The following is a 50,594-nucleotide window of genomic DNA, read 5'->3' on the forward strand; positions in this document are numbered from 1 at the left end:
TTCTGGCGCGACCGTAGAAGGCAGCAACAAGTAAGATCTCGCGCCGGCTATCTGGGCGAGCTTGGCGTAGGATTCCGCCCCCTCCCGCAAACGCCCCCATCTGCGGCGCCTGGCCCGGATAGGAGGTGCGGATAACAACCTGTACGTCGGACAGGTCGGGCAGCGCGTCGATCGGGGTCGAACGCACCGCCCACAGCCCCGCGCCGACCAGCGCGAGCATGCCGATCAGGACGAAGAAGCGGTTCCGGACCGACCAGCGGATGAGATGGGCGATCACTGACCGACCACCTTCGCCATGCGCCGCACGGTCGGTCCCGCAGGCGGCTGGTCGAAGCCGAAGCGCACGCGGTCGCCCGCCTTCAGGCCACGCGCGATCTTCGGGGCAGGAAGCTGGAAGGTCATCGTCATCGCCGGCCAGCCGATCGCCGGCACCGGCTCATGGCTGAGCGTCACCGAATTGGCGGTGAGCTGCTCGATCTTTCCAACAGTCTCGTAGAGCGCAGACGTAGCAGCTGGCTTGGCGGCCGTGGGCGCGCCACCGCCGATTGGGCGCGCTTCCACACCAGAGAGAGACGCTTCGGAATCGATCAGGAACTGGCCCGAGGCGATGACCTTCTCGCCTTCGGAGAGCCCAGCGAGGATCTCGGTGTCGCCGCCGGACTCCCTTCCGGTTCGCACCTCGGCAGGCCGATAGCGGCCCTTATCGAGCGCCAGCATGACAAGGGTGCGCTTGCCGGTGCGGATCAGCGCTTCGGACGGCACCAGCAGCGCTGGCTGCGTGCTGCCACCGAATGAAACGGTTGCGAACATGCCCGGGCGCAGGCGCCCGCCGCGGTTGGGCAGCTCGATCCGGACGGTAAGCGTCCGGCTGTCGGCCTGGGTCTGTGGCAGGATCGCCGAAACGCGGCCTGACAAGGTCTCGGCCGGGAACGCCGCAAGTGTCGCCTGCACGCTTTGCCCGGGTTTGAGCGGACCGGCGATCGCTTCGGGCACGGCGGCGTTGAGCCAGACCGTGCCAAGGCCGTTGACCTCGGCGAGCGTCTGTCCCGCCGTCATGGTCATGCCGGCCCGCACGTCCAATGTCTTGATTACGCCCCCGGTCGGCGTGGAGATCGTGACGACATTGTGCGGCCGTCCCGTTTGCTCGACCGATGCGATCGTGCCGGCCGGCATGCCGAGCAGCATGAGCCGTTGCCGTGCCGCCTGGGTCAGCGCCGCGTTCCCAGTGCGGCGAACCGCAAGAAACTCGGCCTGCGCGCCGCCCCATTCCGGCACCAGGATATCGGCAAGGGGTGCGCCCGCGCCGACCACGTCTCCCGGCGCCCGACCATAGACCCGCTGCACGAAGCCGCCCGCGCGCGCCTGCACGATCGCGACATCGCGCTGGTTGAAGTCGATCGTGCCGGTGGCGGTGAGGCTGCTCGCCAGTTCGCCGCGCCGCACGGCGACGGTGCGTAGCCCGAGCGTCTGGGATGTCGCCGGATCGATCTGCACACCAGGTGCGCCGCTCCCGCCTTCGTCGGCATATTTGGGGACGAGCTGCATATCCATGAACGGCGATTTGCCCGGCTTGTCGAAATGCTGGGAGGGCACCATCGGGTCGTACCAGTAGAGTATCTTGCGGCCGGCATCGGCGCCTTGGGCGGCTGATGGCCCATCGGCCGGATGGCCCGTCCACCGCGCGATTCCATAGCCGGCGACTCCGGCGACCAGGGCGATGACCAGACCCGTGGCCGCGAGGCGCGGGCGGATTGGGGAAGCGGCTTCATTCATTGGTCGGCGCTCCGATAGGTGAGTGTCAGTCTTGCGCCATCGGCGGCGACCAGGGCTTCGCGATCAAGAACCATAAGGGTTGCGTCGGCGAGTGCGGCATAGGCGTCCGCGATATCGACGAGACTGGCGCGTCCGGCGCCGTAGCTTGCGGTCTCCAGCTTGACGCGCTGTTCGGCGAGCGGCTGCAGCATGTCCCGCGCGCGCATCCATTGCTCGTGATGCATGACATGGTCGGCGAGATCGGCATCGAGGTCTGCGGCGAGCGCGCGCCGGGTGGCCTCGCGCTGTGCCAGTACCCGCCCGGCATTGGCCTGGGCTGCGGCGATCCCGGCATTCTGGCGACTGCGGGTGAAGAACGGCAGGCTGATCGTCACGCCGGCCGAGACATAGTCGCCGAAACGGGGGTCGCGGCGCTGATAGGCCAGGTTGACGCCGAAGTCGGAACGGCGCCCGGCATCGGCCAGGCGCACGTCGGCATCCGCCTGGCCGGCCTGGGCCTCGATCATTCGGATCGTTGGTTGACGATCCAGGCCCTCCCGCAGGGCGGCTGCATGGACCGCGAAATCGGGGATCGGCCCGGCAATCTCGGGGGCCGGATCGCCGGTCCAGCGAGTCAGCGTTGCGCGCGCCCGTGCCACGTTCGACACCAGCTCGCTCCGGCGATCCTGCATCGCCGCGACTGCCTGCTGACCGGCAAGCGTCTGCGCCGGCCGTGCGTTGCCCGAGGCGACCGCGCCCGGCGTCGTTTCCACCACGCGCTCGAGGCGGGACAGAACATCGTCGAGCGCGGCAAGCCGGCGTTCGGAATAGGCCAGGTTGATCCAGGCGAGCGCGGTGCCGACCTCGACCGTGCGCGCCTCGACCGCGGTATCGGCTTCGGCCGCCTTGATGTCGCTGTCGGCGCGCGCCTGCTGCGCGTGTCGCTTGGCGAGATTGGGAATGTCCTGGGACACGCCGACCCGCGCCATCGTGAAATCGTCACGCTGCGGCTCGAACGCGAGCGGTCCCGAGATCGGGAAGCTCTCGACGCTCACCCCAAGCGTCGGATCGGGTAGCGCGCCGGCCGCGCCGCGCGCGGAACGCGCGGCATCGGCGCCGAGCGACTTGGCCTTGATCGACGGCGCTTCCTGCCGGGCGCGCTGGAGCGCGGCTTCGAAGGTAAGCGGACCGGCGAACACCATGCCGGGAATCGCCGCAAGAAGCGGCAGGCAAAGAAACAATCGCATGGAAATCTCCTGATCGGACGACCAGGCCGGCATCGCGCATTATGACGGGCACATCAGTGGCGACGGAATGGGGGCATCCCGCCGCCACTGCTGGCCTAGCCGTCTAAGCGACCTGAAGCGGCCAGAACCTGTGCCTAGCCGACCGAAGGGGCCGACGAAGGCGATGCCATGCTGTGCATCTGCTTCATGCAATCAGCAGCGCTGGTGCTGCTCATCTTCATCATGTCGCAGTCGCAGCTTGCCACCTGCTTGGTATCGGGCACCCAGACGCGCCGCTGAACCGGTCCCGTGGCACGCGGGCCATATTGCGGAACCGATTTCCACTCATAATGGCCGGACTGTTGGCTGTGGTCGGGCTGGCCGGCGAATGCGGCAACAGGTGCGGCAAGCGCTACGCCGAGCAGGGCATAGAAGACACGGTTTTTCATGACTGTAATCCTTTGGCAAATCATCGTGATGGCCGCAGGCCGGACAGGATGTTTCGATGCGCGACAGGCGCAACGATCCTGCCAGCCTTACGGCCGGGTTCGATTAGCCAAGGAGAGTCGGCGGTTCCGGTTCGGGAGTAAGTTCACTGCCGTGCAGGACGGTGGTGGTGGTCCAGAAGGCCAGCGACGGATCGGCCGGGCGACTGCCAAGCGCCGGTGCGTCATTGCGAACGGCCATGGGAACGACGCAGCCCATTGCCGCGATGCAGGCCAGGGTCATGCCCTTGCAGGGTTTCTGCTCGGGCTGCTGTTGCTGCGCCATCATCTTCATGCAGTCTTCCGACATGCCGTCCATTGCCATCCCGGACATCGCCATCGGTACGGGCATTGCGGGCGGAGCGGACGCATAAGCGACCGCCTGGCCGAACAGGCCAATCAGGGCTCCCAGGAGGAGAAAGAGGCGAAGCGCACGTTTCACGACCGTTTCAGTCTAGTCGATCCTCATGTCCACGGCAATCATCACGTCACCCGCCATGATGCGCAAAGACGCGCTGGCCGGCGGGTCCGAAGGCGACGACGTCGAAAGCCTGCGCCCGTTGCCCCGGAACTTCCATGCCGGGCGAGCCGATCGGCATGTCCGCGACCGCAAGCCCCTTCACACCGCGTGGGCGCTGCGCGAGGAGCCGCTTCATATCGTCGATCGGAACATGCCCCTCGAAGACCATGCCATCGATCACCGCGGTGTGGCATGAGGCTAGCCGGGCCGGCACGCCCTGGGCGCGCTGGAAGGCTGCGCGCCGCTGGTCGTCGATCATTGTCACACGGCGTCCGAATTGCCGGTGGACCTGCGCCGCCCATTGCTCGCAGCATCCGCAGCCGGGATCGCGGTGAACGACGATGTCCGTTGCCGCCATGGCCAGCGACGGCACAGCGAGCGCGAGCAGTATGGCGAGCCGGCGGGTCAGCTTCATTGTCCGTTCCTTCCTGCGGGCGCGACCGCGGCGGCCTCGCCGTTCCTTCCACTTGTCTTCTTCGTCCAATACGCGCGGCAGTTGCGCATCCCTCGAGAAAATTGCGAGGCGCGATCCGCTGGACCGAGCAGCGTCGGTCATTGACGCGCAAGCAAGGCCTTCATCTGGCCGATTTCGCGCCGCTGCGATTCCTTGATCTCCCCGCACAGCCTGATGATCTGCGGGTCGGTGAGCGACGCCTCCTTGCACATCAGGATAGCGCCCGAATGATGCGGGATCATCGACCGCAGGAAGGCGCGATCCCCGATCGTGGTTTGCGTGCGGATGAGTGTGAAACAACCGAAGAAAACCACGACGGAGCCCAGCAGCAGCGCAGCATTGGCGCCACGCGACGGAAACATGTGCCGCATGGCAAGGATCATCAGCGCCACCATCGGCGCGATCATCATCAGCGTCATGTAGAGCATGTTGAGATTGTTGTAGAAGCTGTCGAGCCCGTCGATCATCACGAACATGACCAGATACATGATGACGCCACCGACGACCGTTTGGACGGCCAGACTGAGATAGGGGTTTTTCATCATCATACTTCTCCTGTCTTCCGCTTCTCCCCCCTTTCGTGAACGCTCAAGCCATCAGACGGCAGTCCGTCGATGTCGAAATCGCCTCGGCCAGCGCATGTAGAGAAGGACGGTCCCGGCCACGCCCAGCCCCAGGCTCCCCACAGCGAACGCCATGAGCCAGGGCGTGTTGAAGTCCTCGTGATTCTTCCAGTCCATGATGTGGAGGCCCCAGAAGAAATCATAGAGGCGCCAGGTGTTGGTTCGTACGGCGGCAATGCGGCCGGTCGCCGCGTCGACATAGACGCGGGTGGCGTCGGCATCGTTGAGCGCCACCTGCCAGGCCGGCAACGCGCCGCGATATTCGGTCGAGCTGCTGGTCACCGCCTGAGTCCGGGCCATGACCGCCGGTCCCTTGTAGGCCGCGCGGACGATCCGCTCGGCAAGAGTCCGGTCAATCCTGATCTCGCGACCACTGGCGAGGTCGAGAAGCCGCCGACGCCCATCGACATAGCCGATGGCGACCGTCGGCCGGTCGAGCACCATTCCGAGGGTGAGAGTGGCGATCGCGGCCTCCTCGCGCGGGAGCGACGACAGAAGATGCGCCGCCCCCGAGGGCAGAGGTTGGGACGACTCCTTCGCGACAAGATGCTAGCCGCGAACCCGCTCGATTGGCAGAACGCTCATCACGAGACCGCTGGTGAACCATATCAGCAGCTGGACGCCGACGATAACTGCCAACCAGCGATGCACGCGGCTGGCCGACACATGGACCCGGAGTCGGGCGCTCTTCAAAACCAGGTCCTGATGCCGAGCACGAAGCTCGTGGATCGCGTTCCTTCGCCGTCGGCGCGCGCATAACGCGCGGTATCGCCGACCTTCCGCTCATAAGAGATGCCGACATAGGGCGCGAACTCGCGCCGGATCTCGTAACGCAGGCGCAGGCCCAGCTCGGCGTTGGACAGGCCGGATCCGATCCGGTTTTCGGGGACATCCTGCGCTGCGAAGTTCAACTCGACCCGGGGCTGGAGGATCAGCCTCTGGGTGATGCGCTGATCATAATAGCCCTCGGCGCGGGCCAGGACATCTCCCTTGTCGGACAGGAACAGCGCGCCCTCGACCTCGAACCAATAGGGTGCCAGGCCCTCGATGCCGATCGTCGCATAGGTGCGCGACGGATTGGGCTGGAAGTCGTGGCGGACGCCGGCCTGCACATTCCAGTAGGGATTAATCGCGCGGGAATAGAGGGTCTGGATCTCGGCGCTGTCCACGCCGCCGCGGAACCCGCCCTCGCCCTCGCTTTTGAGCACCAGCCGGTTGATGTCCCCGCCGAGCCACGCCTCGCCATCCCAGCGGAAGCCGTCGCCGCCCTTGCGCGCCTGATACTCGGCCAGGTTGAACATGACCTGATGGAATGTACCGCCGCCATGCTCCTTGTAGAGATCGGCCCGGACACGCGCCATCTCCCCGGGCGGGAAGCTGCGATCGGCATAATGGTCGGTCGGCGGCGCAGGCGCAGGCGCATTGCCGGGCGGCAGCGCCGTTCCGCCCGCTTTCTGGTCGGACGTGGCCGCGCCCATGTCCATGCCGGGCATCGCGCCCATGTCCTGGCCCGCAGGTGCCTTAGCCGGCGCATCGGGCATGGTCATCCCGGGCATCGTCGCCATATTATGCCCGGCGTGCGGATCAGTCGCAGGCGCTGGCGCTTCCGCGGGACGCGCCGGGCCGGCATGTCCGGCGCGCGCAGGGGGTGGGGCCGGCTTGCGCGGCGCGGCGCGTCGCTGCGAAGGTTGCGCCGCGGGCTGGCGGCGTGGAGCCGGCTTTGCCGCAGGTTTCTTGGGCGTTGGCATCTGCATCCCCGGCATGGTCGAATGATCCATCGTCTGCGCTGCGAGCGGCACGGGGATCGCGAGCGGCGCGAGTGCAAGGAGCAGGATGCGCTTCATGCCGCGTCTCCGCGCGGACGGACCGAGACGACCTGCATCATCCCGGCGTGCATGTGGTAGAGCATATGGCAATGGAACGCCCAGTCGCCGACCGCGTCGGTGGTGACGTCGAAGGTGACCTTGCCGCCCGGCAGGACGTTGACCGTATGCTTGCGCGGCGCATATTCGCCATGGCCGGTCACCAGCTCGAAGAAATGGCCGTGCAGGTGGATCGGATGCGACATCATCGTGTCGTTGACCAGCGTCACGCGCACCCGCTCGTCCTTGAGGAACGGGATCGGCGCCTTGACCTCGCTCATCTTCCGCCCGTCGAACGACCACATGTACCGCTCCATGTTGGCGGTCAGGTGGATCTCCATCGCCCGGTCGGGTGCGCGAACGTCGGGATTGCGTGCCAGCGCCATCAGGTCGCGGTAGACCAGCACCTTGTGGCCGACATTCTCGAGACCCTGTCCCGGCTCGCCGGTGCGGTCCATCGCCATCGGTGCGATCGTCTGCACCCCAGGCCCCATGCGAACCTGCGGCGCATTCTTCGGGTCGCGCATGTTCATGCTCATCCCGCCCATCGCGGAATGATCCATTCCAGCCATTTCGGCGCGGGCTTGCGGCGCCGGTGCCATGCCTGCCATCGCGCCAGCGGCTCCAGCCGCCATGTCGTGGCCCATGGCAGCATGGTCCATGCCGGCCATGCCGCCATCGGGCTTGCTCAGGTCGATCGTGCCGCCGCTTGCTCCCATGTCCATGCCGGACATATCCATCCCCATGTCCTTCATCGTTGCAACCGGCCGGGAGCGGAGCGGCGGCACCTCGGCGGCCATGCCTTCGCGCGGTGCCAGCGTCGCCCGCGCCAGGCCCGAGCGATCGACCGCCTCGCCGACGATGGTGTAGGCTCGTTCGTCGGTGGGCGTGACGATCACGTCGAAGGTCTCGGCGATCGTGATCTGGAACTCGTCGACCGTGACCGGACGAACGTCCTGCCCATCGGCCTGGACGATGGTCAGCGGCAGGCCGGGGATGCGGACGTTGAAGATCGTCATCGCCGAGGCATTGACGAAGCGCAGCCGCACCCGCTCGCCCGGCCGGAACAGCGCGGTCCAGTTGTCGCTCGGGCCGTGCCCGTTGACGAGAAAGGCATAGGTCGAGCCGGTCACGTCGGAGATGTCGGTCGGGTCCATCCGCATCTTGCCCCAGTCCATTCGCTCCTTGAGCGACTGGTCGCGCCCCGCGAGCAGCCCGGCCAGCGTCTGCTTCTGGTAGTTGAAGTAGCCCGCCTGCTGCTTGAGCTTCAGGAAGATCGCATGCGGGTGCATCGAACTGTGATCCGACAGAACGATCACATGCTCGCGGTCGTAGCGAACAGGATCCTCGCCCTCGGGGTCGATCACGATCGGGCCGTAATGCCCCATCTGCTCCTGGAGCCCCGAATGGCTGTGATACCAGTAGGTGCCGGACTGGATGATCGGGAACTCATACACGAAGGTGGACCGCGGCCGGATGCCGGGGAAGCTGATCCCGGGAACACCGTCGAACTGCGCCGGGACAAGTAGCCCGTGCCAGTGGATCGAGCTGTCTTCGTCGAGATCGTTGGTCACCGACAACCGGACGGTCGTTCCCTGCTTCAGCCGGATGAGCGGCGCGGGGACGGTGCCGTTGATGCCGATGGCGTGGCTCTCGCGCCCGTCGATCGTCATCATCTGGTGGGCGATCCGCAGCGCGATGTCGCTGCCGCCGACCATCGGCAACGGGCGGGCGATCCCGGCCGATACCGGCTGCGCCCAGGCAGGAAACCAGCTGGCAAGGCCCAGGCCCGCGCCGCCAATCGCAGCGCCACGCAGCAAAGCGCGGCGATCCAGGTTCGATGAACGCATGACTTGGCAACCCCTGATTGACGCTGTTATCCGGAAATACGCGGGCCGACCGTCAATCCCTCAAACTTTCCGCCAGCCTGGCGCGAGCGCGATAGACGCGCGTCTCGACCGCCTTCTCGCTGATTCCCAGCACCAATGCCGTCTCGGCCTGCGACAGGCCCTCGATCGTCCGCAGGATTAGGGGCTCCTTGAGCGAACCGGGCAAGGCGGCGATCGCCGTCATCGTCCGCTGGAGCTGCTGACGGTCCGAGAGAAGCTCCTCCGGCGTCGCGGCCTCGTCGGCGACATCGCTTGCCGCATCGATCGGCAGCGCGAATGAGAAGAGCCTGCGGACGGCGCGCCGCCTCGTCCAGTCATGGCATTTGTTGATGGCGATGCGCGCCATCCAGACCCGGAACGGGCGCGCTCCGTCGTAGCGCCCCAGCGCGGAGAAGGCGGCGATGAAACTCTGCTGGGTGACGTCGAGCGCGGCATCGGCATCGCCGACATGTCCCCGGACCAGCCGGTACACCGGCTCGCGGTGGCGCCGCATGAGTTCACCATAGGCACTCTGCCTGCCGGCGAGCGCCAGTGCGGCCAGTTCGCCATCCGAGCAGCCGGCGAGATCGAGCGTCACCGCTCCTTGGCCGTCAGTGCCTTGACCACCGCCTGGTCGAACCGGGCGGCCTGATCGGGACGCAACACGCCGCGCATCGCGAAGATATGTTCCAGCGTCTCCTTCTGGAGCTGGCCCATCGCCTGGTGCGACCGATCGACCGCCGCGCTGACCTGCGGCCCGTAGCCATGCTCCGCCTCGATCGCGTCCGCGAGGCGCGCGTTGTCGGCACGCAGCTCGAGTTCGAGTGCCTGCCGGCGGACGGCGAAGCGGCGCTCGATGGCCTCGATTTTCGCGTGCTGGGTGTCGTCGAGTTCAAGCTGCCGGTGGAGCAGCGTGTGAAGCTCGGTTTCGACCGGCGTCTGCCGCGCGACATAGGCGCGTCCGACGAAGACCCCTACGATCGCCGCGGCAAAGGCGATCAGCGCGATCAGCAGCAGGCGGCGGCGGTCGTTCACTCGCCACCGCCCAGCAAGGATGACGGCGCCAATGCGGGCGGAGCGCCGAAAGGCGCGATAGACGCAGCCCTGACCGGCGCGCCCGGCAGCGCCGAGCCGGCGATCCCGATCGTGAGCGCGGCGAGCGCGGCTATTCCAAAAACCGTGCCGGAAAGCGGACGCGAGCCCGCGGCGTGAACGGCCACACCCGCCAGGACGGCCTCGTCGATCGACGCCAGTCGCGGGTGGACGGGCATTTCGCGCAGGCGGGCCAGTTCTGCGTCAATATTGGTCATGCGTCATCCTCCACGCTCTCAGCCGATATTACGCATCGGCGCCCCCGATCCCTCATAGCAGCATCGCAATCACCTGATGAGGGATTGGCCACGGGCGTGCGTATTCACCGTACCACCCCAACGGAGAAACCCATGGCGCCCTTCCGAAACCTCATGCTCGCAGCCACTGTTGCGGCCTTCACCATCGCCTCTCCCGCCCTGGCGCATCCCAAACTGGTGTCGGCAACGCCCGCGGCAGGATCGACCGTCAGCAGACCGACCCAGATCGCGCTCGCCTTCAGCGAGACGCTGATGCCGCAGATGTCCGGCCTGGACCTAGTCATGACCGGAATGCCAGGCATGGCCCGTCATGCGCCGATGAAGGTTGCCGGGTTCAAGACCAGCGTGTCGCAGGACGGCAAGACTCTCGTCGCCGCACTGCCCAAGCCGCTTCCGGCCGGCACCTATGACGCCCATTGGCATGTCGTTTCCACCGACACGCACCGCATCGAGGGCCATCTGACCTTCACGGTGCGCTGAGACGTGAGTGACTGGCTCGTCATTGCGGCGCGCTTCGCGCTGTATGGCGATCTGGCCCTGCTCTTCGGTGTTCCGCTCTTCGCTCTTTATGGGCTTCGCGGCGAGGAGCGGCATCACGCCAGATTGCTGCCGCTCCGCCCGCTTGCCGGGACCTTGGCGATCACCGGCATCGCCCTCTCTGCGATCGGCTTCGTTGCCATGGCGGCGGCCATGGCCGGAACCGGCCTGCTTCAGGTCGAATCCGACACATTGACCATGCTGCTTGCCCAGACATCGGTGGGCACCGCCTTTCTGGTTCGCATGGCTGCGCTGGCCTTCTGCCTGTTCGCCGGCGTCCTTCTTTCCCGTCATCCCGTTGCTGCTCTTAGCGCGATTTCCGTCGCTGCGGGCGTCGGGCTTTCGAGTCTTGCCTGGTCGGGCCATGGCGCGGCCACCGAGGGCGGCGCGGGGATGGTCCATCTTGGGGCGGACATCCTGCATCTACTTGCTGCGGGCGCCTGGGTCGGTGCCCTGTTTGCGTTGCTGCTCCTGGCGTTGCGGGGCTCGCCGAAGGACGACGCGGGGCAGGTCCGAACGCTGCACCGGGCGCTGGACGGCTTCGCCGGTGTCGGCACTGTCATCGTCGGGCTGATTGTGGTCACCGGGCTCGCCAACGGGCTGGTCATCGTAGGCATCGCCAATGTGATGAGTGCCGCGGCCGGACTATGGGGCCAATTGATGCTGGCGAAGATCGTCCTTTTTCTCGGCATGCTGGCGATGGCCGCGGCCAATCGCTTCCGGCTGACGCCGAGTCTTGAACGGGCGATTGAGCGCCGCGATCATGCGCAAGCGCTTGCGTTCCTTCGGCGCAGCCTCGCGGTGGAAACCGTGATGGCGATCATGATCTTGGGCCTGGTTGCCTGGCTCAGCACGCTCGAGCCGTTGAACGGTGGGTAGCCTTTTTATTGCAACCCTTGACCCTGACACGATGTCAGACCCTAGATGGGATTGCGTCGAGAAGGAGAACGGGAATGTCCGAGTCTAAATCCACGGCGCATACAGGTCATGATCATAGCTGTTGCGCGGCCCCCGCGAACGAGACGTCAAAGGGCGGCGGCTCGGAACCTGTGACCGATCCCGTCTGCGGGATGTCGGTCGACCCGAATATAACATCCCATCATGCCGATCATGACGGGCAAACTTATCATTTCTGCAGCCAAGGCTGTCGCTCCAAATTTGTCGCCAATCCGAGCGCCTATCTGGATGGCAAACCACCTGAACCTGCGGCATCGTCCGGCGCAATGTGGACATGCCCGATGCATCCACAAATTCGCCGTCATGGTCCCGGCACCTGCCCGATTTGCGGGATGGCGCTCGAACCCGAAGAGCCGTCGCTTGATGATGCCCCCAATCCCGAGCTTGTCGATTTCACCCGGCGAACCTGGGTAGCAGCGGTCCTCGCCGTGCCGCTGCTGGCCATCTCGATGATCGCGGAGATGCTGGGCATGCATTTTGTGCCTTCTGCTATCTCGCCATGGGTCCAGTTCGCGCTGACGGCGCCGATCGTTCTGTGGGCAGGCTGGCCGTTCTTCCAGCGCGGTTGGGCCTCGATCGTGACATGGCATCTTAACATGTTCACGCTCGTGTCGATCGGAGTCGGCGCGGCGTTTGCGTACAGCATGATCGCCACGGTCGCGCCGGGTCTATTTCCACCATCCTTCCGGATGCACGGGATCGTGCCTGTCTATTACGAGGCGGCAGGCGTCGTGGTGACGCTGGTGCTGCTCGGTCAAGTACTCGAGCTGCGCGCTCGGGCGGCGACCGGCCGTGCGATCCGTGCGCTGATGGATCTTGCCCCCAAGACTGCTCGGCGCATCAATGCCAACGGCGAAGAGGTGGAGGTCGATCTCGCCGACGTAATGGCCGGCGACCATGTCCGCGTGCGTCCCGGTGCGGCGATGCCGGTCGATGGCGTTGTTATCGACGGGCGCTCGTCGGTCGATGAATCCATGATAACGGGCGAACCTGCTCCCGTCCTCAAGGAGAAGGGCGCGACTGTCACAGGCGGCACCGTCAATGGCACGGGAACGCTGGTGATCGAGGCGCGCGCGGTCGGGACGGATACGGTTTTGGCGCGGATCGTGAAGATGGTGGCGGAAGCCCAGCGCAGCCGTGCGCCCATCCAGGCGGTTGCTGACCGCGTATCGGGCTGGTTCGTGCCGCTCGTCGTCGCGATCGCGATCGCGACATTCATTGTCTGGAATTTCGTCGGTCCTGAGCCGCGCTTTGGTCATGCCCTGCTCAATGCGATCGCCGTGCTCATAATCGCCTGTCCCTGTGCGCTCGGCCTGGCGACGCCAATGTCGATCATGGTAGGAACCGGCCGCGGCGCGCGCGGCGGTGTGCTCATCAAGGATGCCGAAGCCCTGCAAATGATGGAGAAGGTCGACACTCTGGTGATCGACAAGACCGGCACGCTGACCGAAGGCCGCCCGGCCCTTACGACCATCGAGATGGCTGAGGGGTATGAGCACGACATGGTGTTGTCGGCCGCAGCCGCCGTAGAAGCTCTTTCGGAACATCCGCTTGCCCAGGCCATCGTCGAAGCCGCGCGCGAAGCCGAGCTTCCGATTGCGAAAGTCGAGCAGTTTGAGTCCCAGACCGGGCTTGGAGTCAGTGGCAAGGTCGACGGGCGCGACGTGGTGGTCGGCAATGCCGAACAAATGCGTCGCGTTGGCGTGGATCCGTCATCCTTTGATAACGTAGCCGACAAGCACCGCAGTGAGGGCGCAGGTGTGATGCTCGTAGCGATCGATGGCCACCTGGTCGGCCTCCTCGTGGTCGCAGATCCGATTAAGCCATCGGCGGCCTCCGCGATCGCCGCCCTGCGCGAGGAAGGGCTGCGGATCGTGATGCTGACCGGCGACGCGAGAGCGACGGCCGATGCGGTGGCGCGGGCTATCGGCGGCATTGACGAAGTCCATGCCGGGCTGAAGCCCGAGGACAAGGCCCGCATCATCGGTGAACTCAAAGCAAAAGGTGCAGTGGTCGCGATGGCCGGCGACGGGATCAACGACGCCCCGGCGCTGGCGGCGGCGGATGTCGGCGTCGCCATGGGCACCGGGACTGACGTCGCCATCGAGAGCGCTGGCATGACACTGACCAAGGGCGATCTCGCCGCGATGGTTCGTGCACGCCGGCTCGCGGTCGCCACCATGCGCAACATCCGGCAGAACCTGTTCTTCTCGTTCGTCTTCAACGGGGTCGGTGTACCGGTCGCTGCCGGTATCCTCTATCCCATTGCAGGCATCTTACTATCGCCGATGATCGCTGGCGCCGCCATGGCACTGTCGAGCTTCACGGTGGTGACCAATGCGCTCAGACTTAACGGGGCCAAGCTATGAAGATCGGCGAGGCATCGAGCGCCAGCGGCGTCTCGCAGCGCATGATTCGCCATTATGAGAAGATTGGCCTGATCGGTGCCGCGCCGCGCCGCCAGTCTGGCTATCGCGATTATTCCGATGCCGATCTCCATCGACTGCGGTTCATTGCCAATGCCCGCGACCTTGGTTTTCCGATTGAGGATATTCGGTCGCTGCTAAGCTTGTGGTCGGACGGTGCGCGTGAAAGCGCCGACGTAAAGCACATCGCATTGACCCGTGCCGCCGAATTGCATCGCAAGGCGCTTGGACTGGAGGCACTGAGAAGGTCGCTGCTGGACCTCGCCGAGCGTTGCAACGGGAACGAGAGGCCAGATTGTCCGATCATCGACGCACTACAAACCAAATGATTTGGATGTTTCTTGCACACTGATAGGTCTTCGAAACGAATAAGAAGCTGCCTTGTCTAGTATGCCGGACGATGCCAGCGGTCGGTCGCGCGACATGACATGTGGGCGCTATGTCAGGTGAGCTTCGCCATGAGCCGCCCTGCCGCCCCCTGCTCAGCCGCAAGATTGCGATTGTAGGCAAGCGGCATGCGCGGCGACTTCCACCGGAGAGCGTCCATAATCCCAGCAAGATCCTCGCCGCTCGCGAACAGATCTTGGTTGAGCCCAATCCGCGTGGAGTGCGCACTGATCCCCTTTAGCAGCCGGGTCAGATCCTCGGCCGTCAGATCGGACAGCGCGCCGCGATCGAACGCCCGCTGGATAATTGATCGAAAGATCGGCCCGATCGAGCCCGGGTGCAGCGCGACGGTGCCGATGTCATATTCGACGCGTGCTTTGATGGCGGGCTTCGAGAGCGTCTTGCGCAGATCCCACGTCTCCCGGCCTGAGATGCTGTCGATCGGCCGACCTCGCACCGCGGCCCGGGCCTTGTAGCGCCGAACCTGCACACGGCGGAACAGCGGCCCTGCTGTGATCTCGGCCGCCTCACACCAGGCTGCGATCGCCGCGACCGTGCGCGGGCTGAGGTAGGCGGTCGCCCCTTCCCCGTCCTGATCGCCCTTGCTGCGGAGGATCTGCAGCAGCCGCGCCTCGGGATCGATCGCCTCTTCAATATGTTCGACCGCGACCGCAACCAGTTCCGAGGCCCGCAGACCGGTATCGTAAGCGGTTGATAGCAGCGCCCTATCGCGCAGGCCCGGCAGATCATCCGCGCAGCTCTCGAGCAACGCGCGGATGTTAAGCCCGCGCGCCTTGTCGCGCTCGATGTCGCGAACCGGCCCCTTGAACCGCAGCGGCCGCGCCTGTTTCTGCGCGGCGCCCTTCTCGCGGCGCACCGCCTGGAGCCGCAGCTTGACCAATGGCGCTGGCGTTGGATCCTTCAGATCGAGCAGCTGGTGGATCTTGGCGATTGACGCCTTGTAGCGCGCCAGCGACGCAGGACGGCTACCATTTTCTGCTCGTGCATCGAGATAATCGGCTACGGTCTCAGCCGTCGCCGGCAGCGCGAACCGATTGGTTCGCCGACACCAGGCGTCGAACGCCTCGATGTCGGATTTGAGGGCGCGGATGCTGTGGGGCGACGAGGCGGCCTGATATGCTGCGATCAGCATCTCATTGACGGTGATCCGCTCGCCGGCTTTCATCTGCACCACAGTCCAGGTCAGATCGACCGGCACGAGTGCCTGCCCGGGCATTTTGCCCGCCGCGAGCGGCGCGGAGATCTTGGCCGGCCGACCACTCATCGATCAGCGCCGCGCCATCTCGAGGATCTCCTCAAGCGTGTAGGGCTCCTGGCCGTACACGGCCGCCAAGCCATTGAAAGCGTCGACGGCGACCTGCTGCAGCGCGTCGGGTTCTACTGAGGTCAGGGTCGCGGTGAATTCATAGGAGGGTTCAACTGCGGCGAACCCATCTTCCCGGAAGGCGAAGGCCCCGAGCGGCCACCACGAGTCCGCGAGACCGTTGACGCCCATCCGGACATGGATCGGCAGGGCACCGCCATGACTGAGCGCGAGGCTCGCGTTGCGTTTCAGGAAGTCCAGCCAATGGCGGAAGAAATAGCCGGTCGACAACGTGCGCCGCCCGTCCCGCTCGAACAAGAACCCACCGGCGACACCCCAGAACTCGCCGGTCTTCTCAAACCACTGCGTCACAGCGACGGTGTTCGCCACACCATCCTTCTCCGCCTGGGGCCAGTAGATCGCCGTTCCGCCCCGGCTCGTGCCGTGGCTGATCGAGCGGGCATCGGCCATCAGGTCCGGATGCCCCTGCCCGCTCGCCAGCGCCTGCTTGGCGCCCAACATCGCCTGCCATTTGGACGGAATCAGGCGCGCATAGCCCGGGAAATGGTCCGTCCAGCGGTACTTGCTTGATCCATGGCTTGGGTGCGTGACGATCTGGGGCTCGTTGCGGTCGAACCAGAGGTCCGGATCGCCCTCGAAATGCGGCTGCCAGTGAACGGCTTCGGGCGGCGGTGGTGGAAGCTGGCCGAGGGCAAGGCGCAGATGCTCGGCAAGGCGCTTTGTCAGATCCGCGCGGACCTTACGCAGATCCTCGCGCTCGGCGCCGACCGGCAGGTTGAAGGCAATAGGACCGCGCCGCCCCCGCATATCGAAGGGCAGCTTCTCGATTGTCGCACCCTCGAACGCCGTGTTCCACACTTGGAGTACGCGGTGCTCGCTCAGCGCCCGGTTGGCATAGCCGAGCTCGATCAGCACATTGGGGTTGGCGCATGCTTTGCCGCTGGCTGAAACAGCGGTTGGCGTCACATCGCCCACGAACACCGCAGCCTCATCGATCTTGCGCAGAATCGTGGCCACAATATCAGGCGTACCGGCGACACCTTGTGTGTCCGAGGTCAGGCTCGGCCGATCGGCTTCGTCGAGATCGGCTGCCAACATGCCGATCGCCTGATCGAGCGCTGAGCGGATCACATCGCGAGTAACGCGGGCATCGAGATCGCTCTGCCATGACCAGAAAACCGTCTTTCCCACGCACGTTTGCCCCTGCCCGCCTCAGCGCCGCTTGGCCAACGCCAGCCAGGGCGTCACATATGCGCAGCTCGCCTGGACCCAGAACTGGTATATTTCACCCGAGAACTACGAGGCCGCCCTGGCCCAGATTGTGCGCGAACATCACCGCCTCCCGTTCGCGCGAAACTGGGGCGAAGGTGTCAGTGCATCATCCGACGGCCAGTTCTTCCGCACCGGCCGGATCCGATCGGGCGCAGCCGAGATCAACGCAAAATACGGTCACGAGCCAGGTATCAAAATTTACTCGCACCTTTCCGACCATTTTGCCTCGTTCAGCTCGCGCATCATGTCTGCCACCGCAAGCGAGGCCCCATACGTGCTCGACGGCCTGATGCTAGGGGCCCGCGAATTGCCACTGAAGGAGCTGTATACCGATACCGGCGGTGCGTCGGATCACGTCTTTGGCCTGTGCCACCTGCTCGGGTTCCGTTTCGTCCCTCGAATGCGTGATCTTGCAGACCGGCGGCTCGCAACCATCGTATCCGGTGCAAACTACAAAGGCATCGAATGTCTGTTCGGCCAGGCGATCAAGGTCGGCACCATTGAGGCAGAGTGGGATGATCTCGTCCGAATGGCCGCCTCAATTCGGGAAGGAACTGTTGCTCCATCTGTCATCCTGCGCAAGCTTTCCGCCTATCGCCGGCAGAACAAGCTTGACCTTGCCCTTCGCGAACTTGGCCGCATCGAGCGGACGTTGTTCACGCTCGACTGGCTGGAACAGCCGGATTTGCGCCGCGCCTGCCAAGCCGGATTGAACAAGGGAGAGGCTCGGCACGCTCTGGCAGACGCCATCTACACCAACCGCCAGGGCCGGTTCACCGATCGAACTCTTGAGAACCAACAATACCGCGCATCTGGGCTCAACTTGCTCATCGCCGCCATTGCATACTGGAATGCCCTCTATCTCGGCCGGGCCGCCGATCACCTGCGGTACTCGGGAATTGAGATGGACGAAGCACTGCTAGCGCACGTCTCACCCCTAGGATGGTCGCATATCGGCCTGACAGGTGACTACCTTTGGGAAGATGCGTCTTTCAGCGGCAACCGCGAGTACCGAGCACTTCACGACCCGAGCGGCAGAATTCGGCTCGTCGCTTAAGATGTTCTCACTATGTCCAGCTTAGCGTTGTCTGGCGAACAAATCTTGAGGTGAGGCCTCATAGGCGACAAAATACCATTTGAGGCGAAAACCGGATTCACATCGATCCTGCTTTGTGCTTGATTCAGTCGCGTTATGTTTCTGTCAGCTAAAGCGTACGAGCCCTCGAACAGCTGCGATATCGCGGCTGTTCTCGAGCAATTGGCACAGGTGTCGAGCCGCCCCCGCTATGCCTTCATGCTGCTTAACCTAATCGCGCAGGTCGCGCGGGCCGATGGAAGCGCGGGTCCCTGGATCAAGCGGGACGATGAGCTTGTGTCTTTGCGCGACTGGTTATGCGATGCGCTTACGCCCATGGCGCAGCGCGGACCACGCCACCTGGCGCTGGCCGAGCGGGTTCACAAGGACCTCGACAAAGATGGCGCGCTCCCTCGCGATGCCGAGGCGGCACAGCAAGTGGTGGCGGCGGAGATGCGCGTGCGCATTCGCACGGCCGGAAAATCCAACCTCAGCCGAGCAGTCTCCGAGCTCGTAAAAGCCGGCCTGCTTCGTCGTCACTATCAGGGTTACCGCATCGATCACTGCAACAGAGGCGGGCAGCGCCACGCGGTCTACACGCTGATCGGCCGCGCACGGGGTCTGACTGCCGCGTCACGGATACAAACACGCGAAGGCCAGCAGGAGCTCAACTTTGGGTGAACAAGCGGCGAACTCCTGCTGCCTCTCTATCGCCTGGCTTAAACAGCAGCTAGCGCCTGATCGATGTCGGCCAGAATATCCTCGATATGTTCGATGCCGACGGAAATCCGCACAAGATCCTCACTTACTCCGGCTCTCGCCAATTCGGCGCCGCTTAGCTGCCGGTGGGTGGTGGACGCCGGGTGGCAGGCAAGTGACTTGGCGTCGCCGATGTTCACCAGCCTGAGGATCATCTTCAGCCGGTCGATGAACGCCCCGCCAGCCTGCTGCCCGCCTTGAATTCCGAAACTTAGGATTCCAGACCCTTTCCCCCGCGTCAGTCGCTGCGCCAACGCATGATATTTGCTACTGGCCAGTCCGGCATAGTTGACCCACGCCACCTTGGGGTGCTCCTGAAGATAGCGAGCGACCTTCTCCGCATTCTCGCAGTGTCTCTCCATTCGCAAGCCAAGCGTTTCAAGGCCCTGTAGCAACAAAAAAGCGCTGTGCGGTGCCAGCGCTGCCCCCGTATTGCGCAGTGGTGCCACCCGGGCCCGTCCAATGAAGGCGGCGGCGCCGAGCGCCTCGGTGTATACGACCCCATGGTAGGATGGGTCCGGTTCATTGAGGATCGCGAAACGCTCACGATCCGCGGTCCAGTCGAAGCGGCCACTGTCAACGATCATTCCGCCGATAGTCGTGCCATGTCCGCCAATATATTTGGTCAGTGAATGGATGACGATATCCGCGCCGAACTCGATAGGTCTGCACAGGAACGGGGTTGCGACGGTATTGTCGACAATGACCGGCACACTGTGGCGATGTGCAATTTCGGCGACGCGCTCGATATCGACAATATTGCCTGCCGGATTGCCAATCGATTCCAGAAATATCGCCTTTGTCCCGCGATCGATGGCGGCTTCCATTGCGGCGTAATCCTCGCCGTCGACCAGCCGCGCTTCAATTCCTTGCCGCGGGAAGCTGTGCATGAAGAGATTGTATGTGCCGCCATATAGCTGGGATACCGAAACGATGTTGTCGCCAGCGCCCGCGATCGTCTGGATTGCATAGGTTATGGCTGCCATTCCCGATGCCAGTCCCAGCCCTGCAATACCGCCCTCCATCTCGGAGAGCCGCGCTTCCAGCACCGCGGTCGTCGGATTCATAATGCGGGTATAGATATTGCCCTGCACCTTGAGGTCAAAAAGGTCGGCGCCGTGCTGGGTATTATCGAACGTGTAGGATGTGGTCTGATAGATCGGGACTGCCGCTGACCGGGTCGTCGGATCTGTGTCATACCCATGGTGCAGCGCTACCGATTCCAGCTTCATGTCAGGCTCCTTCATGGTCAATCAACCGATCCCTCGCGACCGGGTCAACCTTTCCAACCGAAAATTTCAGGTCTTCCAGATCGGAAGCTTTCTGAAACTCAGCAATTACGACAGCGCGCTGGCGCGTGCGCCGTCGTGATGATCTGGAACTGTGCGTCAAATGACCCGTTTGCCAATCATCATTCATTGCTGGAGGTCAGATCGATGCACGTAAAACTCGCGCTGTTTGGAGCTACTGCCGTTCTGCTTTCTGGCTGCGGCAACGCCCAGGACAAAGCTGAGGATCGCGTCGAACACGCGGCACAGGCCAGCGCAGCTGCAGCGGGCCCGGCACCGGTTGCACTCGGACTGAGCGAAGCACAACTGCTCGATGCTGACCTCGTCGACGCCAATAACGTCGAACTGGGTGATGTTCAGGCGCTGGCTCGCGACGGAAGCGGCAAGGTCGATAGACTTCTCATTGAGATCGAGGACAGCCATCCCGATAAATTCGTCCATGTTCCGATCGCGGGCCTCACCACCGCCCAGCGCGGCACCGACATGGACGTCGTGACCAAAATGACTAAGCAGCAATTGGCGGCGCTGCCTGCGGTGGATTTGAACGCCGCGAAATAGCTGTAGTGAGCGAAGTCGTTCATCCAGGAGCGGTAGCTACGGATAAAAATTTTTGCGGCTCACCGCTTCCTAGGCCTGATCGACGGGGGCACTTGCTCCTGATGGCGTGTCATCCAAGCAAAGCAATCCAGCGAGGACTGGAAATGCCGCCACGTCGCCTAAAGACTTGGAGACTTTGTTTTTGGCCATCGAAGCGCCACATTGCCGATCATGACTACCGAACGCTCTTTCCTGCTGCATCCTGGTAGCAGCACCCCGCGCTAGCTGGCCCTGGCTGAAGGCTGAGCCCACTCTTGCCAGGGCGCGCGTTGCATCTGGAGCGCTAGCTCCTGTCCACCTTGCTGTTTGGGCATGAGCATTGCTGATGCCGTCCAGGAGATATCCTTGTTTTTGACACGCTTCACGGCGCTTGGCATTGCCGCCATATCGACCATTGTCGCGGGCTATTATCTACCCGCCGTCTGGGCCATCCCACTCTTCGTCGTCAGCGTCGCCCTCACCGCCCTGGGACTCTACGACTTGGCCCAACCGATACATTCAGTGCGCCGAAACTACCCTATCATCGGACACCTGCGCTGGTTCTTCGAGGACATTCGCCCGGAAATCCGGCAGTACATGATCGAAGGCGATCAGGAGAAAGTCCCCTTTTCCCGCATCCAGCGATCGCTTGTCTATGCCCGGGCGAAGGATGAAGGGAGTGAACGGGCCTTTGGCACCTTGCTCGACGTGTATCAGGATGGACATGAATTCATCGCTCATTCTACCCGTCCGGCAAAGTCGGCGGACCCGGCGACTTTCAAGATAAGCATAGGGGGGCAGGCCTGTCGCCAGATCTACCAGGCCAGCCTGTTTAACATCTCGGCGATGAGTTTCGGTTCGCTCAGCGCCAACGCGATCCGCGCGCTCAACAAAGGCGCGGCAATGGGCGGCTTTGCGCACGACACCGGCGAAGGCAGCATCAGCCCTTATCACCTCGAATTCGGCGGCGATCTCATATGGGAAATCGGCAGCGGATATTTTGGTTGTCGCACAGCCGATGGGCATTTCGACCCGACCCAATTCTCCCGACAGGCGCGTAATGCCCAGGTAAAAATGATCGAGATCAAGCTGAGCCAAGGCGCCAAGCCGGGGCATGGCGGCATTCTTCCCGCGGAGAAAGTGACGGCGGAAATCTCGAAGACCCGCGGCGTACCAACGGGTGAGGATTGTGTTTCTCCTGCACGGCACCGCGCCTTTTCCACGCCACTGGAGATGATGCAAATCATCGGCGATCTGCGACGCTTGTCCGCGGGTAAGCCGATCGGATTTAAGCTTTGCGTTGGCCAACCTTGGGAATTCATGGGCATGGTCAAAGCCATGCGGGAAACCGGTATTCTTCCGGATTTCATCGTGGTCGACGGCGCCGAAGGCGGGACGGGTGCCGCACCGCTCGAATTCATCGATCATCTGGGCATGCCCATGCGCGAAGGATTGCTGTTTGTTCACAACACGCTGGTGGGCGCCGGTCTTCGCAGCCAGATCAAGGTCGGAGCGGCCGGTAAAATCGTAAGCGCCTTCGACGTCGCTGCCACGCTGGCGCTCGGCGCCGACTGGACCAATGCAGGCCGGGGCTTCATGTTCGCACTGGGCTGCATTCAGTCGTTGACCTGCCATACCAATCGATGTCCGGTTGGCGTCGCGACGCAGGATGCCATGCGTCAGCGAGCGCTGGTCGTTCCGGAGAAGGCCGAGCGTGTGTTCAACTTCCATCGAAACACGCTGGCCGCGCTCGCAGACATGGTGGCGGCGGCAGGGCTCGAGCATCCCAGTCTCATCAGTCCCCACCATCTTATGCGGCGCGTCAGCCCCACTGAGGTTAGACTGTTCTCCCAGCTACATACCTATCTCGAGGAGGGTGATTTGCTCGGGGACCGACCGCGTGAGGACTTCTATGGCGCGGCCTGGCGCCTCGCACGGCCCGACAGTTTCGAGATTAGACAATGATGTTCTCAATCGACCACAGTTCATGTCATATGGATCGTACTGCAAGTATAGCTCATTAAACGCTCCACTCATTAGTATATAATTTATTAAGAAGGGCATCTCCTCTTTTCCAGGGGGATTGTAGAGTGGCGTCACCCTTGCGGGTCTTTTTCGATGTAGTGTTTTTTGGTGAGCCGAAGCAGATTTGACTTTCCAGCGCTACAAGGCCATGCTGAGCGCGTTATGTCATACTTGGTCATCCGCGCAGAGATTCATCCGGGCAGCAGCACCTCACGCCTCTGACCCTAAGCGGTTCGCGTCGCCGCGGCCGCTTAGGGAGTGATTCGACCAGACTGCATTTGCCACTCACCTGCGGTCTTCCAGCATCTTCGCCTCTGTCGATCATCGTCTTGATCGCTGATGCGGCGTTATGGAGGCTTCCATGTCTCAACATTTCGTCGTTGAAGCCGACCACGCAGCAGTCGGGGTAGCCATGCGCGTGCCCGGCGGCTTTCGCTTCGTATATTCCGACCCGCGTTATCGCACCCTCGACGGCAGGGTTTTCCCGCGCGCACGAGCGCTTTTCAGGGAAATTCGTGCCATCACCGCGAGATTGCTGCGGCGTACCGATCGAACGGGCTTCCCCCCAAGCTGAAGAGGGCTGGCCGCGAACAGCGCACCCTTTGGAAGCTAGCCCTACGCGACGTCGATCAAGGGCGTTGCGCGCATGCGGATTGCGATCCGCGCATCAATGAAAAGCCGGTTCAAATGAAACGTCGTCGAAATTCCATCAACAGTGTCCAGCGCCGTCTGCACATCGAAGCCACCCTCGCCCATTATCCCTACGTCACCGCAGTTCAATTGAGCGATATAATATCATGGTTCAGGCGCGAAGCTTCGGCCATGGAGGTCGCGTCCCTTGCGAGCAATCCCGCGATCCAACCGCAGTATCGGCAATTTCGCAGTCAACACATCGACCGATTAAGCGTCGGGGAGATAGCGCTGTGTATCGGCCTGGGAGCCATACTTATCGTCACCGCGGCTGTTCTGGTAGCAATGCCATGAGTGCTGGTGTCAGCAGTGCGCACATGAATATCGCGTTCGTGTTGGCCGTGGTTGTTATTTACAGCCTTGCGTTCGCTGTCATGCGCCGACCGTGGCTGCCTTGGGCCATTTGCGCATGCGTCTGTGCAGCCGGCGTCGGAGCTATACTCTTTTCAGGTTAGCCTAATGCTTATTCTTGAGGCGAACCGGGCGCAGCACGTTCGCGCATCACTCTGAACCGCGCGCTGCACTATCTGCGCTCCACAAGCGCGAAGGAATCTCATCGTGGAATCTGAATATCAGTCCGTTTTGTTCGACCGCATTGTAACCCAGGCGTGCGCGCAGGCCGAAGCCATGCTCTGCGGACGTGAACTGGCCGAGGAGCATGTGAGACACGCAATCTCCGACCTTGAGCTGTCGCCGTTGCTGGACAAGCAGATAATGGCGACGGCGTTGCGTCTGGCCGACGAGCTTTGTCTCGCTGGGGGGCTCAGAGACAAGTTGCTCGCCCGCTTCCGATCGGCGCCGCCGGGCGTCGCTGTCACCGCGCAAAGGCGAAGCATCGAAAGCGAAGTGCGCGACAAGGGGCTGCCGATGATTCTCGCAGGAGATTATGTCGACATCCTCGAAAAGCGGATCGAGGCGGATGGTCACAACAGAAGCCAGATGTTGTGGGCCTACGCCGAGCTCTACGGTGAGCTGTGGTGCGATCCGCGCATCAGTGCCCGCACCCCGACGCGGCGGATAATGCTGGCGATGTCGACAGTATTACGCGGGCGCAGCGCACATTTGGCGGCGGGCCTTTCTCGTGTCGACGCCACGATGGCGAAATAGTCTGCAGAGAATTCAGGCCTTCAGGAACGCGCACCATGCACGAAGACAATAATCCGAGCTCGCAAGGACCCTCCGAAGCGGTCTCTCACGAGAAGCAGGCAGGACGGGGGAAGATTTTGCCTTTCGCCACTCCAGAGAAGAGCAAGCCCGGCCGTTCGCGGCCCGCGCCAGCGCCTTCGGCTCCCCGACCGCCCGATGTCGCTTGAAAAACAACAGCACAGGAATGGAAGATGGACGATCGGCACGCGCCTGATGATCTGTTGCCGACTTTGGTCGCGGTGGCAGCTGAGAGAGTGGAAATCTTGTTGGCCAAGCCGGACGCCGCAGCTGCATTGAGGCAGCTAGGTCCCGACAAGCTGAGTGAAATCCAGCGCCTCGAAGTCTCGCCAATGGCGGAGGACCAGCTGGTGGCCGTCGGCCTGCGCCTGGCAGGCTCAAGAACGGGTCGCGGGAATATCTCAGATCATCTGAGCGGCTATTTCTCGAAACCCGCGTCTTCGCTCGAAATCGAGGCGCAGCGTCGCAGCATCTGGAAATTGAACCGAAACGGGGGCACGGAAAAGCATGAAGCAGCGACCGCTGCATCAAGGATCGAGAACATGATTTCTCAAAGCGCCCTGCCGATGGCCGAACAGATGAGGAACTGGGCCGCGCTCTACGCCGATATGTGGTGTGATCCCCGAATTGGCGCAACCTCCCACGCAAGACGCGTCATGCTTGCCATGGTGACGCTGTTGCACGAACGCAGCCATGCCTCGATCCGATAGCGCGCCGCTCATACACGTGGCGTAATGTGCCGGCCCGTCGTGCCGTTCGGCCGGCACAAGCGCTAAGATCTCGAGCTGCTAGGCCCACAGAAAATTCCGCTCACAAATCGCGACGACGTCATGTCGGGCTGCTGCACAGGCCAACTACCTGAGCTAATTAAGGCTGAAAAGCGTGAACATTCCGGCAATAACGATACCAAAAACCATCAGCATAACCCCCGCGATCCGCAGGATGTAAGTGAGCGGATCCTCGTCGTTATCCGTTGAGCGGGCAGCGGACGAAGATTGCTTGGGACGGCCGATCGCTCGCCGGAAAGTCGACTGTCTGAAAGCCATGTTGAACCCTAGCAACGCCAGAATGACGCCGAAGATGTCTAGCAACCACACATATCCAGGCATTGGCGCCTCCTTCGGACTATGGCACGGTGACGTTCACAGCGGGCAACCCGCCAGTCCCGCCTCCAGGCCGCTGATGAGGTCGTCCTCGGCCTCAAGACCAACGGAAAGCCGTAGAAGGCTATCGCTGATGCCCGCGCTGTCGCGAGCGTCTTTGCCCATGTCGGCATGGGTCATGGTGGCGGGATGGGCGACCAGACTTTCGATCCCGCCAAGCGATTCCGCGAGCGTGAAGTAGCGGACCGCCGAGACAAAGTGGCGGACCGCCGCGAGGCCGCCGGTGAGTTCAAAGCTCAGCATCGCACCAAAGCCATGCTGCTGCCGCGCTGCGACTTCATGATTGGGGTCCGCTGGCAGACCAGGATAGTGCACTCGCGCCACCGCAGGGTGGCTGGCCAGATACTGGGCCACGGCCAGCGCATTGCGCTGTTGCTGCTGCATCCTGGGAAACAAGGTTCGCAAGCCGCGTAGCGTGAGCCAGGCATCGAAAGGAGCGCCCGCGGATCCCACGACGTTCGCCCAGGCGCGCAGTTCATCAACCTGTGCGGGATCCGCCGCCACGACGGCTCCGCCGATCACGTCAGAATGGCCATTCAGGTATTTGGTAGTGGAGTGGATGACATAATCGGCCCCCAGCGCGAGAGGCTGCTGGACCGCAGGGGAAAGAAATGTGTTGTCGACCGCGATAGCCGCCCCGGCAGCGCGCCCCCTGGCTGACAGCGAAGCGATATCGACAACCCTCATGAGAGGATTGCTCGGTGTTTCAATCAGGATCAGCGTCGGCATCTGTTTCAGAGCAGCCGCAAATGCGGAGTGATCGCCCTGATCCACGAACTGCACTGTACAATGGCCTCGCTCCGCGCGAGCCTTCAGCAGCCGCATCGTGCCGCCATAACAATCATGCGGTGCAACGATCAGATCACCGGGACGCAAGCGGCCGACCAGAAGGTCGAGGGCCGCCATGCCGCTCGCGGCCATGATCGCTCCTGCCCCGCCCTCTAGCTTGGCAAGCGCTTCCGCCAGAAGATCACGCGTGGGATTGCCGGCACGCCCATAGTCAAAGGAGCGGGGTTGATCAAAGCCGGCAAACTCGTAGGTGCTGGACAGATAGAGAGGCGGTGCAACCGCACCATGCGCCGGATCGCTCGCAACGCCATGGGCAGCAGCTACGGTATAGGGATGGGGCGAGCGGTCTTGTGCGTCAGTCATTAAACAAACGTCCCTCCGTCACTTCTCGGACGATGCCGACACGGATGACGAAATCCCCGAAGTGCTCCTTAGGCTGGCGCTCTTGCGCAAAGCGCCCCAGCGTTTCCGACAGTATCTCAAGGATCACGCGCTCACCGACATTCTCGCGAACCATGCGATTCAGTCGCTCACCGTGAAAGCCGCCGCCCAGATAGAGATTATATTTGCCCGGTGCGCGCCCCGTAAGTCCGATTTCGGCGATATAGGGCCTTGAACAACCGTTAGGGCATCCACTCATGCGGACGGTGATCGGCTCGTCGGCAAGCCCATAGGCACCGAGGATCGCCTCGATTTTGTCGAGCAGGCTCGGCAGATATCGTTCGCTTTCCGCCATGGCGAGACCACAGGTCGGCAGCGCCACGCACGCCATCGCATTACGCCGCACCACCGAAAAGCCGTCAAGCTGCGGAAAGTGGTCAGCAAGCAGCGCATCGATCGCCGGGCGGTCCTCGTCTCGCACGCCGGCGACGATCACATTTTGATTGGGTGTAATATGAAAGCTGCCGCGGTGAATCCGTGCAATGTCCCGCAGCGCGTCCAGCAACCTCAGGTCAAGGCGTCCATTCTCGATGATCAGCGTGCGATGGTGACGGCCATCAGGCGTTGTATGCCAGCCGTAACTGTCGCCATTGGACGTGAAAGTGAAGGGACGGGCCGCTTCCAGAGACGCGCCCATGTGCCTCTCGATTTGGGCCTTGATCCAGTCGAGCCCCTTATCGTCGATCGTGTATTTGAAGCGGGCATGCTGGCGATCCTTGCGATCACCATGATCGCGTTGAACCGTCATGACGGCGTCAGCGCAGGCAATGACACGAGCCGCCGGCACAAAGCCGATCAGGCTGGCGAGACGGGGATAGGTTGAGGGTGCCTGGTCGGTTCTGCCCATACCCCCGCCAATGACGACGTTGAACCCCTCCAGACCGTCCGGGCCCCCCACCGCGATAAAGCCCAGATCCTGCGCATAAACGTCAATGTCGTTCGAGGGTGGCAGCGCAAAGCCGATCTTGAACTTGCGCGGCATGTAGGTGCGGCCGTAAAAAGGTTCTTCCGGTTCGGAACCGGCTATTCGTTCGCTGCCGTACCAGATCTCGTGATAGGCGCGCGTCTTGGGTATGACATGATCGGAAACGCGCTTCGCCATCGCGGCAACTTCGGCATGGAAGCGCGAGCTTTGGGGATCGACCGTACACATCACTCCCCGGCTGTCGTCGCCGCAAGCTGCAATCGTATCGAGCAGGGTTTCATGCAGCCCCTGGATTATCGGCCGCAGACTGTCTTTCAGAACCCAGTGAAACTGAAAGGTCTGGCGCGTGGTGATGCGCAAAGTCTCGCCGCCATGAGCGCGCGCAAGTTCGTCCAGTTTGAGCCATTGTGCCGGCGTGCACACGCCTCCGGGTAGACGGATGCGTATCATGAATTGGTAAGCAGGTTCGAGCTTCTGCCGCCGGCGTTCATCGCGCACGTCGCGGTCATCCTGCTGATAGATGCCGTGAAACTTCATCAGTTTCACATCGTCAGACTCGGGGACTGCACCGGTGATCCGGTCCAGGAGACCATCAGCAATCGTACCGCGCAGATAATCACTCGCCGCTTTCATGCGTTCGTCGGCACCGAGCTGCTCCAGAGGCTGGGAAATGTCGCGGCTGCGATCAATGGCGGCGTCAGTCATTCCGCTTTCCTCAATAAACGTCGCGTTGGTAGCGATGATCAGCCTGGAGCGAGCGAACATAGTCCTCTGCAGCTTCGCGGCCGGTGTGGGCCTGCTGCGCGACGATATCGATCAGGGTCTCGTGCACGTCGGGCGCGAGGTGCGCGGCGTCCCCACAGACATAGATATGGGCCCCATCTTCCAGCCAGTCGAAGAGGTCATGCGCCCGCTCCTCCATACGGTGCTGAACATATGTCTTTTCCCTCCCCTCGGCGATCCGATCCCGCGAAAAGGCGACATCCATCCGGGTCAACGTGCCGTCCTTCAACCATCCCTGCCAGTCGGTCTGGTAAAGAAAGTCGCTGCGGAAATTGCGTTCCCCGAAGAAGAGCCAGCTTTTGCCATCGGCTCCCCTGGCTTCGCGCTCCTGCAGAAAGGACCGATAAGGTGCGACGCCCGTGCCCGCACCGATCATGATAATCGGGACATCATCGGCCGGGAGCCGAAAATGCGGGTTGCTTTGTATGTAGACGGGAAGCCGGCCATCCACGTCCATCCGATCGGCGAGCATCCCCGAGGCGACGCCGCTGCGCATCGATCCGTGCAGATCATAGCGCAGCGGTGCCACCGTGACGTGCGCCTCTTCGTGAGTGACGGCAAGACTCGAAGCCAGGGAATAAAGGCGTGGCTGCAACGGACGGAGCGCCGAGACAAACCCCTGTGCGACCAAGGCCGACACCGGAAAGCGCCGAACGATATCGACAATATGGTGCGTGCGCAGAAAGACCGAGCGATCGCCGGCTCGATCATCCTGTTGCAACTGCGCGAGCGCTCCCGCGCCGCTGAGTTTCGCCCAATATTCAAGGAAGCGGGGTGTGGCAGCCGTTACTTCGTAATGGTGCGCGAGAGCATTCCCCAGATCCACCTGCTCGCCCTTCAGCTCGACCTGCGTCTCCGCGCTCAGACCGGCAGCAGCTAACAGTTCAGCGACTACCTGCGGATCATTCGAAGCCTGAATGCCCAGCGCATCGCCCGGCTCATAGGTCAGTCCCGATCCCGCGAGCGATATCTCGATATGGCGCGTTTCCTTGGTCGACCCCCGACCGACAATCGCGATATTCTCGACAACCAGTGCGGGAAAGGGATTGCGCTTGTCGTAGGCCGCTTGTCCGCCTGCCCCTTGGACTGTCGGCGTCGCGGCAAGAGGAGCGCTGGAACCAACCACCTCCGCCGTCAAACATGCGATCGCCTCGCCCATCCAGCGGGCGGCCGCATCCTCATAATCAACATCACAATCGACGCGCGGGAAGAGCCGCTGGGCGCTCAGTTCCTCAAACCGGCGGTCAAGCCGCTTTCCGGCTTCGCAATAATATTCGTATGTGGAATCCCCCAGCGCCAGCACGGCAAAGCGAACATGGTCCAACTTCGGCGCCTTGCGGCCCTCGATAAATTCGAAGAAGCCGGTGGCGGGTTGCGGTGGGTCGCCCTCACCATAGGTACTGGCGATGAGCAAAATATCGGCTTCCGAACCTAGCTGCCGGACTTTGTAATCAGCCATGTCGACCAATGTGCTGGCAAGGCCGGCCGCGCGCAGATTTTCTTCCAGCCGGCGCGCGAGATCCGCCGCGTTGCCGGTTTCGGTCCCGTACAAGATCGTCAGACCACGTTGCGATCCTGGCATGGTCGACGCCGGCTGCGATGGGGGCTTCCGCAAGCCGGCGTCAACTCCGGTAAAGTAGCCGCTCAACCAAAAGGCCTGTGCCGGCGTCAATGACGCGGTCAATGACTCCAACGCACGCCATTGTTCCAGGGTGAGGGGATCCCCCGGTTGCGCCGTCTGGGTCATGCACTGATCCTTAGCTGCTGGCTCCCTTCCCACGCTCCGGCCCGCTTATGCGAGATCCTCTCCGGGCGCATTTGTCGTGAAGCATTCCACTCTGCGGGAACAGATGTGGAGCCGCGGGCAACATAAGACAAATGAATGTTATTTGGTATTTACAGCAATCAAAATGCTTGAAAACCTGGCTATCGTTCGAGTTGGGCAAAGATTTCGGCGAATACGGGCCGCATACGTTGGACCTCCTCGCGGTGAACAGCGGATAAGGCGTCGAGCAGAGCATAAGCCTTGGGCGTCAAATGCAACACTGCGCGCCTGCGATCCTCACTCGCGACCTCCCGGGTGATGAGCCCAAGCCCCTCTAGTCTGTTGACCAGCCCCGTCGCGCTGTGTGGCTTCATGATCAGTCGCTCGGCAACATAGCCAACGGTTGCCTGCTCCGAACCACAACCTCTGATCGCCAGCAACGCTTGATGCTGCTGCGGCGTCACGCCGACTTCAACGGCTTTCTCCTCGCTGAACGCCTGGAAACGGCGGATCGCATGGCGAAACGAGGCAAGCGCCACATAGTCGGCATCGCTCAGTTGCATGGCTTTCTTCTGCAAGCATCCCTCATCGATTGAATTGCATCGCAATGCGATATACCTGCCCGAATTCTAATTTGCAGGATAGTAATGATTCCATGTCTCTGACACCACCGCGGTCCGTCGAAGGCCATCAACTTGCCGACCATAGCGTCGATCGCCGCATGGTTATGTTGGCGGCCATGTCCATCATCGTCGGAACTGGCGGCGCATTCGGCGCCTGGGTTTTGGTCAAGCTCATTGCGATAGCGACCAATATCTTCTGGTTTGGTCGTCTCTCTGCGGATCATTCCGTCATCACCGATGCATCGGTCGGCTGGATGGTGATCGTGATCCCGATCATCGGCAGCCTGCTTGTAGGTCTCATGGCACGATTTGGCTCGGACAAGATTCGGGGACATGGCATTCCCGAGGCGATAGAAACGATCCTGTTCGGCGAGAGCCGACTGTCGCTCAAGGTCGCGCTGCTCAAGCCCCTGTCATCAGCAATCTCGATCGGCAGCGGCGGCCCCTTTGGCGCGGAAGGGCCGATCATCATGACGGGCGGCGCGATCGGTTCATTGTTCGCGCAGTGCTTTCATCTCAGCGCGGCGGAACGCAAGACGCTGCTCGTGGCGGGTGCGGCAGCCGGCATGACCGCCATCTTCGGGACGCCGCTTGCCGCGATACTGCTAGCCGTCGAAGTGCTGCTGTTCGAGTGGAAACCGCGCAGCTTCGTCCCGGTGCTTGTGGCAGCGCTCATTTCCTTTGCCTGGCGCCCGCTGTTGCTTGGATCGGGACCGATGTTCCCGATGACGGCGGCCGTTCCGCAGGAAAGCTGGGCTCTTCTCGCAGCAGGAGGGATAGGCCTCGTCGTCGGTCTCGAAGCCGCTCTGCTCTCGACGACCCTCTACCGCATAGAGGATCTCTTCCACCGGCTGCCTCTTCATTGGATGTGGTGGCCGGCAATCGGCGCGGTGGTGGTCGGTCTGGGCGGGCTCATAGATGCTCATGTTCTGGGCGCAGGCTATGCGAGCATCGAGGCTCTCCTCAATGCCACGTTATCGCTCCGGGTCGTTGCCGCCCTTCTCGTCGTGAAGGCCATCGTCTGGTTGGTCGCGCTGGGATCAGGAACGTCAGGCGGCGTGCTCGCGCCGCTTCTCATCCTTGGCGGCGCAGCCGGCTTTATGCTTGGGCAGTTTCTGCCCGGCGATCCTGGGTTCTGGGCCATGATCGGCATGGCGGGGATCATGAGCGGTGCGATGCGTGCGCCGATGACCGGCGCGATCTTCGCGGTCGAACTCACTGGCCACTTCAGCGCCATTCCCTGTACGATCGCGGCGGCGGGCGGCGCCTATGCGATCAGCGTGCTCTTGATGCGGCGATCGATCCTTACCGAGAAGATCGCGCGGCGCGGACGCCACATCCTGCAGGAGTATACGGTCGATCCCCTCGATCTCATTCAGGCTGGTCAAATCATGACGCGCGATCCGGCTACCCTGCCTGGCTCGATGACCGTGGAGGCAGCGGTATCCTTCTTCGCGAATGAGGCCGTGCATCGCAGCTATCCGGTGATCGATCCCCAAGGAAGGTTGTTGGGGCTTGTCTCACGCACCGACGCCTTGCGCTGGCAAGGCGAGCACGACGACGATCAAACACCGCTGGTCGAGGCTATCTCGGATGCGGCGCAGCCTATTGCCTATCCCGATACGCCAACTGGCGTCGTCGCTGATCTGATCGTCGAATCCGGGGTGGGTCGGATCCCGATTATTGACCCTGAAACCCGGCGCGTGCTCGGCATTCTTTCGCGTCAGGATCTGCTCAAGACGCGTAGCGCGAACCGGCACGCGGAACTGGGCCGCTCGCGCCATGTCGGAACCAGGCGCCAGCCAAGCTCAGCTTAGAAACCGCTCAAGATCGGCCAGGTGCGGCATGGGCGCGAAATTGATCTGCGGAATCAAACTGCGCCCAATTTGCGCGCATTTCAGTTGGTCCATCCTCCGCCAAGTGTGAGGAACAGCGTGATCTGATCGTCATTAATCGCCGCGCGGGCCTCGGCAGCAGCCTGCTCCGCCGCAACCCGATCACGTTCAGCCTCCAGCGCGGGCAGTGCGGCGATCTTGCCCCCACGCCGCAACTGGCCCATCCGCACCGCTGCTCGCGCGGCATCTTGCGCTGCGCGATCCAGGCCGTCCTGCTGCTCTAGGCCGGCTGCATAATTGGTCAGCGCCGTTTCAACCTCGCGCAGCGCCTTGATCACCGCTCCATCAAACGTGGCCAGGTCGCCGCGGCTTTGAGCCTCGGTCGCCGCAATACGGGCGCGAACCGCATGCCTGTTGAGCGTCCAACTCATCAGCGGCCCGAGACCGAAACGGTTGGTAAGCGGTGACAGGAAATCGGCAGCAGCCCCCGTGGAGCCGATCGATGCTCCCAGGCGGATATCGGGATATAGGTCCGCCGTGGCGACGCCGATCCGCGCCGTCGTCGCAGCGAGACGGCGTTCGGCCATGCGGATGTCAGGCCGGCGCTTGAGGAGGGCTGCGCCGTCGCCAACGGGGATCATCCGGGTCAGCGCAAGCGGGGCATGGCACGCCAACAGGCCCGAATCCGCTTCACCCGGCGTGCGACCGGCCAGTGCTGTAACACGAAATAGGGCGTTGCGCTGACGCGCCACCAATCGCGGCAGCCTTGCCCTGCTGGCTTCGAGCAATGCTTGTCGCCGGTCCAGTTCATAAGGCGCCGCGCGTCCATGCGACACCATGATCCGGGTCAGACGAACACTTTGTTCCAGGATGGCAATTGCACGATCGAGAACATCGCGCTGATAGCCCGCGTTACAGATATCGGCATAGGCGCGCGCCGTCTCGGCCGCGACGGTCACACGCACCAGATCGCGCGCCGCAACGGCAGCTTCGGCGTCCGCATTCGCCGCCTCGATCCCGCGCCTTATTTTGCCAAACAGATCGAGATCGTAGCTCGCCCCGACCCCCATATTGTAGATTTGCCGCGTCGGCGGCTTCACATGGCTCAGCTCGGCTTCCGCCGAGCGCTGAGCCCAGCTTGTTTCAGCATTGGCGCTGCCCTGAATTTCGCGGCCCGCCTGGCGCTGGTCGAGCAAGGCCAAACTGCGTTCGAGATTGGCTTCGGCTATTCGCAGATCCGTATTGGCGGCGAATGCCTGTTCAATCAGCCGGTCAAGGGTCGGGGTCTCATAGAGCCGCCACCAGTGATCGGGCAGCGGTTCCAGCGCAGTGACCGCCCCCGCCGACTGAAACGCTGCTTGCGCCGCAGGCGCATTCACCATTGCGGCGTCAGGAACATGATAGTCGGGTCCGACCACCGTGCAGCCACCCAGGGCGGCTGCAGCCGTCAGCACCAGCGCGCCCCTTACCATGGCAGGCTCCGATGGACGCTGCGTCCGTCATCGCGCGGATGAACGACGACCGTGGCCGTCTGGCCCGGAATCATCCGCACATTAGCCGGTATTCGATCAATCGTGACACGCACCGGAATACGCTGCGCCAGACGCACCCATGTGAAGGACGGGTTTACATTGGCTAGTTGCCCGTCGGTCCCGACCCGCTCGCGATCCTCGACACCGCCCGCGATGCTCTGAACATGCCCCTCGATCTCGTCAGCAACACCCATCAGGTAAATGCTTGCGCGGTCGCCGACGCGGATCGCCGGCAATTTGGTTTCCTCAAAATAGCCTTCCACCCGGAGAGAATGGTCATAGACCAGCGCCAGCGCAGCCTTACCGGCCGTCAGATAGACCCCGGGCTGTAGCGACATGTTGGATACCGTCCCGTCCACCGGTGCGCGCACGACGGTTCGTTCCAGATTGAAGCGGGCCAGGTCGCGCGCTGCCACTGCCTGACCAATGGTTGCCCGCAGTCCTTCCACCCGCGCCGAGCCTTGTTCGATCACTTCAGCGGCGATCACTTCGGGCATGGCCCGGTTGCGCCGATCCTCACGCACAGCTTGCGCCAGCGCGGTGCGCTGGCTTGTCACATTGGCTTCGGCCTGTTCCAGCGCGAGCCGGTAGCGCGGGCGGTCGATGATGAACAGCACGTCGCCCTTCCGAACCTTCTGATTGTCGGCGACTTTTACCGCGGTGACGAGCCCGCTGACATCGGCGGCCACCGGCACCATGTCCGCGCGCACTTTCCCATCGCGCGTGACCGGCTCGACCTGATAACGCAGCCACAGCGCATATATCCCCGCCAAAACTACAAGTATGACGAAGAGCGTAGCGAGCGATCGCAGGAGATTTTGTCGGTGCAACATGTCAGGATGCGATCCATCGATAGAGAAGGCTATCGGCGAGCGCGCTCAGGCCCCACCACAGCAGAATGAAGAGGGCGAGTTCGAGCAGGCTCGGATGCCAGAGCAGTCGATAGCCTGGCAAACGCGGGAGGAGACCCCGCACAAGATAGACAAGCACCGCCGCCAGCACACCCCAGGCGAGCGCCGCCGGCATATAGACGCCGAGCACATTGATCTCCTCGATCATGCGCTTTCCCCTGAACCGGGCGAAAGGATGTGGGGCGCTGCGGCGGTCGGGAAGAGATTGCAGCGCATTCCTACCAGCGCCCGCAGGGCAGGCCGGCGATGCTCATCGAGCGGCAGGTCGAGAAGCGCCTCCAGGGCCCGGTCGATCGGATCGAGCAGTCCGACCGGGGGAGCATCGGCATGGCCACGACGCCAGCGCTCGCCATAAAACATAGCGAGCCCGCCAAGCACCGCGCCCAGGCGATGGCGCACGTCATGCGGGACATGGGACAGCGCCCGGCGGATCGGGATGATATTGCGGCCGATTCTGAGGTCCGCCAGCCCGTCGGCTGCATGGAGTCTATCGCCGGTGGTCGCCACCGCCATGCGTGCTGCCACCTGCCCGAGCCGGTCGACCGCTCTTGCTGTCCAGCGTTCCGGACGGAAAGGCCGGCGAATGTCCGCAAGCAGGGCCAGTTCACCCCAGTTCGCGCGCAGGATGCGCCGGGCGGTCCACAGGACGTTGGCCGATCGGAACATGCGGGTGACGGCAAGCGTCGCGACAATTCCGCCGAGCTGGGCCAGCCCCGTGTTGATGAACAACGCGAAATCCGCCTGGAACCGCGCGAGAAACCCCATCGCGACGATAAAGCAGGAGAACATCGGCAAAGCCTGAGGCGATCGCGCCGGATCGGCTTGGATATACCCCATCCACAGCAGGGCCGGCGACAGGGTGACGATCAGCATCTCATAGCCGTCGACCCTGGGGAGGATCACGAAGAGATAGAGAGCCGCCAGCGGGAAGGTCTTGAGTGTCGCCAAGAGATAGCGACCGATCACCGGTGCGGGATCGTCCTGCGCGGCGAAGGAACAAGTGATGAGCGCCGCAAAGGCCGCCGTCGCCGATCCATTGGGCCAGGCGAGCAGGATCCAGACGGCGCAATAGAGTGCGATCGCGGTGGCGGTCGCCAGACCCGCGAGAACGGCGACACCATGATCGCGAGCAAGGGAAAAGGGCTCGGTTTCAAGTATCCTGGCACTTGGTCGTCCGGGCGATCCGATCCGATCCGCCAACCGCCGACTTGCTGCCAGCGCCGTCAGAAACTCAGCAATGCGAATACAAGCGCTCGCGGTCAGAAGCCTATCCCAGCCAGGCTGCGCCTCGGCCACCTGCGCGAGGTCTTCGCACCTTCGCACCAGCGGACCTACCCGATGCAGCGCGCTGTGTTCGTCGTCGAGCCACTGCCTGATATCGGCCAGCAGCGCTTCGAGATCTGGAGAAAGGCTGTCGCTCTCGCGCAACCGATCAAGTCGATTGGCTGCGGCCGAGGCCAAGGGGAGAATCGTGGCGAGTTGCTGCTGGAGGGCCGTTACCCTGCGTCGGGTTGCCGGTGCCCAGCGTTGGTCGAAGGGCAGGTGGACCGCGATCATACCGAGCTCGGTAACGTCCGCCGCCAAGGTGCGCCGATGGGCGTCTTCGAGACGGGTATGCTGGCTGCCGAGCGCTTCTGAGGTCCAACGGCGCGCGTGCCGCAAAAAGGATTGGACGCGTGCGCGGATAGCGGGTGTCGCGCTCCAGGGCTGCAGCAACCCGTGCACTGCGGTTACGCATAGGATGGCGACCGTCATTTCTTGAACACGCGCTGCTGTGGTGTCGAAGATATTTCCCGGATCGTCGAGATAGGGAAAGCTGATCACCGCTGAGCTGAATGCCGCCATTTGAAACAGGAAGGCGCGCGGCGTGCGGTCGAGCACGGCAAGGTAGATGCAAAACCCGGTCCATGCCGCCAGGCAGAACACCAGAAGTTCGGGGGAATTTTGAAGGTTGGGCACAAGCACGATGGTGACCAGCGCCCCGGTCACTATGCCGCCAAGTCGATAGAGAACCTTGGGCCGAAAGGCGCCGGCCATAGGCTGCGCGGTCACGTAGACGGTCAAAAGCGCCCACCAGGGCCTTGGCAGGCTGGCCGAAAAAGCGATGGCAAGCGTCGCGGCGGCGGCGATGAAGCTGCTGAACGAAAAAAGCAGCTTCTGCGTATCTATCACAACCCAAGAGAATGGCAGACCTCGTCTGCCGAACGACGCAACGTGCATTGACTGACAACCATGACAAGCGGGATTGTCACGATCGACAGCGATCGTGGTCATTTCCTCCCATGACTATGCTGCGGCCCTTAGCCGAAGCTCACGGGGCGACCGTAGATCAAAATATTGATGGCGATCTGCAGTTTATTTGCTCTTATTATGAGAATCCGGCCGCTGTGGTGTTTTTCGGGGAGCCGGTGGCTCGATCTCGCTGCGGTCCTGACCTGTCCCGGAAATGAAGAAGGCAGCGACGGGTACGGCGAGGAAAACCAGCAATATGAGCTGCTCTTCGCTCAAAAGGCGATATTGCGTGCACGCATAGATTGCGAAGCCGACGCCGGCCATAGCAACTGTCCAAAAGCACCGCGACCAAGTGAAAACGGCGTGCAGGGAAGGATCTTGTTTCATGCGGCATCCCCCCCAAGGCTTTGGGCCGCCAGAGAGGTGGAACATTGCTAGTCGCCCAGCAAATGAATGTTTTTGCAGGCCAGGCACAAGATTATAGATATGAAAATGAAGCGGCTTATTGCCGGGTTACGACCGGCTCGTTCGATACTTGCATGACGGCGCCTACAAGACGGCGCACGGCCAGACGATGATTGCGTCCCGTCAGGTCACCAGCACCGAGTTCGAGGCGAACCCGCCGGACGAAATATCGAAGTTCCGCGAAACTGGGGCGCCTGCTTTGGCCGAGCATCGCTAACAGCGCGGGATAGCTCCATTCTTGCTGTGCCATTGGCTATCATCTCCCAGAGGTTTTGTGTTTGTCCGTCAGAATGTCGCGATGTGCGTCCGCATCGCTCACTTCCCGGCTGACGAGGAACAGCAGACCGGCGCCGACCACAGCAAAAACAGTAGCCATTTTCGCAAATTCGCTGTGGCCCAAGGAGGCGAGCCAGGCGGAGCCTACCATCATGACAAGCAACCCGGCGCTCCACCGGGGATGGTGGGCCCGCAGCGCGATCCACCATGCGAGACTACACAGCAAGGCCGCTAGGAGGAGGCTGCCCAATGTCATCGCCAACGCGGTCAACAGGATTTCCAACAGTGGCATTTGTGCCTCCATTGCTCGACCCGCCAGGCGCAATATATATCGTGATGCGATATATATCAAGGCCGTGTGAGAGATAGTGGCTTTAGGCTTCGCAGATCCGCCATCACATCGAATGAAGCGGCCAATCAAGAAGGCTGGCCCTTGCTCCGGGCTCACCGAGCTCCCATCTGTAACAGCGAGATTTAACCGGCCCAGAGCAGATCATGATCACGGATTTTCCGCTCGAAGACTTGCGCAGGGTGCGAGCGATTTCATTTCTGTTTCGCTATCCGTTGCATGCAGGCGACTTCCATGAGCTGCGCAAGGATGATCAATTGCGCGGCCATTACGCAGCCAAGGCACTCTTCGCGGAATACAAACCCAACGGTGGAGTCGATGTGGGCAGTGGTTACAGCGGCGAAATTGCCGCTCTTTATGTGCCGCTTGATGCCCGACGAGCCGATGACGCCTGCCTTTGTCGAACCCGGATAGCGCCCGAACTGGTGCTGGATGCTGATGAGAAGCGTAATTGGCCCGCTATTTTGGAAGCTGCGGAAACCTGTATTCAACGGATGATCGATTGAGCACCATCGCCGGAATTGACACGCTTCGAACCGAGCTTCTTTCCTGCCGCGCGTGTGAAGCAGATCTGCCGCTTGGTCCCCGGCCGATCTTTCAGATTTCACAGAACGCCAGACTGCTAATTGCGAGCCAGGCACCGGGTAACCGGGCGCATGATAGTGGCATCCCCTTCTCCGATGCTTCGGGTGACCACCTGCGCGAATGGATGGGCATTACGTCCGCCGAGTTCTACGATGCCAATCGCATCGCCATCGTACCGATGGCGTTCTGCTATCCGGGCGCCGGCGGCGGCGGCGATGCGCCGCCTCGACCAGAATGTGCGCCCCTGTGGCGCGACCGGATCATTCAGTGTCTGGCCTCGGTCGAACTCACCCTTCTGGTTGGCAGTTTTGCCGTTGCCCACGCGCTCGGACCTGGACGAATGAGCGCCAGGGTTCGCGATTTCGAGAGCTATCTGCCGAAATACTTTCCGCTGCCACATCCTTCATGGCGTTCGCGTATATGGATGTCGCGCAACCCCTGGTTCGCGCAAATCGTCTTGCCGCGTCTCAAAGAGGAAGTCCGAGCGAAACTAAGAGATTAGGTGGGTGTCGCCGGGTAGATGAGATGATCATCGCGGCGCACCGCCGCTGGCGTCATCTTCGCCGGGTCGATCCGATCATCCCCCATCAGATGAAAAACCTCGCGGCCTGCTGCCAGAAGATAGTCGGCGACGATCCGGCGATGGCAGCGCCACCATACGGCTTCGGCGCACATGATAGCGCAGCGACGCCGAAGGCTCAGATCCATGAGTGTGGCAAATCCCCGCCGATATTCTTCGCTCAAGGCGTGATCCGCATAATTATGGAAGCTGCGATTTTGCCAAAACGCGTTGACGGGATCGGGAACGGTTTTCGATTTGGGACGACGACCACCGAGTTCCGGCAGCTGACTGTGCCCGATTTGATGATCTGATAGCGAGGCTGCAAGCGATGTGGGATTGTATTGCGGATTGGTTCGGGACCGCGGGATCGTACGTATGTCGACAACTTGCTCAACGCGGCCGCTTCGCAACAGGTCCACGAATGCTTCGATGGACCTTGTCGAATGACCGATTGTGAATATCGGTGTCTTGGCCAAAGTCATCTGGGTATCGCTATTTCCGCAGTCGCCGGTTGGCTAGCGGACGTGAACGCTGTCGTGATCATCTTTGCCTAATGTCCGATCAAGGACCTGCGTTCCCTTCAAGATGCTTTGCGCCTGTTCAAAAGCATAGCATCCCCTTGGCGTCGCGGCTTAATCCGCGACGAGGCTGTCGATTACGATGAGATGGCGACCCATGGCGTCGCGTGCCGCCGGACCATCACCAGCGGCAATCGCGTCAACGACCGCGCCATGGAGGGCGGCCTGCTCCTTTGCATAGGCGTCGCGGTGCGCGCGTCGAAAGATCGCATCATGCTCGCGCTGCCATAAGGCGCGGCCGCGTAATGACGACAATTCAGTGAACATGGCTATCAGCAGCGCATTGCCCGATGCCTCGGCCACGGTCTTGTGGAACGCCTCGTCAAACTGCTCATATTCGCGCCAGTCGCGCGCTTGTCCGGTTTGCTCAGCCAACCAGCGGAGGCGCGCAATTTGCGGCGGCGTCGCAGCTCGCGCCGCCTCCTGCGCCAGCACAGGTTCGAAAATCAGTCTGGCTCGCATCAGTTGGCGCGGTGTCGCGCCTGATAGCACGGCTCGCAGGGGCCGTGGCACGCCGACGGGCGCAGGCCCAACGAAAGTCCCTTGCCCCTGCCGTCGCCAGACAGCGCCTTCGCGCTCCAGTACCGCCAGCGCTTTGCGCACGCTCTCCCGACTGCAACCCAGGCTTTTTGCAAGGTCACGCTCGGGAGGAAGCGCGTCCTGAGGCTTCAGCCGATCGATCTCAATCAATTGCCGCAGCTGGTCGAGAACCTGGCCGTGGTTACGCCTGGCAGCCATGCTCTCTCCATACCTATTTGTAGACCAATTGGAAGCGCAATAGGCAGTGAGCCTCCCGGCTTTCACGAGTATCTCAGCATGCGACCCGATCCCTTCCTTCTTGCGATGGCCGCCGCCGCCGGCTTTGCTCTGGTCGCACCGGCGTCCGGCAATGCGGCGGCGGCGCTCGATAGTGTGATGACGGTTGGTGTTGCCATTCTGTTTTTCCTTCATGGAGCAGCGCTGGCGCCCTCCGCCATCGTCAAAGGCATGGGTCATTGGCGGTTGCATGCGTTCATTCTCTGCCTGACCTATGTTCTTTTTCCCGCCGCAGCCTGGTTCACGGCGCAGATGATGATCAGCGTCCTGCCTCAGGAATTGCGGCTCGGAATTATCTATCTGGGCGTGTTGCCGTCGGCCGTTTCCTCCTCGGTCGCCTTCACGGTTCTTGCCAAAGGCAATGTGCCGGTTGCGGTCTGTCATTCCGCTGGCTCCAACATAGTGGGCATGGTTTTCACACCGCTTCTCGTGATCCTCCTGTTCGGCGCCCAGACGCAAGCGCCAGCGGATCTGTCGCACCTGATCAGCGATGTGATGCTCCAGCTTCTCCTTCCGTTTATCCTGGGGCAAATCGCGCACAGATGGTGGGGGGCCTTTCTCGCGTGCCATCCGCGTTGGCTCTCAAATTATGACCAGACGATCATCGTTGGCATCGTCTTCGCGGCCTTCTCAAGATCGACGGCGCTGGGCATTTGGGATGGTCTGCGTGTGACCGATTTGGTTCTAACAGCAGGTGTTTGTACGGCGTTGCTGGCGTTCATTGCCGCAAGTGCGGCACTCGGCGCACGGTGGCTCGGTTTCCCGCGAGAGGATGCCATTGCCGCGCTTTTTTGCGGGTCAAAGAAGAGCCTGGCCTCGGGATTGCCGCTGGCCCAGATCCTTTTCGCCACCAATCCCAATCTTGGCCTGCTCGCCCTTCCCATCATTCTTTACAATCAGATTCAGATCCTGATCGGGGCCGTGCTGGCGCGATGGCTCGTGCGCGAAAAAGCCGCACCCATCGGCGAGAAGCGACTGACCTTCTCCTGGTGTCGGCGCGAACGCGAGCGATTGGGAATGTCGAAAAATTCTTAGTGACCCACCAAATGACTTTCTGTGTCCTGCGGTAAGGAGGGCAAAGCGATCGCTTGACGACCCTTTGCTCGGTCCCTGGCGTTCAATCCCGGCGACAGGTTTATATATGCCTTTGAATTGCGCGTTGAAATGATATGATCTTCAAATGAACCGGATGGCAGATACCTGTGTTCAGGCTCATGGATGCCGCCTGATGACGCGCCTGCGCCCCTCGGGGCGCGGCAAGCCGTAGCGGCTCTCTGCCACGCTTCCGAGGACCGATGTCGGGATCGCGCTAATTCGATCCTATCCGCTTTGCGGACCTTCATCAGTGCCGGAGATCATATGACCGTTCACCTTTCCCCGTGCCCAATTGATCGGGCATTGAAATCGCGTCAGGCCGACATCGAAGCGGCTATGCTTCGCTACCTGTGCGCGGACGTTCCTCCAGCAGAAGCGGCCGAGACAGGAGCGGCCGCCAAGCGCCTCGTTGAATTTTTGATCGCGAGTCTGGAGAATTCCGACACCTTGCCGGACGAGGCGATAGTGCCAAACGAATTCCGCGCGCATTTCAGCCGGTTCGGCGACGGGCTTCGACCGATTATCAAGGATATTTTCGGCGACGCGGCCGATGACCCGTCACTGGCAAGGATAACCGATGGCTATTGGCATGCAGTGCGCTCCCAAGCCTGAACCAAGACGGATCTGGGTTACTCGAACCGGTCCCCATAACCGCCTCACTGCGCGCCGATTGCAAGCCGCTGGGTGGGAGCCGATCGTCCAACCCGTCATGACGGTATCTCCCATCGTCAACTGTGCGCCGATGGCAGTGCCCGATGCCTTGGTTTTTACCAGCCTCCAGGGCGTGCGCCTTCATCCGTTCTTTCCCAGCCTGGCGAAGCTGCCTGTTTTCGCAGTCGGCGATCGAACGGCGCGATTTGCGCGAATACGCGGATATTCTAACGTTCTGTCGGCGAGCGGCGACGTTCATGATTTGCGCGCGCTTATCAATCACCACATGCCAGCTAGGTCAGAGATTCTGCACATCAGCGCGTTGCAGCCCGCCGGTGATTTGCTCGGCATGCTGCGCCGCGATGGGTTTCTCGCGCGTAGGCGATGCGTTTACCAGACAATCGATGCACCTGTGATCGATCTGGAATGGGCAGTGGGCGCCTTGCCTGATATAAGCCATATTCTCATCCACTCTCCGCGAGCGGGCTTGCGTGTGGCCACGATCCTTCGGAAGGAGTACCACATGTGGCACGGCACTATTGCCTGCATTTCGCCCGCCGCTGCCCGGCCTTTTAGCAAACTACCTGTCACAACCACGATAGCGAATGCACCGACGGAAGCGGCGTTGTTGCGCACCCTCCCAGGTCGACCGATTCACGGCTGACCGGCACTGGGTTTGAGTGGATCGGCGGTCGGATCTACCGATCCCATAATGCGCAATCATGCGCCGCGCCCATGTCTTTGCCGCGAAAATCGGCTATTGAGCCAGCCATGATCCGCTTCCCTTCTGCTCTTCGGCGATCCAAGCCAGACATTGCCGTCGATTTTGGCACCTCGAACCTTCGCCTGGTTAGCCGTGATGGCGGCATTATTTTTGACGAGCCCTCGCTCTGCTGCTTCTCACGCCAAGACGGTGTGACGAAATTTGTCGCGGCCGGCGCTGCTGTCCGCGCGATGCTGGACCGCACGCCGCGCGGCCTCACAATAAAGCACCCGCTGTGCAGAGGTGTGCTTCAGGATATCGAGGCTGCCAAAGAATTGCTCCGCTTTGCCTTGTCGCAAACTCGCAGCGCTCGCAGCGTGCGTTCGCCTTCAGCGCTCATCGGGATCCCCGCCGATGCGACACAGGCGGAACGCAGCGCCATGCTGACAGCGGCCAACGATGCAGGCTTTGGCGCCGTAGAGTTGATTTCGGAGCCGCTGGCCGCGGCCATCGGCGCCGGTATCGATGTGGAAGCGCCGCGCGGTGCGCTTCTCGTCGAATGCGGCGCGGCTACGACCGAAGTGTCGGTGTTTGCACTCGGCGGAAGTTGCGCTGCTGGTTCTGTCCGGGTCGGTAGCACAACGCTTGACCAGGCTATCGCCGACTATCTCCATTTGGAACATAAATTTCTGATCGGCCACAATACTGCCGAAGAAATGAAACTCGACTATGCTGGCCGGCAGCAGTCCAGCTCTTGCTCGAGTAGCGTGAGCATCACCGCGAAGGGGCGCTGCCTTCGCCGTGGATTGCCAATGACCCTAGAAATCCCACTGTCGGAACTCGACAGAATCGTAGACCGCCATTTCGAACAGATCGTGCGCGTGGTTCATGATGTGCTCGCGCAGACGCCCCCTGAGCTGAGCCAGGACATCTTCGATGTTGGCGTCATATTGACGGGTGGCGGAGCGCTTGTCCCCCGGATCGCCGACATGATTGCCCAGGCGACCCAGCTGCGCGTGACGGTCGCCGCCGATGCCACACATTGCGTCGCCAAAGGTCTTCATCATCTTCTGCAGGCCTGAACCATGTTGCAGGGTCTTTTCGGCCCTGGAGCCGCCTTACCGTTGCCCCTTAACATGTTTTTCTGATACAGGTATCCGGTGCGGCACAGGAGATGCATGTGCGTCTGACGCGCTACACCGATTATTCCCTCAGGGTGTTGATACACCTTGCTCTGCACGACGAACGCCTGTGTTCGATCGGCGAAATCTCACGGACCTACGATCTTTCTCACAATCATCTCATGAAGGTCGTCAACGCGTTGGCACATGAAGGCTTCATCGAGACGGTCCGTGGAAGAGCCGGCGGGATGCGCCTTGCCAGGTCGGCCGATCTCATCACCGTTGGCGAAGTCGTCCGTAAGACCGAAGAGGGCTTCCAGCTTGCCGATTGTTCCGGCTGCGCGCTCGCTCCGGCGTGCGGTCTGACCGGCGTGCTTGCACAAGGCATGCAGGCGATGATGACCGTGTTTGATTCCTTCACGATCGCAGACCTGCTCAGCGACCGCGCCACCATGCGGCGCCTCACGAACAAAGAGGCGCCTCTGGCATAGGATACAGCGTTTGTATGTCTATGCGGGGGCCTCGCCTGTTCCGGCAAGATAGGCTTCGGCCGTCTCGATATTGAGACGATGACTGATCAGCATCGCGTTCAGATCAGCATGAAGGCCCTCGTCGCGTACCCGCGGCAACAGGATCTCAAGCCTCTTGACCACCCATCGCTGCCCCCGGTTTAAAAAATAGAGCCGCTCCCGAAGATCTGTGATTGCGAGCGCCTTCCCGTAAAAATCGCCTACCTGGCGCGACGGCGCATGCCCTAGCCGCTTTATATGGCGGGTGAGCATGGCGCACCACCGCGCTTCATCCCTGCGCACCGTCCGCATCAAGTCGCGATGTCCTGGTTCGGCCGATTGCCTGGCGCTTGCCAGACTAACCCGCGCGCCGGCGCGCTCTGCTTCGAGCAGCTCGGTCAGTGCGCGCACAAGTTCGTCTCGTCCGGCATAACCCATATAGACGTCATCGGCTTGCGCTGCGTAACACACCGGGGAGGATGGTTCGTCGCTCATGCAGAGATGCTCGCTGCAGCTTTGAGACCCGCGCGAATGCGATCCATCACCCCCGGGTCGGCCTTTGCGCTGTGAACGACATAGGCTGAGTAGGAAAATTCGGGGCTACCGGGCACCAGGGCCAAGCGCCCTTCTTCCAGATAGGAGCGTATAAACCCTTTTCTGAAATAGCCGCTTCCACCGGTCGCAAGAATATAGTCCAGAGCGAGAGGACCATAGCTGATCGACACCACGGCATTGGGTTGGTCCGGAAAGGCCGCGTGATAACTGGCGGCAAACTCCTCCCCCCAATCGATCTGGACATGATCTTCAGGCCCCAAAGTTCGACTTGCGGGTGTAGTGCGGACGAGAACGAGCTTTTCCTCGAATAGCAATTCGGCGATGATTCCAGGCCGACTGGGCGCAGCATATAGCACTGCCACATCGAGGGTTCCGTCCTGAACCTGGCCCATGAGCCGTTCGGACGTGTCGATATGGGTGCTGACAGCGATTTCGGGACATTCGCGTCGCATCCACAAGAGCCAATGGCGCAGCAACGGACTCCACAAGCTGAGTTCGGCGCCGACCGTCACAACCGTTTCACGCCCGGGGGGTAGGGCGACGGCGCGGCGCGCGCGATCCCAGACCTGCACGAGCGTTGTTGCAAAGCGAAGGAATTGCTCACCGGCCGGTGTCAGCTTTGCCCCAGCTTTGTTGCGGATGAACACGGGCCGATCGAGCAGATCCTCCAGCACACGGATCCGGGCGCTGACAGCGGTTTGGGTCAGATTGAGATTGGCCGCAGCGCTGACGAAGCTGCCTGTCTTCACCACCTCCAGGAAAGTCCGCGCGACGTTGATATCCAAGGTTCAATATTCCTGCGGTTAATGAGCAATCAAATTCATTTGCTTGTTGGATGGTAATGAGCGGATCATCTTGCTGCAAGAGGAAGCATCGGCGCCTCCAAACCAGTTTGCCGTCGGCAAGAAAGTCCTCCCGCCATGAAGCCCTTCCGCCCAACCCCACCTCGCCCAGATCACGATATAAAGCCCTGGAAGCTATGGCTCACGCTGGCGATGCTGATCGGCGGCATCGCAGGGACGCTCTCGATATTCTATGTCGAGGGAATCATCAGCGCTGAGATCCTGAGCGCGGTCGTCGTATTCGTCAGTGGGATCTGTTTGAGCGTTGCCATATCGCTTCATGCCGAGCAGCGCGCGCGGCAGCGTCTTTCATACTCTGAGATTGCGCCACCCAGAGATATCATCGCTTATTTCACCCAGTCTACGCCCGCTCTACCGCATCAAAGGATTGCTCGGCATGTCCGCTGGCTCCGGCGAAACCGGAAAACAGATGATGATCGGCGGTCCTGACGACGATTCGGCAGATCGTAGCATGCCAAATCGGCCCGCAGGCCTGTATCTCGTGATGGCAGCCGGGCTGGCTTACGCGGCGCTGCGCATTCTGGTGTGGTTGCTTTGCCACGAAGGGGTCCTCTCCCCTGCCGACGTCGATTCTGTCGTGCTGCTTGCGCTTCCGTTTGCACTACTTTCGATCCTCATCATTGCGGCCAGACCGCCCCGCGATTAGGTGCAAATATTTTTATGTAAAAGCGGCATAACATTCATTTGTATGGTGTGGTGTGGTGCGGCATCTTAGGTATCTGAATTACAGAAGGATGCCCCATGGCGATTCAACTTGGACAAATCGCGCCGGATTTCGAGCAGGACAGCACTCACGGCCGCCTCCGCTTCCATGATTGGCTAGGGGATAAATGGGGCGTCCTCTTCAGCCATCCCAAGAATTTCACCCCTGTCTGCACAACCGAACTTGGCGAAGTCGCCAAACTGCGTTCCGAATGGGACAAGCGCAATGTTAAACCCATTGGTCTGTCGGTTGATCCGGTCGAAGCCCATCACAAGTGGGAATGCGATATTGAGGAAACACAAGGTGCCAAACTTGATTTTCCGATGATTGCCGATCCCGATGGCAAGGTTTCGCAGCTCTACGGCATGATTCATCCCGACAGTGATCCAACGGTAACCGTCAGATCGGTCTTCGTCATCGATCCAGCCCATAAGGTGCGATTGATCCTAACCTACCCCCCGTCGACCGGCAGAAATTTCCACGAAATATTGAGAGCCATCGACAGCCTTCAGCTCACCGATGCCAGAAGCATAGCGACACCGGTGAACTGGACACAGGGTGAACCCGTCGTGATCTCTCCGAAACTTTCAGACGAGGAGGCCGCCCGCCAATTTCCGCAAGGCTTCAAAACGATCAAACCTTATCTCCGCGTCGTTGATCTCCAGACATCAACGCTATGAACGAGCAAGTCAGCAGCGGTACGGAGAATGGAGGAACCGCGGCCACAATCGAGGGCCTGTCCACACTATTCGAACGCAATCGTCGCTGGGCCGCGGGAAAAACATCACGGGATCCCGCATTCTTCAAGCGCCTCGTGGGCCAGCAGCGGCCGCGCTATTTCTGGATCGGCTGCGCCGACAGCCGAGTGCCAGCGACCGAAATCGTCGACCTCGATCCCGGAGAAATGTTCGTTCATCGCAATGTCGCGAACCTCGCCCTGGCGCATGATCCCAACTTCGCGGCAGCTCTTCTGTTTGCCGTCGAGAATCTGCAGGTCGAGCACATCATCGTAGTGGGCCACTACGGCTGCGGAGGGATCCAGGCCGTGCTCTCGCCCGAAACATCCGACGCGATCGGCCAATGGCTGCAACCTGTGCGAGCGCTGCTGAATGAGCCGCGTGCCTCTCATGTCTGCGAACCCGATCATCTGTGTGAACGCAATGTGGCGGCCCAAATCGAAGCGCTCGCAACCAACCCGGTCATTTTGCGGCGATGGCGCGAGGGACCATCCTTGACGCTCCATGGCTGGGTATATGGGATCGGCGATGGTTTGCTCAAACAAGTCTGCCCTGCGCGCGCAGGGCCGGCCTCCCATGAACGACCGTCATCGACCACGGCATCGCCACCATGACGCTGTCAGCCCCCGTGCGAGACGCTGCATCAGCGAAGCGCGCCGAACTTTTGGCGGCTGCGATCGCGGCATGCCAGTCTTCTCCGGCGAGCAGCCGCAGTCTCGACGCGGAAATAGCAAGGGCAATCTTTGCAGGTCTCGCCGACCTGGCAGTGATCGAGCAGGGGGTCTGGCAACATGGCGATGGCAGCCGGGTGCGTGCGTTGCATTACTCGTCGCAGGAGCGTGCCGCAGCCACCCTCGTGCCAATGGGCGGCTGGATGGAACGCGCGGGTCGCGCGGCAATCGTTCATACGGCCGACGGCCATTGGGCTGGCGATCACGCTGTCGAGCCGATTGCTCTATGCATTGCGGCTTTGAGCGCAAGATTGTCACAATATTCGATTGGTTTGGGAAGAGGCAGCCTCTCGGGAGACTGGCATGAGTGAGCAACCGGAAAGGATGGCGCCCGTTTTTGAGTTGCCACCACTGCCCTATGATCTGGCCGATCTGGAACCGACTTTGTCCGCGCGGACCCTGGCCGTTCACCATGGCAAGCATCACGCACGATACGTAGACACGCTGAACCGCCTGCTAGCAGAGGAGAATTTTTCGGCGCACTCGCTTGAGGAGATCATTGCGATCGCACGGGCAAGCGAGACTACGGCTCTTTTCAACAATGCTGCACAGGCGTGGAACCACGCCTTTTTCTGGGAGAGCATGGCGAAAGCCAGATCGGCGCCGTCCGGACCGCTCGCCGAGGCGATCCAAGCCCATTTCGGCAGCACCGCCGCTTTAGCGGAAGCGTTCATTGCTGCGGGCGCCGGTCATTTTGGTTCGGGCTGGGTCTGGCTGATTGCCCGACATGGCACACTCGAGGTCGTTTCGACCCATGATGCAGCCACGCCGTTCCTCGAAGAGGGTAGCACGCCGCTCCTCACCTGCGATGTCTGGGAACATGCCTACTATCTCGATTATCAGCAGGACAGGCCGAACTGGCTAAAATCCTGGTGGGAGGAGCTGGCCAATTGGTCTTTCGCGGCGCAGCAGTTTGAGGCATCGCGCAACAGGAGCCCCGGTTGGCATTATCCTTTGCCCATCACTGGCTGAATGAGATGACGGTGCCGGAAACGCGGATCGCGACCCGCATCATTTGACTTTGTAACCGCCCGATTGCATCATGTACCGATGCAGACTCGACGCTGTCATTATCGCTTCCGCCACCATGGGGGTCAGCTTCTCGCGGGCATCTAGCCCCGGGTTCTGGTGCGCGCTGCCCCGAACTCGGGGCTTCTGACATATCCCGTTTCAACGGACCAGTCCGGCTCGGCCGGATGGCGTCACTCGCGGAAAGCGAAAATACTATGAGCAAGAGCAAGGCGAGCCGTCGGCCGCCCATCCATATGATCGAAGCCGAAGCTGATGCGCTTGCCGACCTCGCAATGGCAGCGCAAGATAGGCTACCGCAGGTGAGCGAGCTGTTGTTGACCGAAATCGGTCGCGCGAATGTGCACGCTGCCAATCGGGTCCCCCGCGACGTCGTCATCATGCATGCCCACGTCGAGTTCGTCGATGAAGCCAGCGGCAAGAATTATAGCTATCAGTTGGTCTATCCCCGCGATGCAGACATTGCCGCTGGTAAAATCTCCATTCTGACCCCCGTCGGGGCAGGCCTTATCGGCCTGCGCGAAGGACTGGATGCGCCGGTGACAAAGCAGGCCATCGGAACGCCGGCGTTGTGCTGAGCGTGGCGGAGTAAAATCCGGCCAGTGGTTAGGCTGATCCCTTTTGGG

Annotated in this window: 57 protein-coding genes and 1 pseudogene; 26 read left to right on the top strand and 32 right to left on the bottom strand. The window is 61.8% G+C overall.

Annotation, left to right across the window (positions count from 1 at the left end; genetic code table 11):
- From ASE22_RS27520 to ASE22_RS06770, 13 genes are all read right to left on the bottom strand, one after another.
- Positions 1–277 (bottom strand): efflux RND transporter permease subunit (locus ASE22_RS27520; protein ID WP_235538130.1); only part of this gene is annotated, 277 nt, incomplete at its 3' end.
- Positions 274–1,773, bottom strand: coding sequence for an efflux RND transporter periplasmic adaptor subunit (locus ASE22_RS06715; RefSeq protein ID WP_056356613.1), 1,500 nt, complete (start codon positions 1,771–1,773; stop codon positions 274–276). The genes ASE22_RS06715 and ASE22_RS27520, both read right to left, overlap by 4 nt.
- Positions 1,770–2,999 (bottom strand): TolC family protein, encoded by a 1,230-nt coding sequence (locus tag ASE22_RS06720; protein WP_056356691.1) that lies wholly within the window; start codon positions 2,997–2,999, stop codon positions 1,770–1,772. Before ASE22_RS06720 ends, ASE22_RS06715 begins: the two co-directional genes overlap by 4 nt.
- Before the next feature lie 134 nt (positions 3,000–3,133).
- Entirely contained in the window at positions 3,134–3,427 is a 294-nt protein-coding gene (locus ASE22_RS06725) for a hypothetical protein (protein WP_056356616.1), read from the bottom strand.
- A gap of 103 nt (positions 3,428–3,530) precedes the next feature.
- A complete protein-coding gene (locus tag ASE22_RS06730) occupies positions 3,531–3,905 on the bottom strand; it encodes a hypothetical protein (protein ID WP_056356618.1) in 375 nt (124 codons plus the stop codon).
- Between the two features lie 46 nt (positions 3,906–3,951).
- Positions 3,952–4,398, bottom strand: a complete 447-nt coding sequence (locus ASE22_RS06735) for a DUF411 domain-containing protein (protein ID WP_056356620.1) — start codon at positions 4,396–4,398, stop codon at positions 3,952–3,954.
- A 137-nt stretch (positions 4,399–4,535) separates the two neighbouring features.
- Positions 4,536–4,982 (bottom strand): DUF305 domain-containing protein, encoded by a 447-nt coding sequence (locus ASE22_RS06740; RefSeq protein ID WP_082545429.1) that lies wholly within the window; start codon positions 4,980–4,982, stop codon positions 4,536–4,538.
- 51 nt (positions 4,983–5,033) lie between these two features.
- Positions 5,034–5,504: a PepSY domain-containing protein gene (locus ASE22_RS27525; protein WP_235537401.1), complete on the bottom strand. Its 471-nt coding sequence runs from the start codon at positions 5,502–5,504 to the stop codon at positions 5,034–5,036.
- Positions 5,505–5,749: 245 nt separating this feature from the next.
- The gene (locus ASE22_RS06750; protein ID WP_056356622.1) at positions 5,750–6,904 is read right to left on the bottom strand and encodes a copper resistance protein B; all 1,155 of its coding nucleotides are present in this window, start codon (positions 6,902–6,904) and stop codon (positions 5,750–5,752) included.
- Positions 6,901–8,772, bottom strand: coding sequence for a copper resistance system multicopper oxidase (locus ASE22_RS06755; RefSeq protein ID WP_056356624.1), 1,872 nt, complete (start codon positions 8,770–8,772; stop codon positions 6,901–6,903). Before ASE22_RS06755 ends, ASE22_RS06750 begins: the two co-directional genes overlap by 4 nt.
- Before the next feature lie 52 nt (positions 8,773–8,824).
- The gene (locus ASE22_RS06760) at positions 8,825–9,388 is read right to left on the bottom strand and encodes an RNA polymerase sigma factor (protein WP_056356626.1); all 564 of its coding nucleotides are present in this window, start codon (positions 9,386–9,388) and stop codon (positions 8,825–8,827) included.
- Entirely contained in the window at positions 9,385–9,825 is a 441-nt protein-coding gene (locus tag ASE22_RS06765) for a periplasmic heavy metal sensor (protein WP_056356627.1), read from the bottom strand. The genes ASE22_RS06760 and ASE22_RS06765 overlap by 4 nt, the downstream gene beginning before the upstream one ends.
- Positions 9,822–10,100: a hypothetical protein gene (locus ASE22_RS06770; RefSeq protein ID WP_056356629.1), complete on the bottom strand. Its 279-nt coding sequence runs from the start codon at positions 10,098–10,100 to the stop codon at positions 9,822–9,824. Before ASE22_RS06770 ends, ASE22_RS06765 begins: the two co-directional genes overlap by 4 nt.
- Before the next feature lie 132 nt (positions 10,101–10,232).
- Here ASE22_RS06770 and copC point away from each other — a divergent pair, with 132 nt between their 5' ends.
- From copC to ASE22_RS06790, 4 genes are all read left to right on the top strand, one after another.
- Positions 10,233–10,619 carry a copper homeostasis periplasmic binding protein CopC gene (copC, locus tag ASE22_RS06775; protein ID WP_056356631.1) on the top strand — a complete coding sequence of 129 codons (387 nt, stop codon included), beginning with the start codon at positions 10,233–10,235 and terminating at the stop codon, positions 10,617–10,619.
- Positions 10,620–10,622: 3 nt separating this feature from the next.
- Positions 10,623–11,555 carry a copper homeostasis membrane protein CopD gene (copD, locus tag ASE22_RS06780; protein ID WP_056356633.1) on the top strand — a complete coding sequence of 311 codons (933 nt, stop codon included), beginning with the start codon at positions 10,623–10,625 and terminating at the stop codon, positions 11,553–11,555.
- Between the two features lie 74 nt (positions 11,556–11,629).
- Positions 11,630–14,002: a heavy metal translocating P-type ATPase gene (locus tag ASE22_RS06785; protein ID WP_082545404.1), complete on the top strand. Its 2,373-nt coding sequence runs from the start codon at positions 11,630–11,632 to the stop codon at positions 14,000–14,002.
- Positions 13,999–14,388, top strand: coding sequence for a MerR family transcriptional regulator (locus ASE22_RS06790; RefSeq protein WP_056356636.1), 390 nt, complete (start codon positions 13,999–14,001; stop codon positions 14,386–14,388). Before ASE22_RS06785 ends, ASE22_RS06790 begins: the two co-directional genes overlap by 4 nt.
- Before the next feature lie 113 nt (positions 14,389–14,501).
- Here ASE22_RS06790 and ASE22_RS06795 read toward each other — a convergent pair whose 3' ends face one another.
- Both ASE22_RS06795 and ASE22_RS06800 read right to left on the bottom strand, forming a co-directional pair.
- Positions 14,502–15,683, bottom strand: a complete 1,182-nt coding sequence (locus ASE22_RS06795; protein ID WP_156397198.1) for a site-specific integrase — start codon at positions 15,681–15,683, stop codon at positions 14,502–14,504.
- A 51-nt stretch (positions 15,684–15,734) separates the two neighbouring features.
- Positions 15,735–16,982, bottom strand: a complete 1,248-nt coding sequence (locus tag ASE22_RS06800) for a hypothetical protein (RefSeq protein WP_156397199.1) — start codon at positions 16,980–16,982, stop codon at positions 15,735–15,737.
- 28 nt (positions 16,983–17,010) lie between these two features.
- On the opposite strand from ASE22_RS06800, the pseudogene ASE22_RS06805 reads away from it, so the two are divergent.
- Both ASE22_RS06805 and ASE22_RS06810 read left to right on the top strand, forming a co-directional pair.
- Positions 17,011–18,120 (top strand): annotated as a pseudogene (locus ASE22_RS06805) (Tn3 family transposase); the annotation flags it as partial.
- A gap of 135 nt (positions 18,121–18,255) precedes the next feature.
- Positions 18,256–18,819 (top strand): hypothetical protein, encoded by a 564-nt coding sequence (locus ASE22_RS06810; RefSeq protein WP_056356642.1) that lies wholly within the window; start codon positions 18,256–18,258, stop codon positions 18,817–18,819.
- A gap of 38 nt (positions 18,820–18,857) precedes the next feature.
- On the opposite strand, the gene ASE22_RS06815 is transcribed toward ASE22_RS06810, so the two are convergent.
- A complete protein-coding gene (locus tag ASE22_RS06815; RefSeq protein ID WP_056356695.1) occupies positions 18,858–20,129 on the bottom strand; it encodes an O-acetylhomoserine aminocarboxypropyltransferase/cysteine synthase family protein in 1,272 nt (423 codons plus the stop codon).
- Positions 20,130–20,142: 13 nt separating this feature from the next.
- Here ASE22_RS06815 and ASE22_RS27855 point away from each other — a divergent pair, with 13 nt between their 5' ends.
- The 4 genes from ASE22_RS27855 (at position 20,143) to ASE22_RS26715 (ending at position 23,361) form a co-directional block, all read left to right on the top strand.
- Positions 20,143–20,268, top strand: a complete 126-nt coding sequence (locus tag ASE22_RS27855; protein ID WP_268796340.1) for a hypothetical protein — start codon at positions 20,143–20,145, stop codon at positions 20,266–20,268.
- Between the two features lie 65 nt (positions 20,269–20,333).
- Positions 20,334–20,744 (top strand): PRC-barrel domain containing protein, encoded by a 411-nt coding sequence (locus ASE22_RS26710; RefSeq protein ID WP_156397200.1) that lies wholly within the window; start codon positions 20,334–20,336, stop codon positions 20,742–20,744.
- A 351-nt stretch (positions 20,745–21,095) separates the two neighbouring features.
- Positions 21,096–22,727 (top strand): FMN-binding glutamate synthase family protein, encoded by a 1,632-nt coding sequence (locus ASE22_RS06825; protein ID WP_056356646.1) that lies wholly within the window; start codon positions 21,096–21,098, stop codon positions 22,725–22,727.
- 421 nt (positions 22,728–23,148) lie between these two features.
- Positions 23,149–23,361, top strand: coding sequence for a hypothetical protein (locus ASE22_RS26715; protein WP_156397201.1), 213 nt, complete (start codon positions 23,149–23,151; stop codon positions 23,359–23,361).
- A gap of 41 nt (positions 23,362–23,402) precedes the next feature.
- On the opposite strand, the gene ASE22_RS26720 is transcribed toward ASE22_RS26715, so the two are convergent.
- Entirely contained in the window at positions 23,403–23,543 is a 141-nt protein-coding gene (locus ASE22_RS26720; protein ID WP_156397202.1) for a hypothetical protein, read from the bottom strand.
- A gap of 492 nt (positions 23,544–24,035) precedes the next feature.
- On the opposite strand from ASE22_RS26720, the gene ASE22_RS06830 reads away from it, so the two are divergent.
- Together ASE22_RS06830 and ASE22_RS06835 are read left to right on the top strand one after the other, a co-directional pair.
- Positions 24,036–24,584: a hypothetical protein gene (locus tag ASE22_RS06830; RefSeq protein ID WP_156397203.1), complete on the top strand. Its 549-nt coding sequence runs from the start codon at positions 24,036–24,038 to the stop codon at positions 24,582–24,584.
- A gap of 230 nt (positions 24,585–24,814) precedes the next feature.
- Positions 24,815–25,351 carry a hypothetical protein gene (locus ASE22_RS06835; RefSeq protein WP_056356650.1) on the top strand — a complete coding sequence of 179 codons (537 nt, stop codon included), beginning with the start codon at positions 24,815–24,817 and terminating at the stop codon, positions 25,349–25,351.
- 153 nt (positions 25,352–25,504) lie between these two features.
- On the opposite strand, the gene ASE22_RS06840 is transcribed toward ASE22_RS06835, so the two are convergent.
- From ASE22_RS06840 to ASE22_RS06860, 5 genes are all read right to left on the bottom strand, one after another.
- Positions 25,505–25,750, bottom strand: coding sequence for a hypothetical protein (locus ASE22_RS06840; protein ID WP_056356651.1), 246 nt, complete (start codon positions 25,748–25,750; stop codon positions 25,505–25,507).
- Positions 25,751–25,783: 33 nt separating this feature from the next.
- Positions 25,784–26,956 (bottom strand): cystathionine gamma-synthase, encoded by a 1,173-nt coding sequence (gene metB, locus ASE22_RS06845; RefSeq protein WP_056356653.1) that lies wholly within the window; start codon positions 26,954–26,956, stop codon positions 25,784–25,786.
- Positions 26,949–28,664: an NADPH-dependent assimilatory sulfite reductase hemoprotein subunit gene (locus ASE22_RS06850; protein WP_056356655.1), complete on the bottom strand. Its 1,716-nt coding sequence runs from the start codon at positions 28,662–28,664 to the stop codon at positions 26,949–26,951. The genes metB and ASE22_RS06850 overlap by 8 nt, the downstream gene beginning before the upstream one ends.
- 10 nt (positions 28,665–28,674) lie before the next feature.
- Positions 28,675–30,489 carry an assimilatory sulfite reductase (NADPH) flavoprotein subunit gene (locus tag ASE22_RS06855; protein WP_056356657.1) on the bottom strand — a complete coding sequence of 605 codons (1,815 nt, stop codon included), beginning with the start codon at positions 30,487–30,489 and terminating at the stop codon, positions 28,675–28,677.
- A gap of 179 nt (positions 30,490–30,668) precedes the next feature.
- Positions 30,669–31,070 carry a MarR family winged helix-turn-helix transcriptional regulator gene (locus ASE22_RS06860; RefSeq protein ID WP_056356697.1) on the bottom strand — a complete coding sequence of 134 codons (402 nt, stop codon included), beginning with the start codon at positions 31,068–31,070 and terminating at the stop codon, positions 30,669–30,671.
- A gap of 92 nt (positions 31,071–31,162) precedes the next feature.
- Here ASE22_RS06860 and ASE22_RS06865 point away from each other — a divergent pair, with 92 nt between their 5' ends.
- Entirely contained in the window at positions 31,163–32,947 is a 1,785-nt protein-coding gene (locus tag ASE22_RS06865; protein WP_056356659.1) for a chloride channel protein, read from the top strand.
- Positions 32,948–33,027: 80 nt separating this feature from the next.
- On the opposite strand, the gene ASE22_RS06870 is transcribed toward ASE22_RS06865, so the two are convergent.
- The 6 genes from ASE22_RS06870 to ASE22_RS06890 form a co-directional block, all read right to left on the bottom strand.
- The gene (locus ASE22_RS06870) at positions 33,028–34,437 is read right to left on the bottom strand and encodes an efflux transporter outer membrane subunit (RefSeq protein ID WP_056356661.1); all 1,410 of its coding nucleotides are present in this window, start codon (positions 34,435–34,437) and stop codon (positions 33,028–33,030) included.
- Positions 34,431–35,330 carry an efflux RND transporter periplasmic adaptor subunit gene (locus ASE22_RS06875; protein WP_056356662.1) on the bottom strand — a complete coding sequence of 300 codons (900 nt, stop codon included), beginning with the start codon at positions 35,328–35,330 and terminating at the stop codon, positions 34,431–34,433. Before ASE22_RS06875 ends, ASE22_RS06870 begins: the two co-directional genes overlap by 7 nt.
- Position 35,331: 1 nt before the next feature.
- Complete coding sequence (locus ASE22_RS06880) at positions 35,332–35,556, bottom strand: DUF1656 domain-containing protein (RefSeq protein WP_056356664.1); 225 nt, start codon at positions 35,554–35,556, stop codon at positions 35,332–35,334.
- On the bottom strand, positions 35,553–37,628 hold the full coding sequence (locus tag ASE22_RS06885; protein ID WP_056356666.1) for an FUSC family protein: 2,076 nt from the start codon (positions 37,626–37,628) through the stop codon (positions 35,553–35,555). Before ASE22_RS06885 ends, ASE22_RS06880 begins: the two co-directional genes overlap by 4 nt.
- Positions 37,629–37,763: 135 nt before the next feature.
- Entirely contained in the window at positions 37,764–38,027 is a 264-nt protein-coding gene (locus tag ASE22_RS26085; protein ID WP_082545405.1) for a hypothetical protein, read from the bottom strand.
- A gap of 334 nt (positions 38,028–38,361) precedes the next feature.
- Positions 38,362–38,673 carry a hypothetical protein gene (locus ASE22_RS06890; RefSeq protein ID WP_056356699.1) on the bottom strand — a complete coding sequence of 104 codons (312 nt, stop codon included), beginning with the start codon at positions 38,671–38,673 and terminating at the stop codon, positions 38,362–38,364.
- A gap of 203 nt (positions 38,674–38,876) precedes the next feature.
- Between ASE22_RS06890 and ASE22_RS26725 the strand changes: the two genes are divergently transcribed.
- Positions 38,877–39,236, top strand: coding sequence for a hypothetical protein (locus tag ASE22_RS26725; protein ID WP_156397204.1), 360 nt, complete (start codon positions 38,877–38,879; stop codon positions 39,234–39,236).
- Positions 39,233–39,817, top strand: coding sequence for a uracil-DNA glycosylase family protein (locus tag ASE22_RS26090; protein WP_321163636.1), 585 nt, complete (start codon positions 39,233–39,235; stop codon positions 39,815–39,817). The genes ASE22_RS26725 and ASE22_RS26090 overlap by 4 nt, the downstream gene beginning before the upstream one ends.
- On the opposite strand, the gene ASE22_RS06900 is transcribed toward ASE22_RS26090, so the two are convergent.
- Positions 39,814–40,359, bottom strand: a complete 546-nt coding sequence (locus ASE22_RS06900; protein WP_056356670.1) for a DUF488 domain-containing protein — start codon at positions 40,357–40,359, stop codon at positions 39,814–39,816. The genes ASE22_RS26090 and ASE22_RS06900 overlap by 4 nt on opposite strands.
- A gap of 150 nt (positions 40,360–40,509) precedes the next feature.
- The gene (locus ASE22_RS06905; RefSeq protein ID WP_056356672.1) at positions 40,510–41,193 is read right to left on the bottom strand and encodes a FadR/GntR family transcriptional regulator; all 684 of its coding nucleotides are present in this window, start codon (positions 41,191–41,193) and stop codon (positions 40,510–40,512) included.
- Between the two features lie 78 nt (positions 41,194–41,271).
- On the opposite strand from ASE22_RS06905, the gene ASE22_RS06910 reads away from it, so the two are divergent.
- The 5 genes from ASE22_RS06910 to ASE22_RS06925 all read left to right on the top strand — a co-directional run bounded on the left by ASE22_RS06910 (position 41,272) and on the right by ASE22_RS06925 (position 45,332).
- Complete coding sequence (locus ASE22_RS06910; RefSeq protein ID WP_082545406.1) at positions 41,272–42,306, top strand: bile acid:sodium symporter family protein; 1,035 nt, start codon at positions 41,272–41,274, stop codon at positions 42,304–42,306.
- Between the two features lie 324 nt (positions 42,307–42,630).
- The gene (locus ASE22_RS06915; protein WP_156397205.1) at positions 42,631–42,978 is read left to right on the top strand and encodes a hypothetical protein; all 348 of its coding nucleotides are present in this window, start codon (positions 42,631–42,633) and stop codon (positions 42,976–42,978) included.
- Positions 42,956–43,681, top strand: a complete 726-nt coding sequence (locus ASE22_RS26095; protein ID WP_268796341.1) for a uroporphyrinogen-III synthase — start codon at positions 42,956–42,958, stop codon at positions 43,679–43,681. The genes ASE22_RS06915 and ASE22_RS26095 overlap by 23 nt, the downstream gene beginning before the upstream one ends.
- A gap of 107 nt (positions 43,682–43,788) precedes the next feature.
- On the top strand, positions 43,789–44,802 hold the full coding sequence (locus ASE22_RS06920) for a rod shape-determining protein (RefSeq protein WP_056356678.1): 1,014 nt from the start codon (positions 43,789–43,791) through the stop codon (positions 44,800–44,802).
- Positions 44,803–44,900: 98 nt separating this feature from the next.
- Positions 44,901–45,332: an Rrf2 family transcriptional regulator gene (locus tag ASE22_RS06925; protein WP_056356700.1), complete on the top strand. Its 432-nt coding sequence runs from the start codon at positions 44,901–44,903 to the stop codon at positions 45,330–45,332.
- 18 nt (positions 45,333–45,350) lie between these two features.
- Here the strand turns inward: ASE22_RS06925 and ASE22_RS06930 are convergent, their stop codons facing one another.
- The gene (locus ASE22_RS06930) at positions 45,351–45,845 is read right to left on the bottom strand and encodes a DUF6306 domain-containing protein (RefSeq protein WP_056356680.1); all 495 of its coding nucleotides are present in this window, start codon (positions 45,843–45,845) and stop codon (positions 45,351–45,353) included.
- Positions 45,842–46,690: a LysR family transcriptional regulator gene (locus ASE22_RS06935; RefSeq protein WP_056356682.1), complete on the bottom strand. Its 849-nt coding sequence runs from the start codon at positions 46,688–46,690 to the stop codon at positions 45,842–45,844. The genes ASE22_RS06930 and ASE22_RS06935 overlap by 4 nt, the downstream gene beginning before the upstream one ends.
- A 454-nt stretch (positions 46,691–47,144) precedes the next feature.
- On the opposite strand from ASE22_RS06935, the gene ASE22_RS06940 reads away from it, so the two are divergent.
- The 6 genes from ASE22_RS06940 to ASE22_RS06960 all read left to right on the top strand — a co-directional run bounded on the left by ASE22_RS06940 (position 47,145) and on the right by ASE22_RS06960 (position 50,546).
- Entirely contained in the window at positions 47,145–47,414 is a 270-nt protein-coding gene (locus ASE22_RS06940; RefSeq protein WP_056356684.1) for a hypothetical protein, read from the top strand.
- 95 nt (positions 47,415–47,509) lie between these two features.
- Entirely contained in the window at positions 47,510–48,151 is a 642-nt protein-coding gene (locus ASE22_RS26100) for a peroxiredoxin (RefSeq protein WP_065846511.1), read from the top strand.
- Entirely contained in the window at positions 48,148–48,822 is a 675-nt protein-coding gene (locus tag ASE22_RS26105; RefSeq protein ID WP_082545408.1) for a carbonic anhydrase, read from the top strand. The genes ASE22_RS26100 and ASE22_RS26105 overlap by 4 nt, the downstream gene beginning before the upstream one ends.
- Positions 48,819–49,250: a hypothetical protein gene (locus ASE22_RS26110; RefSeq protein WP_082545409.1), complete on the top strand. Its 432-nt coding sequence runs from the start codon at positions 48,819–48,821 to the stop codon at positions 49,248–49,250. Before ASE22_RS26105 ends, ASE22_RS26110 begins: the two co-directional genes overlap by 4 nt.
- On the top strand, positions 49,243–49,911 hold the full coding sequence (locus ASE22_RS06955) for a superoxide dismutase (RefSeq protein WP_156397206.1): 669 nt from the start codon (positions 49,243–49,245) through the stop codon (positions 49,909–49,911). Before ASE22_RS26110 ends, ASE22_RS06955 begins: the two co-directional genes overlap by 8 nt.
- Before the next feature lie 254 nt (positions 49,912–50,165).
- Positions 50,166–50,546: a GreA/GreB family elongation factor gene (locus ASE22_RS06960; RefSeq protein WP_056356689.1), complete on the top strand. Its 381-nt coding sequence runs from the start codon at positions 50,166–50,168 to the stop codon at positions 50,544–50,546.
- Positions 50,547–50,594 lie beyond the last annotated feature (48 nt).

The organism is Sphingomonas sp. Root720 (genome assembly GCF_001428605.1).
Classification (GTDB): domain Bacteria; phylum Pseudomonadota; class Alphaproteobacteria; order Sphingomonadales; family Sphingomonadaceae; genus Rhizorhabdus.

What these genes read in the sequence shown, in the direction of transcription:
- ASE22_RS06720 (WP_056356691.1), bottom strand. Translation starts at nt 2,999, where the DNA reads ATGCGATTGTTTCTTTGCCTGCCGCTTCTTGCGGCGATTCCCGGCATG.
- ASE22_RS26720 (WP_156397202.1), bottom strand. Translation starts at nt 23,543, where the DNA reads ATGGGCGAGGGTGGCTTCGATGTGCAGACGGCGCTGGACACTGTTGAT.
- ASE22_RS06865 (WP_056356659.1), top strand. Translation starts at nt 31,163, where the DNA reads ATGTCTCTGACACCACCGCGGTCCGTCGAAGGCCATCAACTTGCCGAC.
- ASE22_RS06815 (WP_056356695.1), bottom strand. Translation starts at nt 20,129, where the DNA reads ATGAAGCTGGAATCGGTAGCGCTGCACCATGGGTATGACACAGATCCG.
- ASE22_RS06870 (WP_056356661.1), bottom strand. Translation starts at nt 34,437, where the DNA reads ATGGTAAGGGGCGCGCTGGTGCTGACGGCTGCAGCCGCCCTGGGTGGC.
- ASE22_RS06715 (WP_056356613.1), bottom strand. Translation starts at nt 1,773, where the DNA reads ATGAATGAAGCCGCTTCCCCAATCCGCCCGCGCCTCGCGGCCACGGGT.
- ASE22_RS06890 (WP_056356699.1), bottom strand. Translation starts at nt 38,673, where the DNA reads ATGCCACTGTTGGAAATCCTGTTGACCGCGTTGGCGATGACATTGGGC.
- ASE22_RS26085 (WP_082545405.1), bottom strand. Translation starts at nt 38,027, where the DNA reads ATGAAACAAGATCCTTCCCTGCACGCCGTTTTCACTTGGTCGCGGTGC.
- ASE22_RS06755 (WP_056356624.1), bottom strand. Translation starts at nt 8,772, where the DNA reads ATGCGTTCATCGAACCTGGATCGCCGCGCTTTGCTGCGTGGCGCTGCG.
- ASE22_RS06910 (WP_082545406.1), top strand. Translation starts at nt 41,272, where the DNA reads ATGCGACCCGATCCCTTCCTTCTTGCGATGGCCGCCGCCGCCGGCTTT.
- ASE22_RS06835 (WP_056356650.1), top strand. Translation starts at nt 24,815, where the DNA reads ATGGACGATCGGCACGCGCCTGATGATCTGTTGCCGACTTTGGTCGCG.
- ASE22_RS06875 (WP_056356662.1), bottom strand. Translation starts at nt 35,330, where the DNA reads ATGTTGCACCGACAAAATCTCCTGCGATCGCTCGCTACGCTCTTCGTC.
- ASE22_RS06930 (WP_056356680.1), bottom strand. Translation starts at nt 45,845, where the DNA reads ATGAGCGACGAACCATCCTCCCCGGTGTGTTACGCAGCGCAAGCCGAT.
- copC (WP_056356631.1), top strand. Translation starts at nt 10,233, where the DNA reads ATGGCGCCCTTCCGAAACCTCATGCTCGCAGCCACTGTTGCGGCCTTC.
- ASE22_RS06735 (WP_056356620.1), bottom strand. Translation starts at nt 4,398, where the DNA reads ATGAAGCTGACCCGCCGGCTCGCCATACTGCTCGCGCTCGCTGTGCCG.
- ASE22_RS26725 (WP_156397204.1), top strand. Translation starts at nt 38,877, where the DNA reads ATGATCACGGATTTTCCGCTCGAAGACTTGCGCAGGGTGCGAGCGATT.
- ASE22_RS06880 (WP_056356664.1), bottom strand. Translation starts at nt 35,556, where the DNA reads ATGATCGAGGAGATCAATGTGCTCGGCGTCTATATGCCGGCGGCGCTC.
- ASE22_RS26110 (WP_082545409.1), top strand. Translation starts at nt 48,819, where the DNA reads ATGACGCTGTCAGCCCCCGTGCGAGACGCTGCATCAGCGAAGCGCGCC.
- ASE22_RS06920 (WP_056356678.1), top strand. Translation starts at nt 43,789, where the DNA reads ATGATCCGCTTCCCTTCTGCTCTTCGGCGATCCAAGCCAGACATTGCC.
- ASE22_RS27525 (WP_235537401.1), bottom strand. Translation starts at nt 5,504, where the DNA reads ATGGTGCTCGACCGGCCGACGGTCGCCATCGGCTATGTCGATGGGCGT.
- ASE22_RS06905 (WP_056356672.1), bottom strand. Translation starts at nt 41,193, where the DNA reads ATGGCTGCCAGGCGTAACCACGGCCAGGTTCTCGACCAGCTGCGGCAA.
- ASE22_RS06785 (WP_082545404.1), top strand. Translation starts at nt 11,630, where the DNA reads ATGTCCGAGTCTAAATCCACGGCGCATACAGGTCATGATCATAGCTGT.
- ASE22_RS26100 (WP_065846511.1), top strand. Translation starts at nt 47,510, where the DNA reads ATGGCGATTCAACTTGGACAAATCGCGCCGGATTTCGAGCAGGACAGC.
- ASE22_RS06900 (WP_056356670.1), bottom strand. Translation starts at nt 40,359, where the DNA reads ATGACTTTGGCCAAGACACCGATATTCACAATCGGTCATTCGACAAGG.
- ASE22_RS26710 (WP_156397200.1), top strand. Translation starts at nt 20,334, where the DNA reads ATGCACGTAAAACTCGCGCTGTTTGGAGCTACTGCCGTTCTGCTTTCT.
- ASE22_RS06940 (WP_056356684.1), top strand. Translation starts at nt 47,145, where the DNA reads ATGTCCGCTGGCTCCGGCGAAACCGGAAAACAGATGATGATCGGCGGT.
- ASE22_RS06770 (WP_056356629.1), bottom strand. Translation starts at nt 10,100, where the DNA reads ATGACCAATATTGACGCAGAACTGGCCCGCCTGCGCGAAATGCCCGTC.
- ASE22_RS06885 (WP_056356666.1), bottom strand. Translation starts at nt 37,628, where the DNA reads ATGCACGTTGCGTCGTTCGGCAGACGAGGTCTGCCATTCTCTTGGGTT.
- ASE22_RS06855 (WP_056356657.1), bottom strand. Translation starts at nt 30,489, where the DNA reads ATGACCCAGACGGCGCAACCGGGGGATCCCCTCACCCTGGAACAATGG.
- ASE22_RS06955 (WP_156397206.1), top strand. Translation starts at nt 49,243, where the DNA reads ATGAGTGAGCAACCGGAAAGGATGGCGCCCGTTTTTGAGTTGCCACCA.
- ASE22_RS26095 (WP_268796341.1), top strand. Translation starts at nt 42,956, where the DNA reads ATGCAGTGCGCTCCCAAGCCTGAACCAAGACGGATCTGGGTTACTCGA.
- ASE22_RS06750 (WP_056356622.1), bottom strand. Translation starts at nt 6,904, where the DNA reads ATGAAGCGCATCCTGCTCCTTGCACTCGCGCCGCTCGCGATCCCCGTG.
- ASE22_RS06810 (WP_056356642.1), top strand. Translation starts at nt 18,256, where the DNA reads ATGTTTCTGTCAGCTAAAGCGTACGAGCCCTCGAACAGCTGCGATATC.
- ASE22_RS26105 (WP_082545408.1), top strand. Translation starts at nt 48,148, where the DNA reads ATGAACGAGCAAGTCAGCAGCGGTACGGAGAATGGAGGAACCGCGGCC.
- ASE22_RS06825 (WP_056356646.1), top strand. Translation starts at nt 21,096, where the DNA reads ATGAGCATTGCTGATGCCGTCCAGGAGATATCCTTGTTTTTGACACGC.
- metB (WP_056356653.1), bottom strand. Translation starts at nt 26,956, where the DNA reads ATGACTGACGCACAAGACCGCTCGCCCCATCCCTATACCGTAGCTGCT.
- ASE22_RS06850 (WP_056356655.1), bottom strand. Translation starts at nt 28,664, where the DNA reads ATGACTGACGCCGCCATTGATCGCAGCCGCGACATTTCCCAGCCTCTG.
- ASE22_RS06740 (WP_082545429.1), bottom strand. Translation starts at nt 4,982, where the DNA reads ATGATGAAAAACCCCTATCTCAGTCTGGCCGTCCAAACGGTCGTCGGT.
- ASE22_RS06915 (WP_156397205.1), top strand. Translation starts at nt 42,631, where the DNA reads ATGACCGTTCACCTTTCCCCGTGCCCAATTGATCGGGCATTGAAATCG.
- ASE22_RS06840 (WP_056356651.1), bottom strand. Translation starts at nt 25,750, where the DNA reads ATGCCTGGATATGTGTGGTTGCTAGACATCTTCGGCGTCATTCTGGCG.
- ASE22_RS06860 (WP_056356697.1), bottom strand. Translation starts at nt 31,070, where the DNA reads ATGCAACTGAGCGATGCCGACTATGTGGCGCTTGCCTCGTTTCGCCAT.
- ASE22_RS06790 (WP_056356636.1), top strand. Translation starts at nt 13,999, where the DNA reads ATGAAGATCGGCGAGGCATCGAGCGCCAGCGGCGTCTCGCAGCGCATG.
- ASE22_RS27855 (WP_268796340.1), top strand. Translation starts at nt 20,143, where the DNA reads ATGGTCAATCAACCGATCCCTCGCGACCGGGTCAACCTTTCCAACCGA.
- ASE22_RS26715 (WP_156397201.1), top strand. Translation starts at nt 23,149, where the DNA reads ATGTCTCAACATTTCGTCGTTGAAGCCGACCACGCAGCAGTCGGGGTA.
- ASE22_RS06960 (WP_056356689.1), top strand. Translation starts at nt 50,166, where the DNA reads ATGAGCAAGAGCAAGGCGAGCCGTCGGCCGCCCATCCATATGATCGAA.
- ASE22_RS06795 (WP_156397198.1), bottom strand. Translation starts at nt 15,683, where the DNA reads ATGCCCGGGCAGGCACTCGTGCCGGTCGATCTGACCTGGACTGTGGTG.
- ASE22_RS06725 (WP_056356616.1), bottom strand. Translation starts at nt 3,427, where the DNA reads ATGAAAAACCGTGTCTTCTATGCCCTGCTCGGCGTAGCGCTTGCCGCA.